This is a genomic window from Paraburkholderia gardini, assembly GCF_907164545.1.
Lineage (GTDB): Bacteria > Pseudomonadota > Gammaproteobacteria > Burkholderiales > Burkholderiaceae > Paraburkholderia > Paraburkholderia gardini.
The window spans coordinates 57,672-112,222 of sequence record NZ_CAJQZB010000019.1; the positions used below are offsets into that span (position 1 = coordinate 57,672).

Here is a 54,551-nt window from a genome sequence, read left to right on the forward strand (position 1 = left end):
TGGTCGTCCACCTGATCTCGCCAAACAACCGCTACGACATGACGTACCTGCGCAACTACGCGCTGCTGAACGTGAAGGACCGGCTCGAGCGGATCCAGGGCGTCGGGCAGGTGCAGCTGTGGGGCGCGGGTGACTACGCGATGCGCGTCTGGCTCGACCCGACGAAAGTGGCGCAACGCGGGCTGACCGCGACCGAAGTCGTCAACGCGATCCGCGAGCAGAACATCCAGGTGGCCGCGGGCACGATCGGCGGGTCGCCCTCGGTGCCGGGCACGGCGTTGCAACTCTCGATCAATGCGCGTGGACGTCTGACGACGGAAAAAGAATTCGGCGACATCATCGTCAAGACCGCACCCGATGGCGGCGTGACGTATCTGCGCGATCTGGGCCGGGTCGAACTCGCGGCTTCGGAATATGGCTTGCGTTCGCTGCTGGATAACAAACCGGCGGTTGCGCTCGCGATCAATCAGGCGCCGGGTGCGAATTCGCTCGCGATTTCCGATGAAGTCCGCAAGCAGATGAAGGAGCTGCAGGCAGACATGCCGGCAGGCGTCGCCTACAAGATCGTCTATGACCCGACGCAGTTCGTGCGTTCGAGTATCGAGGCGGTCATTCACACGCTGCTTGAAGCCATCGCTCTCGTCGTGATCGTTGTGATCGTGTTCCTGCAAACGTGGCGCGCGTCGATCATTCCGTTGATCGCCGTGCCGGTGTCCATTGTCGGGACGTTCTCGCTGCTGCTGGCGTTTGGCTTTTCGATCAATGCCCTGTCATTGTTCGGCATGGTGCTGGCAATCGGCATCGTGGTGGACGATGCGATCGTGGTCGTCGAAAACGTCGAGCGGAACATCGAAAGCGGGTTGAGTGCGCGCGAGGCGACGTACAAGGCGATGCAGGAAGTGAGCGGGCCGATTATCGCCATTGCGCTGACGCTCGTTGCCGTGTTCGTGCCGCTTGCCTTCATGACCGGTCTGACCGGACAGTTCTACAAGCAGTTCGCGATGACCATCGCGATTTCGACGGTGATCTCGGCGTTCAACTCGTTGACGCTCTCGCCTGCGCTCGCCGCCATGCTGTTGCGTGGCCACGGTGAAAAGGAAGACTGGCTGACGCGTGTCATGAACCGTGTGCTTGGACCGTTCTTCCGCGGCTTTAACAAGGTGTTTCATCGCGGTTCGGAAGGCTATGGCCGTGGCGTAAAGGGTGTGCTCGGCCGCAAGGGCGCGATGCTCGTCGTTTATGCGGTGCTGCTGGGCGCAACGGTGCTGGTCGCGCGCATCGTGCCAGGCGGCTTCGTTCCGGCGCAGGACAAGGAATACCTGATCGCTTTTGCGCAATTGCCTAACGGTGCAACGCTCGACCGCACGGAAAAAGTGATTCGCGAAATGAGCGATATCGCGCTGAAGCAGCCGGGCGTTGAAAGCGCGGTGGCGTTCCCGGGTCTTTCGGTGAACGGCTTCACGAACAGTTCGAGCGCGGGCATTGTGTTCGTCACGCTCAAGCCGTTTCATGACCGCGGCAGCAAGACGCTTTCGGCAGGTGCGATCGCGGGCGCGCTGAACGGCAAGTACAGCGCGATCAAGGACTCGTTCGTTGCCGTGTTTCCACCGCCGCCGGTGCTGGGACTCGGCACGCTGGGCGGCTTCAAGATGCAGCTGGAGGATCACGGCGCGCTCGGCTACGCGGAACTGAACAAGGCCACCGAAGCGTTTGTGAAGCGTGCAGCGACCGCACCTGAACTGGGCCCGACGTTCTCGAGCTATCAGATCAATGTGCCGCAGCTGAACGTCGATCTGGATCGCGTCAAGGCGAAGCAGCTGGGTGTGCCGGTGACGGACGTGTTCGACACGATGCAGATCTATCTCGGCTCGCTGTATGTGAACGACTTCAACCGCTTTGGCCGTGTGTATCAGGTGCGGGTCCAGGCCGATGCGCCGTTCCGTCAACGTGCCGACGACATCCTGCAACTGAAGACGCGTAACCGGAATGGCGACATGGTGCCGCTGTCGTCGCTCGTGACAGTCACGCCGACGTTCGGCCCCGAAATGGTCGTGCGCTACAACGGCTACACCGCCGCGGATATCAACGGTGGTCCGGCGCCTGGCTACTCATCGGGCGAAGCGCAGGCCGCGGCTGAGCGCATCGCGGCGGAGACGTTGCCGCACGGCATCAAGCTCGAATGGACCGATCTGACGTATCAGCAGATTCTGGCTGGCAACGCTGGCATGTGGGTGTTCCCGATCAGCGTGCTGCTCGTGTTCCTCGTGCTCGCCGCACTGTACGAAAGCCTGACGCTTCCGCTCGCGGTGATCCTGATCGTGCCGATGAGCATGCTGTCCGCGCTGACCGGTGTGTGGCTCACGAATGGCGACAACAACATCTTCACGCAGATCGGTTTGATGGTGCTCGTGGGGCTCGCGTCGAAGAACGCGATCCTGATCGTCGAGTTCGCGCGCGAACTCGAACACGACGGACGCACGCCGCTTGCCGCCGCAATCGAGGCGAGCCGGATGCGTTTGCGCCCGATCCTGATGACGTCGATTGCTTTCATCATGGGTGTGGTGCCGCTCGTGCTGTCGTCGGGTGCGGGTTCGGAAATGCGTCACGCAATGGGTATTGCCGTGTTCTTCGGCATGCTGGGTGTCACGCTGTTCGGCCTGATGTTGACGCCGGTGTTCTACGTGGTGCTGCGTACGCTGGCCGGGGGCACGATTCACGTCGCGCAGAAAGACGCGCCGCGCTTCAAGGGCGGCGTGCCGGCGACGGACGCTTGAGGGAGAAAACAATGAAACGGTTTGAATCCATGCGCGGGTGGGGCCGCGCGGCAGCGAGCAGCCTGTTGATGATGCTGCTCGTGGCCTGCTCGGTAGAGCCGACGTACAAGCGTCCTGATGTACCGATGCCTGCTGCGTTCAAGGAAGCGCCTGTGATCGATGCAAAGGACGCGGGCACGTGGATGCCCGCGCAACCCGCCGACGACACACATCGCGGCGAATGGTGGACGATTTTCGGCGATGCGACGCTCAACGATCTGGAGAAGCAGGCCGCTGACGCGAACCAGGATCTGAAGGCGGCTGCGGCACGTGTGCAGCAATCGCGTGCGTTGCAGCAGTCCGCACGCGCTGCGTGGTTCCCGCAGGTCGACGCAGGTTTCGGCCCGACGCGCGAACGCCTTTCGCCGATATCGCAAGGCTTGCCGCAGAACGCGAACGTGCCGACGCAAACGGTGTGGCGTGCGCAGGGCACGGTCGCGTATGAGGCCGATCTGTTCGGCCGGGTCAGCTCGAACGTCAACGCCGCGCGTGCGGATGCGCAGCAAAGCGAAGCGCTGTTCCTGTCGGTGCAACTTGCATTGCAGGCTGACGTTGCACAAAACTACTTCCAGTTGCGTGAGCTCGACACGGATCAGGATCTGTACCGTCAGACGGTCGTGCTGCGTGAAGACACGCTGAAACTCGTCCAGCAGCGCTTCAAGGAAGGCGATATCAGCGAACTTGACGTATCGCGGGCAAAGAACGAGTTGTCGAGCGCACGTGCCGATGCAGTGGGCGTGGCACGTCAACGCGCGGCGTCCGAACATAGTCTCGCGATTCTGCTTGGCAAGGCGCCGGCCGATTTCTCGTTCCCGGAAACGCCGCTTGCGCTTGTCACGGCGCGTGTGCCGGCTGGATTGCCTTCGGCCTTGCTCGAACGCAGGCCGGATATTGCCGCGGCGGAACGCGCGATGGCCGCGGCGAATGCACGGGTGGGTCTTGCGAAGTCGGCGTTCTTCCCGAAACTCGACATCACGGGTGCGTTCGGCTTTGAATCGGCGACGCTAGGCGACCTGTTCATGTGGTCGAGCCGCGCGTTCCTGCTCGGCCCGTTCGCCGGTACGGCGCTGACGTTGCCGATCTTCGACGGCGGCCGTCGTCAGGCCGGGCTGGACCAGGCGCGCGCGAAGTACGACGAGGACGTCGCGCAGTATCGTCAGCAGGTTCTGGTTGCGTTCAAGGAAGTGGAAGACAACCTGGCCGACCTGCGTCTGCTCGACGACCAGATGCGCGAACAGAACGATGCGGTAAGTGCATCGCAGCGCGCATCGCATCTGTCGCACACGCAGTATCAGGAAGGCGAGGTCAGTTATCTCGACGTGATCGACAGCGAGCGCCAGGTGTTGCAGTCGCAACTGCAGTCGAGCCATCTGGCAGGCACGCAGGCCGTTTCGACGGTCAACCTGATCCGTGCACTGGGTGGCGGCTGGGGTGATGTGAAGGCGGATGCGAAAACCGACATCGGCTCGAATGGCACACCGCAGCAGATCGCGAAGCGCCAGGCGCAAAGCGGTTCCAGCAGCCTTGCATCATCGCAGTAGAAACCGGTCACGCAGCAGCGTAACGGGCGGAATCTCCGGATTTCCGCCCGTTTTTTTCGGACGCGTTCGACATGAGCCTTGTCGCTTTAGCGTGCTCGCGTTAGCGCTTGCGCCGGGCGGGACATTGCCGGACGTTTCTTTGTACACTTGAGGTCGCCCCGAACGCCTGCTGGCACGCGTTCATCCACCTCGAGAGACAACCGGCTTGCCATACAGATTACCCACCACCGCTACCGCACCGTTCTGTCCATCCGAGGTCAAGGGATCGGTCGAGGTGCCGCAGGGCGCACCGTTCTGGAAAAAGATCCTGCAATTCGCGGGACCAGGCCTGCTGATTTCGATCGGCTACATGGACCCGGGCAACTGGGCGACCGATATCGAAGCCGGCTCGCGCTACGGTTACAACCTGTTGTTCGTCGTGATGCTGTCGAGTCTGGCGGCCATGGCATTGCAGTGTCTGAGCATGCGTCTTGGCATCGTGACCGGGCAGGACCTCGCGCGGCTTTCCCGCGCGCGCTATTCGCCGAACGTCGCGCGCGCGCAATGGCTGCTGGCGGAGCTGTCGATTGTCGCGTGCGATCTGGCTGAAGTGCTGGGCGGTGCGCTCGCGTTTCATCTGCTGCTCGGGTGTTCACTGACGACCGGCGTGATGCTCACCGCGTTCGATACGCTGATCGTGCTCGGCCTGCAGGGCAAGAACTTCCGTTCGCTCGAAGCGATCATCCTCGGATTGATCGCGACCATCGGTGTCGGTTACATCATCGAGCTTGTACTGGTGCAGCCGCACTGGCCTTCGGTGGCGCGCGGGCTGGTGCCGTCGTGGCACGCTGTCGGCGAGCGCGAACCGCTTTATCTCGCGATCGGCATTCTCGGCGCGACCGTGATGCCGCATAACCTGTATCTGCATTCGTCGATCGTGCAGACGCGCGTCGTCAGGCGCGACAGGCGCAGTATCGCTTCGGCGATCGGTCTGTCGCGCATCGATACGATCGTTTCGCTCGTGCTTGCGCTCCTCATCAACGCGGCGATCCTGATTCTCGCCGCAGCCGCGTTTCACGCAACCGGTCATAACCAGGTCACCGAAATCGAAGATGCGTACAAGCTGCTCGCACCGGTGGTCGGCAGCGGGCTCGCGGCGGTGCTGTTCGCGGTGACGTTGCTCGCGTCCGGGCAAAGCTCGACCTTCACCGGCACCGTGGCCGGACAGGTCATCATGGAAGGATTTCTGAATCTGAAGATTCCGTGCTGGCAGCGCCGTTTCATCACGCGTGCGCTGGCGCTGGTTCCGGCCCTGATCGGCGTGCAGATGATGGGGAGCGGCGCAGTGGGCAAACTGCTCGTCGCGAGCCAGGTGGTGCTGAGCCTGCAATTGCCGTTTGCGCTCTGGCCGCTGATCCGTATGACGAACGATCGTACGTTGATGGGCGACTTCACGAACCGGCTGCCCACACGTCTGCTTGCGTGGCTGCTGTTTGGCGTGATCAGCGCGGCGAACCTCTGGCTCGTGGTGCAGACCGTCGGCTGGATTGCCTGATTCATGCCGGTCACATTGCGCCGGTGTCGCGCCGAAGTGACGCAGGCGTTGCATGGAAAACCTGGCGTACCAAAACAAAAGCCGACGCACGGGCGCCGGCTTTTAAAGGCACTTCACTTCACACGCTGAACTCAGGCAGCTTCAGCGATCTGCGCCGTTTCCAGCTTTGCCGCAGCGGCGGCTTTCTTTGTCTTTCCCGCACGCGAAGGCGGCTGGCATGCGCCACACACAACGTTGTGCTGCAGATCGTGACGATGCGCCACGAACTTGCCTGTGCAACGGCAGCACGGCGTGAGTTGCAGGATGTCCGCATCGAAGAAACGCACGAGCGTCCATGCGCGCGTCAAATCCAGAACCGGTTCGGAATCGCTGTGCCGGCAATGTTCCAGATACAGCCGATAACCTTTGGTGAGCGCCTCCAGATGCGAGCAGCGCGCTTCGTTCTTCAGAAACAGGTAAGTGTTATAGAAGAGCGATGCATGAATATTGGCGAGCCACGTCATGTACCAGTCCGCCGAGAAAGGCAGCATGCCCTTCGGCGGCGATACACCTTTGACCTCGCGATACAGGCGGATCATGCGGTCGCGCGAAAGCGTCAGTTCGCTTTCGAGCACCTGCATGCGCGCGCCGAGTTCGATCAGCGCGATGGCGCGAAATACGTCCTGCGCATCTTCCGTCAGACTTCGCTTGAGCATCGCTGTCACCTTTATGCAAACTGCTCAGCGGGTTGGCCCGCAAGCAGGATAGCAGCGTGAGTCGGTGCGACTTCCGCGTGTTTCGTCGTTTGCGTCAACGCCGACAACATGACGTGGTCGTTGAAGCGGAAAAAACATAAAAGCTGATCGGAAGCGGCCAGCTTGACGATCTGCGCGAGCGACAGCCCCGCCAGTAAATCAGCCAGTTCCGATGACAGTCCCAACCGGAACATGCCGATCGGTTTGTCCTCACGCAGCATACGTTGCGCAAGCATGATGTAAGACAAGTTAATCTCGCGGATTGAATCCAGCGTCTCGCTGCTACGGTCCATTTTCGTTTTCCGAAGCCCCGAATTACATTTTTTCGGCATTTTTTGCCGTTATGTTTTGTACCCACGCCTGGACACTGAAGATTTCCGGCGTCATCACAACTTTGATACAAGGTGTTACATCTCGTAACACCTTGGACCGAATTGTATGAAGGCATTTCCCGGAAATCAATCCTTTTCGTAAAAAATATCTCAAAAAACTGACACCATTTTCGGTAACTTTTTCATCTGCTTGAAATACTGGCCGTGCAGTGTGTTTAATTCGTCCGATTAAAAGCCTGATTTGCCGCAAAGCCTTGTGTTCTGGGCATCCGGGAAAATACTGAGGAAAGCGGAAAGAGACAGGATGTGGGACGGGGACAAAACACGACTGAAATGGGTTCGGTAAAAAACACCTTTCAATTCGGAAAAAAATACGGGGCCGTCTGGCGGTTCCGTTTGTGACGATCTGTAACGCATAGCTTACAGTCGACTGTTACAAATCACCTCGAGTTTGTAACTGACACCAACGGGTCTGGCAGATTCGGTCTGCTTCATGCTCAAAAGAAGGCCCAACCGGGTGCCGAAAATGTTACCGGCGAACGCGGCGATCAGTCCGCGTCCCCTTATGCAGGCTGCCTGACACGGTGCCACTAAAACAGGCATTAATATTACAACCGTAGACCAGACGGGCCCCGTAGCCGGGAAACAGGCCACTAACCAGCGCGCCTGCTAGCGAGAGAGGGTGGGATCGATGTCGAGGCGATAGAGGCCAGCAGAAGCATCGTGCCTTATTGTGCGTCGTGAAAGATCACGCCCAGCGTGTGCCGGCGCCCCGAGCGCAAGCGGCTGACGCCATGCCGCAGCTTCACGCGATACGCACCGCGTGTGCCTTGCACCGGGCGCTCGTTGACCGCGAAGATCACCGCGTCGCCCTGCGCGAGCGGCACGACTTCGGCGCGCGACTGCATGCGCGGCCGCTGCTCGGTCAGCACGAATTCGCCGCCGGTGAAGTCGCGCGCCGGCGCCGACAGCAGGACTGCCACCTGGATCGGAAACACGTGTTCGCCGTACAGATCCTGATGCAGGCAGTTGTAGTCGCCGGTGGCGTACTGGAGGATCAATGGCGTGGGGCGCAACTGGCCCGCCGCGTGGCAGCGGTGCAGAAATGCGTCGTGCGCAGCCGGATAGCGCGTATCGAGATGCATGAGCGCGTTCCAGCGATTGGCGACCGGCACGAGATGCGGATAAAGCGTGGCTCGCAGACTGTCGACCACATTCGGCAACGGATACGTGAAGTACTGGTACTCGCCGCGCCCAAACCCGTGGCGCGCCATCACAACGCGGCTGCGATACAGCTCGCCTCGTGTGTAACCGGCCGTCAGTGCCTCGCATTCGGCGACGGTAAGCAGTTGCGGCACGGTGGCGCAACCATACTGGTCGAGGTTGTCTTCGATGTACGTCCAGTCGATGGCCGCGACGCGCTGTGCAATCGAGCCGGCCGGCTCCGGACGATCACGTCGTTCACGCCTGGCGTCAGGGGACGCCGGTTCACGCTCCGGCTCGAAGAGTGTTGTCTGATCCATGTCCGGTCCGGTTCCATTCAGCGATGTCATGGCGACAGTCTACGGAACCCGACCGTGCCGCACACTCCGTGTCTTGCTGTCTGATTCGTTGATTCCCGTGCGTCACGTGCCGGCGCGCTGCGCGGCGATCGCCTCGGCGTGTGCACGTAGCGCCTGCGCGGTTTGTGGATCAGCCGGGAAAAACGCTTCGATCGCGAGTTCCGACAGCGTGACGTCGACGGGCGTGCCGAATACCGTCGTCGTGCTGTAGAACGACAGGACGCCGAGGGCGGTGCGCACGCGCAGCGGCACCGCGATCAGGCCGGCGTCGGTGAGGGGATTATCTTCGGGCGCGGCGTCTGGCGGCGTCGGACAGGCCGCGAGTTCGTCGCGCAGGGCGGCGAGTGTGGCGTCGCCGCTTACGTCGATCTGGCGTTGCAGCCGCGCGAGCACATGCGCGCGCCATGCATGCCAGTTGACGATCGACGCAGCCAGTCCGTCCGGATGCAGGCTCAGCCGCAACGCGTTGACAGGCCCTGCGAGCAGCGCCGGGCTCGCATTGCCGGCCAGTACCGCGAGCGCACTGTTGGCGGCGACGATTGTCCAGTGCCGGTCGACGGCAAGTGCCGGGTAGGGTTCATGACCCTTCAGGACGAGATCGACAGCCTCGCGTGCCGCCGCAAGCTGCGGATCGGTCAGCGGGCGCTCGCGAAAAAGCGGCGCGTAGCCCGCTGCGACGAGCAGCGTGTTGCGCTCGCGCAGCGGCACCTCGAGGCGCTCGGCGAGATGCATCACCATTTCGCGGCTCGGCACCGCGCGCCCCGATTCGACGAAGCTCAGATGCCGTGTCGAGATGTCCGCCTCGGTCGCGAGCAGCAGCTGGCTCATGCGCCGCCGCTGGCGCCATTCGCGCAGCAGTTCGCCCACGCTGCGACGAGCCGCCGGTGAGACGGATGCAGCGGGCGGCGTACCGTTTTGCGCGGGGCCCGGGAAACCGGTCTGGAAAGCGGAAAGTGTGTTCATGCTGTCGATGATAGCCAATCGGGGCCGCGGTTCCATTACCTCCCGCGTAATCGACCTGCTGCTCCGCATCGCCGAATCTTCAGTCCGGGCCTGCCGTGCGTATCGTCGCGCGGCGCTGGTGCCCTTTCCCTTTCCCTTTCCCTGTAAACCCGCTGAAGGAGTCTGACATGAGCCCACATACTCAACTGATCGACCAGTACTTCGACGCCTGGAACGAAACCGACGCCGCGCGTCGCCGCGAGCTGATCGCCGCGACGTGGACCGACGACTGCGCCTACGTCGACCCGCTGCTCGCCGGTAACGGCCACGATGGCATCGATGCGATGATTCGCACGGTGCACGAGCGTTTTCCGGGGCACACGTTTCGTCGCGCGTCCGACGTCGACGGCTTCGCGAACAACGTGCGCTTCTCGTGGCGGCTCGAAACGCCCGATGGCACGCCGATCGTGAAGGGTTCGGATTTTGGCGTCGTCGAGACGGGCGGGCGGCTCTGCACCGTCACCGGTTTCCTGGACCAGGTGCCGGGCGGCGTGTAACGGCCGGCGTCGGCGTGGAGTCCGGGTCCGGACAAGCGCGTGACAGCCACATGTTCAATATGTGCGCGCCGGCACGATCTGTCGGGTATCGTTACCATGCGGGACCGGGCGCCGGCGTGCACGGCGCGAGGCCGCGCGCCTTCGCAGCCGGCCGGACCGCGTGCGAAGGCGCCCACCGTGCTAACTGAACCGAAGGAGAGGACGTGCTGAAGAACCTGGACCCACTGTTGAACGCTGACATTCTGCATGCGCTGCGCGCGATGGGGCATGGCGATGAACTGGTCGTCTGCGATGCGAATTTCCCGTCCGACTCGGTTGCGCGCTCAACGGTACGCGGCACGTTGCTGCGTCTCGACGGTGTCGATTCGGCGCGCGCGGTTCGCGCGGTACTTTCCGTGATGCCACTCGATACATTCGTCGACGATCCCGCGCTGCGCATGGAAGTGGTGGGCGAGCCGGACACGATTCCTGTCGTGCAGCGCGAAGTGCAGGCCGAAATCAATGCCGCCGAAGGCCGCGACGTACCGCTTGCCTCGCTCGACCGGTTTGCGTTCTACGAACGTGCGCGCAACGCGTATTGTGTGATCGTGACGGGCGAAGCGCGAGGCTACGGCTGCTTCGTCTTCAAGAAGGGCGTACTCCTCGCACCGGACGCCCCGAAGGAAGTCCCCTTGGGGGGCGCCCCGGAGGAAGTCCCCCTGGCGAGCGCCTCCCGATGAAATGCACCGCGCCAGGTTCGCGGCGCGGACGTAACGTCAACACACGTCTTTTCGCTTGGAAAACGGCGCCAATACACATATTCTGACGATCAACGTCCGGGAACTGTCGCGCTTTCGCCCGGTCTTCTGCCTATTCTTCCCAGGAGCCCTCTCATGATGCGTCCCGTCGATTCCGGCGTAATCTTCATCGCACGTATCGCCCTCGCTGTGCTGTTTCTGTGGTCGGGCGTCATGAAGCTGACCGGTTACGCAGGTTTCGTCGGATACCTTCAGTCGAAGGGCGTGCCGTTCGTGCAGATCGCGGCGCCGATCGCGGTTGCCGTCGAAACGCTCGGTGGCCTCTTTCTCGTCCTCGGTTTCAAGATCCGTCCGCTTGGCATCATCATGGCGCTGTACACCGTCGCGACGGCGATCACAGGCCACGATTTCTGGAATATCACCGATGCCGCGCTCCAGCACGACATGATGATTCATTTCTGGAAGAACATCGGAATTGCCGGCGGTTTCCTGCTGCTGTTCGTGACGGGCGCCGGGCGTATCAGCATCGACGGCGCGCGTGCGCCGCATCGCGGGCTGGGTCTGTAACTTGCTGGTCCGGTTGTGCCGGTCCCCTGGTGGATGCGGCACGCGGGCGCCAGCGGAAATTCACTGGCTGTGCGAGGATGGTTTCAGGCATATTCATGCAGGGAGCGGACAATGATTCAAAGTTTCAGTCAGACCGTCGGCGGCAAGGTATTTCAGCTTTGCGCGAGCCTCGGCGAAGGACCGACGCCGCATCGCGTGATCATCAGCGATGCCGGTTCGGCGAAAACGCTGGTCATATTCGACGCGTCCGGTTTTCTCGGCGCGCTCAAGGCGGAAATCGAGGACCCGGCAAAACTCCTTGAAAACGCAATCCGCAAGGTGCAGGAAGAAGGGCTTGTCGAACGCGCACTCGATACCGGCGAAATCCAGGAAGCCTCGCTTTGACGCCTGACTGACAGGAGATTTCGCGAGGCGCTACAACGGGCTACATCAAGCGGTTCGCGCGATGACAACCCCCACGCTGCTCACGCATCGTGGGGGTTGTGCTTTTGGCGGTTCCTGGAAGTCACGATTCGCCGTCGGCCGCAAGATTCAGGCGGTCTGGTTCGCGCGCGTGCGGTTCGGGATGCACGAGACACCCGAGCGCCGCACCCGCGAGCAGCAGCGCGGTGCAGATGGCCGCCGACGCCTGCAATCCATCGACGATGTTCGCGGCCCGCGCACCGCTCGCAAGTGCGCCGAACGCCGCCACGCCTATTGCACCGCTTGCCTGGCGCACGGTGTTGAGCACGGCGGATGCCGTCGCCGCGCGTCGCGGTTCGACCGAAGCGAGAATGGCTGTGGTCATCGCAGGAACCGCGAGTCCCATGCCGGAAGGAATCAGCAGAAACGGCAGGAGTATCGCGATGAGCGGCGTCGACGCGCCGACAAAATGCAAAAGGCCGTAGCCGAGCGCGCCGACACACGCGCCCGCGATCATCGGCAGGCGCACGCCGTAGCGGCCCACCACCCAGCCGCTCGCCACGTTCGAGACGAGAAAGCCGGCTGTCAGCGGCAGAAACGCGAGGCCGGCCTGCAACGGGGTATCGCCGCGAACGCGCTGCAAATACAGGCTCAGCACGAACACCATCCCGTAGTACGTCAGATTCACGCAGCTGCCGAACAGTACGGCGGCGCTGAACGTGCGGATGCGAAACAGCGACAGCGGCAGCATCGGCTCGCGAATGCGACTTTCGATAGCCACGAACGCAACCCCGGCGACGAGCGCAAGCGCCAGTCCGCCCGCTACCAGCGGATGGGCAAGACCGAGCGGCCGCCATTCGATCACGGCGCCGGTGAGCGCGGTCAGCATGACGACAGCGAGGAGTTGCCCCGGCAGATCGATACTGTGTGGCCTTGGCGCGTTCTGGCTGGATGTCTTCGATTCAGTGTCGCCGTGCGGAATCCACGCGAAGGTCGCAAGAAGTCCGCCCGCACAGATCGGCAGGTTCACGAGGAAAATGCTGCGCCATCCGAACGCGGCGATCAGCGCGCCACCGAGGACCGGGCCGGCGGCGATCGCGATGGCGCCGGCAGCCGTCCACAATCCCACGGCACGCGCCCGAAGTTTGGAGTCGTGCCCGCATGCCGTGTTGAGCAACGCAAGCGAATTGGGCAGCATCGCCGCCGCGCCGATGCCCTGCGCGGTGCGCGCGGCGACCAGCATCGCGCCGTTCACCGACAGTCCGCAGGCAAGCGAGGCGAGCGCGAACAGCATCATGCCGGACGCGTACAGACGACGTGCGCCGAAGCGGTCGCCGAGCACGCCGAACGACAGCATCGTCACCGCGAAGGCGAGCGTGTACGCATCGACGATCCATTGCAGGCCCGATACGCTTGTGTGCAGGTCGGCGCCCAGTTTCGCGAGCGCGATATTGACGATGGTCACGTCGAGCTGCGTGACGACGAAGCCCACGCTGACCGTTGCGACGATGCGCGCGAGTGTGGGAGTGAAAGTTGTGTTGGGCGAGTTCATACGAAACATCGTAGACCTTCTCGTGTCGCGATGTTTCGTGCTGCCGTGAAGTATGGATGCGCTACCGTTCATCATGCGAAAACGCAGGCGCCGCGTCGCGCGCGTGCGCCGTCTGGCATTGCTGCGTGCGTGTCGAAATTCGGACTGTTCTTATGGGCTGGGGGAGAGCACGCCAACAGAATCGCGGGCGAATCCACCTGTTAAGAGTTCTCTCATGCGTATTGCCATCCTCCAGCGCGACCCGGTTCACTCCAAGATCATCGAAAGGATCATCACTGAGGCAGGGCATACGTGCCTGACGTATCAGGACGGCATGAGTTTTTCAAAGGCGCTGGCGCGTTCGAGCGTCGACATGCTGGTGCTCGACTGGCATGGATCGCGTCTGTCGGGTGCCGACATTCTGAAATCGGTGCGCTCGGTGGGCGGCGAGCAGTTGCCGGTGATGTTCGCCTCGACCGATGGCTCGGAGGAAAGCATGGTGCGCGCCCTGTCGTTCGGCGCGGACGACTATATAACGTTGCCGGTACGTCCCTTCGAATTCCGCGCGCGCGTTCGTGCGCTGCTGCGCCGTGCGTATCCGGAGCGGCACGGCGCGGCGCGCTTCGACTGTGGACCGTACCATTTCGATACGCGTCGCCAGCTGGTGACGTTGCGCGGCGACCCGATTCATCTGTCGGGGACGCAGTACCGGCTCGCGTCGCTGTTCTTTTCCAACATCGGCCGCGTACTGTCGCGCGATCACATCTTCGCGATGGTGTGGGGGCGCGAGTTCCGCGAGTTCACCCGCACGATCGACAGCCACGTGTCCCGCCTGCGCGTGCTGCTCGCGATCGATCCGCAAAACGATTTCCGCCTGCAGCCGGTGTACAAAAGCGGTTACCGGCTGCTCTATCTGCGCCCGGGCGAAGCGGACCAGCAAAAGGCTGCTTGAGCGCAATACCCTCGAATCATGACGCACGCGAGCGTCGCCACGCGTGCTTCACCGCACGGCCTTCGCCGTGCGAAACACACTCAAAGCGAAGGCAGTGTCGGGCGCGTCTCGATCGAACGGCGGATCAAGGCTTCGACGGATTTGCGCTCGTCGCCCACAAGCGGAAGGCGTGGCGGCCGGACCGGCTCCGTTCCGAGCCCGACGATAGTCTCGGCGAGCTTGATGTTCTGCACGAGTTTCGCCGACACATCCAGCGCGAGCAGCGGCGCGAACCAGCGGTAGATGGCGCGCGCTTCCTCGGTACGGCCCGCCTTGATCAGCCTGTAAATCGCGACCGTCTCATGCGGGAACGCGCACACGAGGCCCGCGACCCAGCCATGCGCGCCCATCAGAACCGCTTCCATCGCCAGATTGTCGACGCCACACAGAATCGCGAAGCGATCGCCGACCGCGTTGATCAGGTCTGTCACACGCCGCACGTCGCCGCTCGATTCCTTGATCGCGACGATTTTCTTTTCGTCGGCGATTTCCGCGAACATGTCGGGCGTCATGTCGACGCCGTATGCGAGCGGGTTGTTGTAGACCATCAGCGGCAACGCGCTCGCGTTCGCGATCATCCGGAAGTGGTTCAACGTCTCGCGCCGGTCCGACAGATAACGCAGGCCTGGCAGCACCATATAACCCGCCGCACCGCGCTTCGTACCGGCTTCGGCCTGACGGCAGCCGTCGAGCGTGCTGTTTTCGGCGATGGTCAGCAGCACCGGCACGCGTCCGCGGGACGCATCGACGGCAATGTCGAGCACGTCGAGCTTTTCATCGAGCGAGAGCGTCGACGCTTCGCCGAGCGAGCCGCACACGATGATGCCGTCGACGCCGGCATCGATCTGCGCTTCGATATTTTTCTTCGTCCACGCGCGGTCTATGCTGAAATCCGCGTTGAATTTGGTGGTGACTGCGGGCAATACGCCTTCCCAGATATGTGCCATGGCGGCTCTCCTGATGATGATCTGAGCCAAGTCTAATCGCCGAAAATGCCGGGGTCTTGCGCGATTCCCGCGTACCGGATGACGATTTCAGCACAGGGCGAGCACGCGTCGGCCCGCCGCGCGCTGGCACAGGGCGGCGCCCGCGATGCGACAACGCGCAGATCCGTGCGCTATGCTGAAATCGTCATTGTGTGCGTCGAATCATGCCAAGACTCGCGGGGGCTTCGTTTCTACCATGGCGACATGAAAACCCTCAATGTGATTGACTCGCACACGGGCGGTGAGCCGACCCGTCTCGTCGTGTCGGGTGGCCCGGATATTGGCAGCGGTACGCTCGCGGAGCGTTTCGACGTGCTGCGCACGCGCTTCGACGACTGGCGCGCGGGCATCGTCACCGAGCCGCGCGGATCGGATGTCGTGGTCGGCGCGCTGCTGTGCGAACCGGACGACCCCGAAAACGCGGCGGGCGTCATCTTCTTCAACAATGTCGGCTATCTGGGCATGTGCGGGCACGGCACGATCGGGCTCGTCGTGTCGCTTGCGCATATGGGACGCATCGGGCCCGGTCAGCATCGCATCGAAACGCCGGTGGGCGTCGTCGACGCGACGCTCAATGACGACGGCAGCGTTTCCGTGCGCAACGTGCCCGCGCGCCGGCATCGCAGTGCCGTGACGGTCGACGTGCCCGGTTACGGTCCGCTGACGGGCGACGTCGCCTGGGGCGGTAACTGGTTTTTCCTCGTCGCGGGTCATGGGCGCACGCTGGTGCCGGCCAGCATCGTGGAACTCACGACGTTCACCTCGGCGATACGCGACGCGCTGATCGCGCAGAACATCACCGGCGCCGACGGCGCGTTGATCGACCACGTCGAACTTTTCGGACCGCCTGCGCAGCCGGGCAACGACAGCCGCAGCTTCGTGCTGTGTCCGGGCAACGCCTACGACCGCTCGCCGTGCGGCACGGGCACGAGCGCGAAAGTCGCGTGTCTGGCGGCGGACGGCAAGCTCGCCGAAGGCGCGGTGTGGCGCCAGGAAAGCATCATCGGCAGCGTGTTCGAGGCGAGCTGGCGCGCGGGCGATGCCAGCGATACGGTCATCCCGACGATTACCGGTCACGCGCACATCATGGCCGAGGGCAAGCTGTGCTTCGATGATCGCGATCCGTTCGCGTGGGGCATCCGGACGCAATGACGGCGGATGCGTTGATCGTCGGCGCGGGCATTGTCGGCGCTGCGTGCGCGGCGGAGCTGGCGGCGCGCGGCATGCGCGTCGACGTGATCGACGCGGGCGGCATCGGTGGCGGCGCGACGGCTGCCGGCATGGGTCACATTGTCGTGATGAACGACACGCCGGCGGAATTCGCGCTGAGCCGGTATTCGCGCGACCTGTGGCTCGACCTCGCGCCGCGGCTTCGCACGCGCGACACGTTCGCGCGCTGCGGCACGCTATGGGTCGCCGCCGACGATGAGGAACTGGCCGCCGCCCGCGCGATGCACGACGCGTTCGCGGCGCAGGGCGTCGCGGCGCAAATGCTGGACGCGCAGGCGCTGCATGCATGCGAACCGGCGCTCGCGCCATCGATGACAGGCGGCTTGCGCATTGAACACGACAGCGTTGTGTACGCGCCGACCGTTGCGGAATGGTTGCTCACGCAATCGCCGTCCGCGGCGAACATCAACGTGCGGCTCAGCACCGAAGTGGCAAACGTCGACGCGCGGCATGTGACGTTACGCAGCGGCGAGCGGATCGGCGCGGCGCATGTGATCGTCGCGAACGGGATCGCGGCGCACCGCCTCGTGCCGTCGGTGCCGTTGCAGCCGAAGAAGGGCCATCTCCTGATCACCGATCGATACCCCGGCGTGATCCGGCATCAGCTGCTCGAACTCGGTTACATCAAGAGCGCGCATCACGCGAGCGGCACGTCGGTGGCGTTCAACGCGCAGCCGCGTCCGACGGGGCAACTTCTGATCGGCTCATCGCGCCAGTTCGATTCGATCGATCCGGCTGTCGAAATGCCTGTCCTCGGGCAGATGTTGCGGCGCGCGGCGCAATATCTGCCCGCGTTGCCGGCGCTGAACGGCATTCGTGCGTGGACCGGATTTCGCGCGGCGTCGCCGGACGGCTTGCCGCTGATCGGCCCAGCCGGCGACATGGCGCCCGGCGTGTGGCTCGCGCTTGGACACGAAGGTCTTGGCGTGACGACTTCGCTCGCGACCGCGAAGCTCCTGGCCGCGCAAATCACGCAGAGTGCGGCGCCGATTCCGGTTGAGCCGTATTTGCCCGCCCGCTTCAGCGAGGAAAAGCATCATGCGTGAAGCCAACGCCACGCTGGTTCGGGTCACGGTGAATGGCGACACGATTGCGATTGCCGAAGGCGCGACAGTCGCGGCCGCGCTCGCGATTGCGGGCGCGCGCTGTTCGCGCACCTCGGTAAGCGGCCAGCCGCGTGCGCCGCTTTGTGGAATGGGTGTTTGCCAGGAGTGTCGCGTGACGGTCGATGGCCGCGCGCATGTGCTCGCCTGCCAGACCCTGTGCCGCGAAGGCCAGATCATCGAAACGACGGGGCCGCGATGACAGCGCACTACGACGTCGTGGTCGTGGGCGCCGGTCCGGCGGGACTGGACGCGGCGCGCACGGCCGCGCGGCAGGGTGCACGCGTCGCCGTGCTCGACGACAATCCGCGCCCCGGTGGCCAGGTCTGGCGGCAGGGCCCGGCGCATGCGCCAGGCGCATTGCTGGGAGATGTACTTGCCGCGCTGAAAGGTCATGCCAACGTCAGCCTCTGGCCTTCGACGCGTGTCGTCGCGCCGTTACCTGAACGTGGACTATTGATCGAATCGGGCGTGGAAGACGGCGTCACGTTGCATTACGACCAGTTGATCCTCGCGACCGGCGCGCGCGAGCGCTTCCTGCCGTTCGCGGGCTGGACGCTCCCCGGCGTGACCGGCGCGGGCGCGTTGCAGGCGTTGATCAAGGGCGGCACGCCCGTGCGCGGCGAACGGGTCGTGATCGCGGGCAGCGGGCCGCTCCTGATCGCGGCGCTTGCCAGCGCGCGCGAAGCGGGCGCGCATGTCGTCGCGGTGATCGAGCAGGCGTCGGCCGCCGCGGTCGCGCGGTTTGGCGTGGCGCTTGTGCGAACACCGTCGAAACTGCTGCAGGCCGCGCAACTCACGCGCGGCTTCGCGGGGTTGCGCTACTGGACGAACAGCGTGGTGAAGGAAGCGCAAGGTCACGGCCGCGTCGAGGCCGTCGTGATCCGGCGGGGATCGAAGGAAGAGACGCTGGGGTGCGAGCGCATCGCGTGCGGTTACGGTCTCGTGCCAAACGTGACGCTCGCACAGTCGCTCGGCTGCGTGCTCGATGCAACGGGCGCGATTGCCGTCGACGACGCGCAACGCACTTCGGTCGATGGGGTGCTGGCAGCGGGCGAATGCACGGGAATCGGCGGTATGGAACTGGCGCGTATCGAAGGGCGGATCGCGGGCTTCACCTCTGCAGGGGTCGCCACGCAGGAGGCTGTTTCGTTGCTCGCACAACGTGATCGCTGGCGACGCTTCGCCCGGTGCGTCGAAGACGCCTTCACGCTAACCGACCGGGCGCGCGTCCCGCCGTCCGGCGATACGCTGCTGTGCCGCTGCGAAGACGTCACGGTGGGCGAAGTCCGCGCGCACGCCAGCTGGCGCGACGCGAAGCTGCATACGCGCTGCGGCATGGGCGCGTGTCAGGGGCGCATCTGCGGCGCGGCCGCGCAGACCTTCTTCGGCTGGGATGCCGCCCAGTCCCAGCCTCGTCCGCCGTTCAGTCCCGCGCGGATCGCGACGCTGATCGCCGCCAGCGATGATAGACACGACAGCGAATCCGCCCGCTAAAGTTGAAACGCCGCTGCGCCGAAGCGTCGATCCGCTGCTTTCACCGATTTTTTCCATGCACCGTGCGGCCCTATAATCGAGCCGACTCGACCTGCCGCACCGTTATCGACCTCACGGGACCCCTACGATGAACACGCTGGCTGCAACGCTCGAGCCGGCCGCCGCGACACTGGCCGGCATGCTTTCGCATTTCACGCTGCTGGAGCCGGTATTCGACGCGATGCCGGACGTCGTCTTCTTCATCAAGGATACGGAGGCGCGCTACGTCCTCGTGAACCGCACGCTCGCTTCGCGTTGCGGTTTCAAGGAGAAGGCCGCGCTGCTGGGCAGAACCGCCGAAGACGTGTTTCCACGGCGCTTCGGCCGCATCTATACCGAGCAGGACAAGGCGATCATCCACATCGGCAACCAGATGCTCGACCAGCTCGAACTGCATCTGTACCCCGGGCGGCAACCCGGCTGGTGCCTGACGTGCAAGCAGCCGCTGCACGATCCGCAAGGCCACGTCGTGGGTCTCGCGGGCATCTCGCGCGATCTCAGGGCCGACGAGAGTAGTCATCCCGCGTACAGCAAGCTGGCGGCCACCGTGCAGTACATCCAGGACAACTACGTGCAGCCGCTCAACCTCAAGCAACTGGCGGAGATGGCGGACATGTCGGTGGCCCAGCTCGAACGGTATTTTCACAAGGTCTTTCATCTGACGCCGCGTCAGGTGCTGCTGAAAACGCGCCTCGACGCCGCGACCGCGCTGCTCGTCACCACCGACAAGGTCACCGATGTCGCCGCGCTCTGCGGTTACACCGATCACAGCGCGTTCACGCGGCAGTTCAAGGCGACGGTCGGCATCACGCCGACTGAATACCGGATGCTGCTAAACGACAGCGCGCGCGGCTGAAGCAGGGCACATGGCGCGCCTGAAGAAGACACATCATTACTATGTGTACGTCGTCGAACTCGAAGAAACCGTGTGGAATGAAGCGCGCTTTCGCCGCGCGAATCCGGATTACCGTTTCGATAAACCGTGCGTCTATGTCGGGATGACCGGGCTCGACCCGGACTTGCGCTTCGACCGGCACAAGGCCGGCATCCAGTCGAACCGCTACGTGCGCGACTATGGTCTGCGGCTGCTGCCGCATCTGTATGAGGTGTACAACCCGATGCCGTACGACGGCGCGGTTGACATGGAAGTGGAGCTTGGAATCGGACTGCGTGAGGCAGGGTACGCGGTATGGCAGGCCTGATGGTCCTGTCTGCACCTGAAGGCGCCAACGTAGACCCTCAGCGTTTGAAACCGTGCCTGTGGTTTTCTCGCGCGTACAGGCGCTTACGGGCGCTTATTTGACACCCAGGCCTCGCAGAATCGCGTTGCCTTCCGGCGTCAAACGGAAACGCGGCGTACTCGTGTCCGCGGATGCAACCTGCTCGACGAGGCCAGCTTCCTGCAATCCGGGAATTTCGGGCTTGGCCATTGCATCGACCGGCGAGTGCAGCAGGAGCAGCAATGTGGCGAGCTCGTGATGGCTCAGCAGCCGGCGCAATATCGTCGGCCGCTTTGGGCTAGCGGGAGCTACGCCAGGATTCGTGTTTTGTTCGTTCATTGGGCGCACCTTGTCTACGTTGGTGTCCGGCGAATCCTACGGAGCGATTCTTAAACGATTATTAAGGGCCCGCGCTGCATCCGTCGATGTGACCCGGCCCGCATTACCCGCGCTTACACGTAGCCGCCGACCTTGCTACCGGTATCCGTCGCCGCGCATGAGGCGCGGGTATGCGATACGTGGTAGATCAGGGCGCGCAGGTTCTGGTGGCGCTTTCGAGCCACAGGTTGTCCACGTGGCGCTCGCCCGCGTAGAAGCGGTATTGCGTTGCGCCATTGTCGGCGCGCACCTTCACGATGTTCGAATCGCCGAAGTCGAGCATCGAGCCTTGCGGAATCGACGTCGTCTTGAACTGGGCGTTATGTTTCCGGGCCTGTTCGGTCAGGCAATTGACCACGTCGCTCACGGAGCGTTGTGTCGGTTGATCGGCGACCGGATCGCCGGCATCGGGGTTCTGGAACTGCGCGCAGGCAGCGAGAAAAAGAGGGATCGACAGGGTTGCGACAATTTTCTTCATAACTCTCCTGGCCTTTTCAGTCCGCGCGGGCTGTGTTCGTGACGCCAGGATGGCGCCGTCAGGCCGTATTTCAGCGTGAACACCGGCAGGCGCGAGGGTGCGGATTAACCGTCATTATATCGGGCCCGGCCTGGGCAGCCTCCGGGCGGCCAGGCCGCGGCCGTCCGGACGCCGTGCTCAAAGGGCTTAAACGGTTTCTCAGGCAGGGCCAGAAGGGCGGGCCGGCTTCTTCTTCTGCTGCGCCTGCGCGGCGAGCCTGACGGCCGCATTTGCCGCGCCGTAGCCGTCGTAGCCGCCGCGCCGCTCGACGATTTCGAGGAAGAACCGGTGGTCGAACTGTTCCGTATACGCGTGAAAGAATTCGCCGCCGCGCTCGTCGCGGTCATACAGGATGTTGTGCGTCCGTAACGCTTCGAGCAGATCGTCGGCGAGGCCGTAACGCGCGGCAAGGTCGTCGTAATAGTTGCGCGGGATGCGCAGCAGCGGCAGGCCGTTCGCGATGAACCCGGGGAGGGTGCTGAAGATGTCGGCGGTGCCGAACGCGACGTGGTTCAGGCCCGACCCGCGATACATCGACAGCGATTCTGAGACCGCCGTATGCCGGTCCATCGAAGCATTGAGCGCGATGCGCACCGAGCCGTCCCGACTGCGCACCGCGCGGCTGCGCACGAGACCATACGGATCGGGAACGAGCCAGTCGGCTTCCGCCTGAAAGCCGAACGCGGTCTTGAAGAACAGCACCCACGCGTTCAGCGAATCGGCCGGCAGCGACAGGCACACGTGATCGATTCCAGTCAGCGCCCCTGCGTCGCCGGGGCCGTTCACGTCGGTGAGCACGAAATCGGCTTCGAAAAGCGTCGGCTCGTCGGGGGCTTCGTCGACGAAATAGTTGAGACTGCCATCCGGTCCCTGCACCGCCGGCAACACGCGTTCGTTCGGCCCGACGCGGCCGGAGAACGGCGCGTACCGGAAGCCGGCGGCGCGCTGGAACGCGAGCTTTGCATCGTCGACGCGAAACGCCGACGCGCACAGCGAAAGCCCGTGCTGGTTGAAAAACGCACTCGCGAACGAATCGGCCTCGGCGTTCAGCACGATCGACGCGGCGCCGTGCTGGTACAGCGCGACGTCCTTCGAGCGATGCTGGCCGGTGCGCCGGAAACGCAGCCGCGTCAGCCAGTCGATGAGCTGATTGCGTGCGGTGTCGTCGACGGCGAATTCGAGGAACTGGAAGCCGACGTGAACGGGCGCCGGCGGTGATTCGTACAGATGTCCGGTCTCTTCGACCGGCTTGCCTTCGCGCTCCAGCACCGCGCGCGTTTCTTCTTCGAGGAAGAGCAGCGAGCGGTAGCCGTCGACGGCGGTAATGGCCGTCGGGGCCGCGCGAAAGCCGTCGTTGAAGATTTCGAGCGACAGTGGGCCGTCGTAGCCGGTCTCGATCACGCGCGCCGTGAAGGCGGCCAGATCGAAATCGCCCTGACCCGGAAAGCAGCGGTAGTGACGGCTCCATTCGAGCACGTCCATGGCGAGCTTCGGCGCGTCCGCGATCTGCACGAACGCGATGCGCTCGCCCGGAATGGCCGCGATTTCGCCGACCGGATCGTCGATCGACAGCGTGTGGAAGCTGTCGAGCACGAGCCCGAGATTCGGATGATCGACTGCGTCGACGAGCCGCCATGCGTGGCGGTACGAATTCACGTGTCGTCCCCATGCGAGCGCCTCGTAACCCGCGATCACGCCGGCTTCCTGCGCCGCGCGCGCAAGCGCGCCGAGCTGGTCGACGATCAGGGCGTCGTCGCCGATCGTCTCCGGCGACACATTGCTGCAGACGAGAATCCGGTCCGTACCCAGTTCGTGCATCAGATCGAACTTGCGTTTCACCCGGTCGAGATTGCGCGCGAGACGCTCGGCGCTCACCCCTTCGAAATCGCGAAACGGCTGGAACAGGACGATTTCCAGACCCAGATCGCTTGCGATGCGCCGCACGTCGGCAGGCGAGCCGTCGAAATACAGCAGATCGTTTTCGAAGATCTCGATGCCGTCGAAACCGGCCGCCTGGATGGCCGTCAGTTTCTCGACAAGCGTCCCGCTGATGGACACGGTGGCGATCGAACGCTTCATGTGCGACTCCTGCCTGACTGAGGTGAAAAATGGAACGGGCGAATGACACGGCGGCACGGCCGGCAAATCGCAGTGTCATGACACCGGGGTGTACCCGTCAACTACATACCTGGGGAATACAACGACGCACACCGGCCGGATAACTTGCGCTACACTATAAACAAACTAACTAGATCGTACAAATTCGTAAAAACCCGCGCGCACGCCAGCGACCGCTACAGGCGGGCTGCAGGCACGCAACACAGGGCCACCGGGCCCGGACGAGGGCAGAGGAGTGGAAATGAACGTGCAGACATCGCATCTCGTGGGCCTGATCGGTTCAGGCATTGACGGTTCGCTGAGCCCGGCCATGCATGAGCGGGAGGCGAGTCAGCTTGGCCTGAACTACGTCTATCGCCGGATCGATCTGGCGGCGTTGAAGCTCGACGTGTCCGCGTTGCCGGACCTCCTCACTGCCGCTGAGCGGATGGGTTACAACGGGCTGAATATTACGTATCCGTGCAAGCAGCACGTCATTGCGCTGCTCGACGAACTGTCCGACGACGCGCGCGCGCTCGGCGCAGTGAACACCGTGCTGCTGAAGGACGGCCGGCGCATCGGGCATAACACCGACTGGTCCGGCTTTGCGCGCGCGTTCAAACGTGGTCTGCCGGACGTTTCGCTGGATGACGTGGTGCAACTGGGCGCGGGTGGCGCGGGCGCGGCTGTTGCGCATGCCGCGCTGACAATGGGTGCGCGCGCGTTCACGGTGTTCGATGTCGAACCGGCGCGGGCCACCGCGCTCGCCGCCGATCTGCAAACGCGCTTTCCCAAGGCCCGTGTGAACGCGGGCGGCTCGCTGCCGGACGTCATGGCGGGCGCGACTGGCCTGATTCACGCAACGCCGGTCGGCATGGCGAAGCTACCTGGCATGCCGTTGCCCGCGGAGTTGTTGCGCGCGGGCATGTGGGTCGCCGACGTCGTCTATTTTCCGATCCGCACGGCGCTTCTGCAGGCCGCCGAGGCCGCCGGATGCCGCACGCTGAGCGGCGGCGGCATGGCGGTTTATCAGGCCGTCGATGCGTTCCGGCTCTTTACCGGGCTCGAACCCGACGCCGGGCGCATGTTCACGCACTTTGAGTCGTTGCTGAAATGACCGGCGTCATGCCGGCAACGCGTGGTTGTAGCGTGCGATTTCCTCGTAAAACGCGTTCAGTTCGTCGATCGTGACTTCGTGCAGTGGCATGACGATATTGAAGTGGTCCTTGCCCATCAGGGTAGGGTGTACGTACCAGACGCCCTTTTTCGGTTCGAACGGCATGCCCGGTTCGACGAACGCATGCGCGTGACCGAGCGGAAACTGCGCTGAAGGCACGCTCACGAGGCCGTCGTTGGGGCGCCAGGCCGCGTAGCCGCCACCGAGATCTTTCCTGTTCATGCCCACGGCCGTGCCCGTGGGTTTCAGCAGTGGATTCATGTTGGGTGTCGGCACGCGAATGCCTTGCGGGCCAGGAAACGTGCCGTCGATCGCGTACGACGCGTAGTACACGTTCTCCGACGTCAGCGCCCACGTGTTCTGGAAATGCGCGGCGACGGTGGACAGGTCGTAGATGCACCCGTCATTGGTTTTCCAGATATGGCTTTCGAACACGCGCCGGATGTATTCCTCGTGGCCCTCTCCTTCCTCGCGCTGAAGCCCCCAATGCTGCAGGTTGAAGTCGTAGAGCGGTTCCTTGCCGGCCACGCCCGCGAGCGCCGCCACGCTGTAGAAAATATCCCTGAGAAACGTCGGAAAGTTGAGGTAATCATCCGCCGTGAGCGCGCCGTTCTGCACGCCTGCCACTGACGTGAAGCTATGCACCCACTGCTTGCCGCCCTTGAACAGATCCGAGGTAGGCGCTTCACGTGGGCCCGGATCGAATGCCATCTCGTCGGGGTCGCCGTGTTCCAGCAGCTGGATCAGTGTGCGTCCGGTCGGGCCGCCCATGCTGTGGCCGATCATATGCACCTTGTGCGCTTCACTCCACTGGGGAAGCACGCCAGGGTAGCTGCGCCCGTAGCGCTGATGGCCGTAACGCGCCGAGTGAACCGCGCCGTAATCGACGACCCCGCCCTTGATGAAGCAATACAGCTCGCAGGCGCGGTCCCAGTTGCTCGACAGCGGTCCCATCGATGCCGTGAACGTTGTGTAGCCCTTGCTGTTCAGATACTCCTGGATATCGCCTTTGGCGCCGCCCCAGTAACGGAAAAGCTGTCCGAAGATTTCGTCGCGACCCCAGCCGGCCATGCCGTGAACGAGCACGGTTGGATAAGGATTGTGCGCAGGCGGTTTTTTGTGCGCGTGAGATGCTGCGTGGGAAGCGGGTTGTGCGGGCGAAGTGGCGGCATGACGGGTACTCGGCATCTTCTGGTTCTCGTCGTAGTGGGTTTGGAAGGACTGCGGTGACGGGTACAGCGCTCAACACTGTCCCGCGCGCACCGAAGTGCAGTCAAAGCCGATACGACGAGTCTTTGATAATGATCAGGATAACAAAATATTTGACAAATATTTTCGTAATAGTGTGAACTGTTGAGTAACGAATTGCTTCGGGGGAGGCCAGACGCAAGAAAGGCAGAACGTCCATCGCCCGCGCCGCGCGCTGCCCGACCAGTCAGTCCTCGCGCTTGACGAAGCGCAGTACCGCGTCGACCACCATCGCGCGATGGCGTGCCCGCAGACGCGGGTGCGAGGGATCGCGCCCAAACGCGGCGCCGAACGTATGACGGTTCGCGACGCGATGAAAGCACAGCGAACTGATCATCAGATACAGATCGAACGCGTCGATGTCGTCACGGAACTGGCCGGCGGCCACGCCGCGCGCAAGGAGGTCTTCGATCGTTCGCAGCACGCTCGCATTGCGCTGTTTGAACGTTTTCAACTGCTCGATGTATTTCGCGTCGTGAATGTTCTCGATGTTGATAAGGCGAACGAAGTCACGATTCCTGTCGTGATAGTCGAACGTGAATTCAACGAGCGTATGCAGGCCGCCGCGCGGGTCCAGTTCGCCGATGTTCAGATCCTGCTCGTGCGTGCGGATATCGCCATACACCTTGTCGAGCACAGCCTCGTACAGCCCTTCCTTGCTGCCGAAGTAGTAGTACAGCATGCGCTTCGTGGTGTTCGTGCGTTCGGCGATCGCGTCGACCCGTGCGCCGCTGAGACCCATCGCGGAGAATTCCTCTGTCGCGACTTCGAGGATGTTCCGTCTGGTTTCTTCGGGATCGTACTTGCGCCGGGCTTCAGACGGGATGCCGGTATTGTCGGGCCCGGCTGCCTTGATTCCCTTTTTCATTGTGCATTTCAGCGGCGATGACGGCGCATTCTAGCACGCCGAAAAGCCCCATCCGACGTGGGTTTGCGGCATGTCGAAGCCGGTCTTTCGTGCTTTGCGAGGACGTGCTGCTAGCGTGCCGGCCGGTGGCGTGCAGCGAGTGCGTCGCGCGTTTGCATCGTCGTGTACGTGAGTTGTGCAGCGGCCAGACCGAGTGCGCCGAATGTGCGTGTCAGGCCGAAATGGCTGAACGCTTCGGGAACCGGACGCTCGCCCGAAATCGCCGCCGCGAGCAGTTCGCCTGAAACGGTGGTGGGCGCCATGCCATGTCCGCCGAAGCCGACTGCGTACCAGACGCCGTCGGTGCTCTGGCCGATCTGCGGCATCTTGTGCCGCGCGTAGCTCATCAAACCGCCCCACGCGTAATCGATGCGCACGTCGTGCAGTTGCGGATACACCTTCAGCAGATCGCGACGCAGCAGACGGGCGATAGCCTCCGGCTGGCGATCGCGTATCGAGATGCGCCCGCCCCACAGAATCCGCGTGTCGGGCAGTGGACGGTAATAGTCGAAAGCGAAGCGCGTGTCGTATACCGCTGACTCACAGTCGAGCGCGTTTTTCAGACGCGCGCCGAGCGCCTCGGTTGCCATCACGTAGGTCGCCACCGGCAACACCGCGCGCTCGACCCGGCGGTACACGTTGCGTGCGTAGCCGCCGCCCGCCATCACGACATGCTGCGTGTCGATCGCGCCTTCGGCGGTGGTGACGAGAAAGCCGTTGCCCTGACGCTCGAGGCTCACGACCGGCGAGTGTTCGTAAAGATCCGCCCCGGCTGAAACCGCGGCGCGCGCAACACCGAGCACGTATTTCAGCGGATGAAAGTGGAACGCGTTGTGTTCGAGCAGGCCGCCGTGATAGCGCCGCGATTTCAGTTTTTCAGCGAGTTGCGCTCTGGTGAGGGGTGTCCAGTCGACGCCGAACGAATCTTTCATCAGACGTCGCTGTGTTTCGAGTCGCGCGGGTTCGTCGAACCAGTTCGCGAGAATCACTCCGGCGTGCGTCGTGTCGCAGTCGATGTGATAGCGCTGGATGCGCGCGCGCATCAGGTCGACGGCGTCGGTGGTGAGCGTATAGAGTTCGCGCGCGCGTTGCGGACCGAGTGCCTTCAGCAGGTCCGCGCAATCGAGGCTGTAGCCGCCGAACACGAAACCGCCGTTGCGGCCCGACGCACCGAAGCCCAACTGCTCCGCTTCGAGCACGACGACATCACGAACGCCACGCTCGACAAGCCCAAGCGCCGTCGAAAGTCCCGCCAGCCCGCCGCCGACAATACACACCTGCGCGCTGCGCCGGCCGGTGAGCCGCGCGTGCCCGGGACGCGTGACGCTCGCTTCGTAGAAACTCTGCATAAGGATTCAGGTGTGCGGTGCCGCAGAAGGGCGCTAGACGCTCAACATGGTTTCAGGACACCGGCAACAGCTTGCCGCTGGACACAACGGGCCCGGCTGTCATGGAGAATGGAGTGATGGTATGCGCGGCTATGTTACTCAAGTTTCACGAACCGGCCTACATCGGGTTGACGAGCGGATCGCGCGGTTGCGCTGGCTTCGGGTGCTGAGGTTTGTTCCCGAAGTAAAGGTCAGGCCAATTGTGGGAACTGGTAAATTGGCTTGACCGGATCGTGAGATCGTCGCTACATTGGGCCTGTCAGCGTTTTCGAAACCAGCGGCTTTGCTGGTCATCAAGGCTCCCATGCTTACTGTCGTCTGTGAAAATCCCGGCTCGCTTGTCGCCCAAAATCGTGAGCGGCCGTGTCGCGCAACTGGCGAGGTGTTGCTGCGCGTGAAGCGGGTTGGCGTGTGCGGAACCGATCTGCATATCTTCACGGGCAACCAGCCGTATCTTGCGTATCCGCGCGTGATGGGCCATGAATTCTCGGGGATCGTCGAGGAGGCCGATGAAGCGGACGGGCTGCGCACAGGCGATCCTGTCTACGTGATGCCGTATCTGTCGTGCGGGCGGTGCGTGGCATGCCGGCAGGGCAAGACGAATTGCTGCGTCGATATCGAGGTGCTGGGCGTGCATCGCGACGGCGCGTTCACGGAATACCTGAGCGTGCCCTCGCAGTTCGTACACAAGGCCGAAGGCGTTTCGCTCGACGAAGCCGCCATGCTGGAGTTTCTCGCCATCGGCGCACACGCCGTGCGTCGCGGCGGCGTGAAGACGGGCGAGCGCGTGCTGATCGTGGGCACGGGGCCGATCGGCATGGCGGCGCTGCTGTTCGCACGTCTGCGCGGTGCCACGGTGACCGCGCTCGATACGCGCGCCGAGCGGCTCGATTTCTGCATTCGCGAACTTGGCGCGCATGCGGCGGTGTGCATCGGCGAAAACGACAAAGCCGAACTGTCGAGGCTGACGGACGACGAATTTTTCGATGTCGTGTTCGACGCCACCGGTAACGCGAAAGCGATGGAGCGCGGCTTCGAGTTCATCGCGCACGGCGGGCGCTATGTACTGGTCTCGATTGTGCGCGACACGATTTCGTTTGCGGACCCGGAGTTTCACAAGCGCGAGGCGACCTTGCTCAGCAGCCGCAACGCCACTGACGAAGACTTCGAAACCGTGCTTCGCGCGATGCGCGAAGGCAAGGTGCCGGTCGCCGCGCTCAACACACATCGTTTGCAGCTGTCCGACGTGCCCGCGCGATTTGCCGGTTTGCTCGACGCATCGGCTGGCGTTGTGAAGGCGATTGTCGAGTGTTGATCGCGGTATAGTGATCGTTTCCAGATAGCGATCACTTCTGCGACTCACATGAAAAACACGCTACAGGTGCTGATGTCGAGGCTGCGCATGAAGCAGCTTCAGCTATTGATCGCGCTCGACGAGCATAAATCGCTGCACAAGGCTGCGAGCGCGATGTCGATGACACAGTCGGCCGCGAGCAAGGCGCTGCACGAACTCGAGTCGATGCTCGAAGCACCGCTCTTCGAGCGCGCGAAAAGCGGCCTGATCGTGAACCAGTTCGGTCACTGCGTGATCCGCTACGCACGGCTGGTCGCAACGGACCTCAGCGCGCTGTGCGACGACATGGCCGAGATTCGCTCGGGAAAAGGCGGCCGGCTTGCGGTGGGCACGATCATGGGCGCGATTCCCGATGTCGTCGCGCCCATTCTGGACGAACTGCACGTGAGCCTGCCGAATCTTTCAGTCGAGATTGTCGAGGATACGAGCGCGCGCATGCTGATGCTGCTCGACGACGGCCGGCTCGATCTCGTGATCGGCCGTTCGACCGTGAGCGATGAGCCTTCGCGCTATCACTATCAATCGCTCGGCGATGAACCGCTTTCGGTCGTGGTCGGCTACGCTCATCCACGCGTGGCGAAGGAAATGGATCTGCATGCGCTAGGCGGCTACCGATGGATCACGTATCCGGGCCATATGCCGCTGCATGCGTTGCTTGAGCGCGAACTGGACCTCGCCGGAATCAGCATGCCGACCAATCCGATATCGACGGCATCGACGTTCGTGACGATCACGCTGCTTCAGCAAAGCACCGATCTGGTCGCGCTGCTGCCGACCGACATCGCCGAGCGCTTCGCGCGTCAGAAGATGTTGCGCATCCTGCCCGTCGTGCTGAAATCGCCTTCGCCGACGTTTGGCATCGTCACGCGCAAAGGCGGTGTGCTTTCGTCGCCTGCGCAGCAGTTCATTCAACGCTTGCGCAAGCTGGAACGCGTGCGCTGATCCGGCGTGCGGGGCGGCGCGGTGGAGGCGCGCGGTACCATCACGGGCGCCGACGTGACCCGCATCGGCGGCGTGCCGGTAGTGTCCGGGTTGCCGCGTGACGCGCGCGGCGCGCGGTCGATCAACTCGCGTAGCAGATCGACGGCCATGCGCGCGGCTTCTTCCGTCGGCACGGCGACGGTCGACAATGCAGGGCGCGATTCGCGCGCCAGTTGAATATCTGTGATGCCGACCACGGAAAGATCGTCGGGCACCGAGAGGCCCATGTCGGCCGCTGCATGCATGGCGCCCAGTGCGGGCAGGTCGTTCGTGGCGTAAAGCGCGGTGACTTCAGGATGTGCCTTCAGCAGTTGCCGCGCCGCGTCATAACCGCCGCGTATCGTATCCGCTTCGCAGATGAATTCCGCGACGATCCGCGCGTTGCCGGCCGCGTTGAAGCGTTCGACGAAACCGTCGCGCCGTGCGCCATGAATGCCGAACGGCGACTGGTCATCATGGCTGCTCTTGCTGCCGACGAGCGCGCCCACGCGCGTGTGTCCGAGGTCGAGCAGGTGTTGCGCCGCGAGCGCGCCCGCAAGCCGGAAATCGACCGCCACGCACGGCAGCCCGGGTGGATCGTCCGGACGCTCCCACATGCACAGCACGACCGGTGTGCCGCGTTCGGCCGTGGCGCGCAGGTCGTCGAAAACAAGCTCCGCGTTCGTCACCAGCACGCCTTCCGAAAGCGTGCCGGCGATCTGTTCAAGGTAGGCGCGGCCTGTCTCCTGATCGTCGTTCGTGTTGCAGACGATCAGAAAATGGCCGCTGGTGCGCGCGGCGCGTTCGGCTGCAAGGGTAAATTCCGGGTAGAACGGATTGGCGATGCTCGATACCATCAGCGCAAACGTCGGAGCACGGCCTTCGGCCAGCGCGCGCGCCGCGAGGTGAGGCCGATAGCCGAGTTCCTTGACCGCATGCAGCACACGTTCGCATGTGGCCGCGCCGACCCGTCCGCGATTGCGCAATACGTTGGATACCGTCGCGGGCGTGACGCCCGCGTGCGCGGCGACTTCGTTCAGTGTGGTCATTAACGTTGACGCCCTGGCATGTGGGATGGCATCCTGACATTTGCAACAACGGCAGCGGTCGCGATAAAGTCGTTGAAACAGAACATACCGGAGACGGCGCAAGATCAGGCGATTGAGTTCCAATCGTCTTTTTCTCTGCCACTTGATTAAGCGCTTAATCTCCTGTTGTGACGCATTAGAACATGGAGGCAAGGCAATGGCCAGCATCTCGTTGAAAGCAGTGCACAAAGCGTACGGCGAACATCCGCCGGTGATTCGCGGCGTGGACCTGGAGATTGGCGAAAACGAATTCTGCGTGTTCCTCGGGCCGTCGGGCTGTGGCAAGTCGACGTTGCTGCGGATGATCGCGGGTCTGGAGGACGTCACCGATGGAGATCTGTACATCGGCGGCCGGATCATGAATGACGTGCCTGCCGCCGAGCGCGGCGTCGCGATGGTGTTCCAGAGCTATGCGCTTTTTCCGCACATGACCGTGTTCGAGAACATGGCGTTCGGCCTGAAGCTCGCGAAAAAACCGAAAGACGAAATCGACCGCAGGGTGAAGGAAGCCGCGCGCGTGCTGCAACTCGAAGCGCTGCTCGACCGCAAGCCGCGTGCGCTCTCCGGTGGCCAGCGTCAGCGCGTTGCGATTGGCCGCGCCATCGTGCGCGAACCCGGCGTGTTTCTCTTCGACGAGCCGCTGTCGAATCTCGACGCCACGCTGCGCGGCCAGACGCGCATCGAAATCGCACGCCTGCACAAGCAGTTCGCGAAGGCGAGCGTGGTGTACGTGACGCACGACCAGATCGAGGCAATGACGCTCGCGGACCGCATCGTTCTGCTGCATGCCGGCAAGGACACGGAGCGCTACGGCAGCATTGCTCAGGTAGGCACGCCGCTCGAGTTGTATCACCGGCCAAAGAGCCGCTTTGTAGCGGGCTTTATCGGTTCGCCGCGCATGAACTTTCTGCCGGCGACCGTCGCGTCGATCAATGCGCAATCGGTGCGGATCACGCTTGCGCACACGAGCGAATCGATCGATGTGCCGGTCGTGGCGGATACGCTGACAGTCGGGCAGGCAGTCACGCTCGGCATTCGTCCCGAGCATCTCGAAGTGAACACGGTTGCGGGTGCGACGAGTGACACGCGGGCGAGCGTCCCTTTGCAAACCATTCAACGCAGTGTCACGCTGATCGAACAACTTGGCGAGCACAGCTATCTGCATCTCGATCAACCCGGCGGCGACGTGCTGATCGCCAAGGCGCCGGGCGATATCGAGGCGCGCACGGGCGAGCGTCTGATGTTCAACGTGCCCGCCGCGTCGTGTCATCTCTTCACCGGGGACGGTTTCGCACTGCCGCATCGTGCGCCCGCCTCGAATCATCCCGTCACTCAGGTCGCGTAGGAGCGCTGCATGCGTTTAGGAGTCTGCTATTACCCGGAACACTGGTCGTCCGATATGTGGAGCGACGACGCCGCGCGCATGAAAGCGCTTGGCATCGAGCGCGTGCGCATCGGCGAATTCGCGTGGAGCCGTATCGAGCCGGAACCCGGCGTGTATCAGTGGGCCTGGCTCGATCAGGCGATCGACGTGCTCGGCTCGGCCGGTCTGAAGGTCGTCATGTGCACGCCGACCGCCACGCCGCCGAAGTGGCTCGTCGACCAGCATCCCGACATCCTCGCCGTGGGCGCGGACGGCCGTGCGCGTGCGTTCGGTTCGCGACGTCACTACGATTTCTCGTCGCCGTCGTACTTCGAGGCGTCGCGACGCATCTGCGAAGCGGTGGCGCGCCGTTACGGTTCGCATCCGGCGGTCGCGTTCTGGCAGACCGATAACGAATACGGTTGCCATCACACTGTGGTCAGCTATTCGCTGGCGGCGGCGAAGCGTTTTCGCGGCTGGCTCGCAAAGCGTTACGGCACGATCGATGCGCTGAACAAAGCATGGGGCACGGTGTTCTGGAGCATGGAATATCGCAGCTTCGATGAAATCGATCCGCCGGTTGCAACGGTGACCGAGGCGCATCCGTCGCACCGTCTCGACTATCGCCGTTTCGCCTCGGACGAAGTGGTGCGGTTCAACCGCATGCAGACGGACATCCTGCGCGAGCATTCGCCGGGGCGCCCGATCGCGCACAACTTCATGCAGCTCTTCACGGAGTTCGACCACTACAAGGTCGCAGCCGATCTCGACATCGCGGCGTGGGACAGCTATCCGCTCGGCGCGCTCGAAGAGCAATGGTTCGCGCCGGATATCAAGGCGCGTTACCTGCGGACCGGTCACCCGGATTTTGCGTCGTTCAATCACGACGTGTATCGCGGCATGTCGAAGCAGCCGTTCTGGGTGATGGAGCAGCAGCCGGGCCCGGTGAACTGGGCGGAGTGGAATCCCGCGCCGTTACCGGGCATGGTGCGCCTGTGGAGCTGGGAAGCGTTCGCGCACGGTGCAGGCTGCGTGTCGTATTTCCGCTGGCGTCAGGCGCCGTTCGCGCAGGAGCAGATGCACGCCGGGCTCAACACGCCCGACAACCGGCTCGATCTCGGTGGCGCGGAGGCAGCACGCGTTGCGGAGGAAATTCGCGCAGTCGTGTCCGCCGATGGCGAACCGAAGGTGCGCGCGAAGGTCGCGCTCGTCTACGACTACGAAGCCAAGTGGCTCTTCGAGATTCATCCGCAGGCCGCCGGTTTCCACTATCCGCGTTTCGCGTTCGAGTATTACTCGGCGCTTCGCTCGCTGGGTCTCGATGTCGACGTGATTCCGGCGGATGCATCGTTTGACGGCTACAGCATGATCGTCGTGCCGCCGTTGCCGGTGGTGGCGAATGACTTCGGCGCCAGGCTCGCGGCAAGTGGCGCGCAGGTTGTGCTCGGACCGCGCACGGGTTCCAAGACGCGCGATCTGCAGATTCCGACTAACCTGCCGCCGGGCGCGCTCGCCGATGTGTTGCCGTTGCGCGTCTGGCGTGTCGATTCGATACGCCCGAACGTCAACGTGCCGGTCACGAGCGATAGTTCGACGCTGCAGGGCGAGTCGCGTCACTGGCGCGATCTGCTCGACGTGCCGGCGAACATGGACGTGCTCGCGCGTTTCGATGACGGTCATCCGGCTCTTGTGCGACATGGCGCGCTGCATTACTGCGCAAGCCTCTTTGACGACACGCTCACGCAACGCATTTTCGCGCAGGTTGCAGCGGCAGCAAGACTTGATGCGGTACCGCTCGCCGACACGATTCGCGTCAGCCAGCGTGGCGCGCTCAAGTACGTTTTCAACTACGGCGATACCGCTTACACGATCGACAACGTCCGTGCGGATGCTTTCGTGATCGGGTCGTCGTCGGTCGAACCGCAGGGCGTGGCGGTTTATCGCGCCGCATAACATTCCATCATCCATCAGGAGACAGGTATGACAAGCACGAGAAGTGCGGTACGTAAGGGGCTGATCGGCATCGCGCTGGCGGCAGCCGGTTTGACAAGCGTCGTCGGCAATATCGCGCAGGCCGGCACGCTCGCGGTCAACATCGCATTCAAGGGCGCAAGCCAGCGCGCGGTCTGGCAATCGGCCATCGACGACTTCAAGAAGGCACATCCGGACGTCGACGTGAAGGTGTCGTTCATCGACGAAGAAGCGTACAAGGTGCAGTTGCCAGGCTGGCTCTCGACGGTCGCCCCCGATGTGGTGAACTGGCATGACGGCGAACGGATGGCGTATTACGCCCGTCGCGGTCTCCTGGAAGATCTCACTAACGACTGGAACAAAAACAACTGGAACAGCATGTACGCATCGACGAAGGAAGCTTCGTCGTATAACGGCAAGCAGTACGCCGCGCCGACCGTGTATTACTCATGGGGTATGTTCTACCGCAAGGACCTGTTCGAGAAGGCCGGCATCGCTGGCGAGCCGAAGACGTGGGATGAATTTCTCGACGCCTGCAAGAAGCTGAAGGCTGCCGGCATCACACCGATTGCCGTGGCCGGGCGCGATGCGTGGACGCTGGCAGGCTGGTTCGACTATCTCGATCTGCGCATCAACGGCAACGCGTTCCACCAGAAGCTGATGGCGGGCGAAGTGCCGTACACCGACCCGCGCGTGAAGAAAGTGTACACGGCGTGGAAGCAACTGCTCGACGACAAGGACTTTATCGACAACTCGCTCTCATACGATCTGGACGCCGTGCAGCCGTTCCTGTTCCAGGGCAAGGCCGCGATGATGCTGATGGGCACGTTCATTACCGGCGGCTTTCCGCCGGACGTGAAGTCGAAGATGGGCTACTTCCAGTTCCCGATCATCGACGCGAAGGTGCCGACCGCCGAGGACGGTCCCGTCGAATCGCTGCATATTCCGTCGAAAGCGAAGAACAAGACGGATGCGCACACGTTCCTCGCCTTCATGGAAACGCCGGATATCAGCTCGAAGCTGGCGCAGGGGTTGGGATCGTTGCCGGCTAACAGCAAGTCGCCGGAACCGGAAGATCCGATTTCCAGGATCGGTTTCCAGATCCTGTCGAATACGAAGGGCGGCATTGCGCAGTTCTACGATCGCGACATGACGAAGGAAATGGCCGACGAAGGCATGAAGGGCATGCAGCAGTTCGTGTCGGATCCGACGAAGCTCGACGAAATCCTCGCGCAGCTCGAACAGACCCGCAAGCGGATCTACAAGAAGTAAGCTGGGCATCGAACGGCGCCGGCAGGCGGGCCGCGGTCCCCCGCAGGCCGGCACCGCGGAATCGAAGACGCCGTAGAGGTAATCCGTCATGAAAACTGTCCCGACCCATCGCGTGGCCGTCGATGTGCCGCAGGCTGCGCCGCCGCGTCGCGCGAAATCGCGCCGGGCATCGCCAAGCGCAAGGCAGCAGCGGCGCGCAGCGTTTCTGTTTCTCGCGCCTGCCTGCATCATGGTGGCGATTTATGTCGTGTGGCCGATCATTTCGTCGCTGTCGCTGAGTTTCTACAACTGGGACGGCATGACGGAGAAGACGTTTGTCGGTCTCGCGAACTACGTCGAACTGTTCCATACGCCGACGTTCTATACGGCGCTCAGGAACAACGTGCTGTGGCTCGTTCTCTTCATGCTGTCGCCGCCGATGGGGCTTGCGATCGCGCTGTATCTGAATCAGGCGGTGCGCGGCATCCGCTTCGTGAAATCGCTGTTTTTCGCGCCGTTCGTGCTTTCGGGCGTCGTCGTGGGCCTGATTTTCAGCTGGTTTTACGACCCGACGTTCGGCTTGCTGAAAGTGATCGTCGGGCACGGCGTGCCCGTGCTGGGCGATCCGCGCTACGTGACGTTCGGCATTATCTTCGCCGCGCTGTGGCCTCAAACAGCGTACTGCATGATTCTTTATCTCACGGGCCTCACGTCGCTTAACGCCGAGCAGCTCGAAGCCGCGCGGATGGAAGGGGCGAAAGGCTGGGCGATGCTGTGGCACGTCGTGCTGCCGCAGCTGCGGCCCACGACATTCATGGCGATCGTGGTGACCGTGATCGGCGCGCTGCGCAGTTTCGACCTGATCGCGGTGATGAGCGGCGGCGGCCCGTTCGAAAGCTCGACGGTGCTCGCCTATTACATGTATGACCAGGCGATCAAGTATTACCGCCTCGGTTATTCAGCGGCAATCGCGGTGGTGCTGTTCGCGATCGTGCTCGTCTATATCGTCTTCCAGTTGCGCCGCATGGTGCGCGAAGAGCAGTAAAGGAGATCGCCATGTATCCGCTTCCCGTCGAAAAATGGAAACCGGCCAACCGGGTGCTGTACAAGATGTCGCTGCCGCTCGCGCTCATCATCTGGCTGCTGCCGATGATCGCGGTACTCGTCACGTCGGTGCGCTCGACCGACGAACTTTCGCGCGGCAACTACTGGGGCTGGCCCGAACACATCACGCTGATCGCGAACTATCGCGAGGCGTTGACGGCCTCGCCGATGCTGCATTACTTCTGGAACAGCGTGCTGATTACCGTGCCCTCGGTGGTGGGCTCGATCACGCTGGCCGCGATGGCCGGATTCGCGCTTGCCGTGTACCGTTTTCGCGGCAACATGCTGCTGTTCGGCACGTTCGTGGCAGGCAATTTCGTGCCGATCCAGATCCTGATGATTCCGGTGCGCGATCTGTCGTTGCAACTGGGTCTCTTCAATACGGTCAGCGCACTGATCCTCTTTCACATCGCGTTTCAGACCGGATTTTGCGCACTGTTTCTGCGTAACTTCATCAAGCAGTTGCCGTTCGAACTCGTGGAAGCAGCGCGGATCGAAGGGGCCGGCGAGTGGACGGTATTCTTTCGCATCGTGCTGCCGCTGATCCGTCCGGCGCTTGCGGCGCTTGGCATCCTCGTTTTCACGTTCGTCTGGAACGACTATTTCTGGGCACTGTGCCTGACGCAAGGCGACGAGGCTGCACCGATCACCGTCGGCGTCGCCGCGCTCAAGGGGCAGTGGACGACCGCGTGGAATCTCGTGTCGGCCGGCTCGATCCTGGCGGCGCTGCCTTCGGTGGCGATGTTCTTTGCAATGCAACGGCAGTTCGTCGCCGGACTGACGTTTGGCGCGACCAAGGGTTGATACCGGCCTGCTAAAGCCGCGCAAGGAAGCCGGCTAAAGGGCGGCTTCCACCGCCGGCTTGAGAAACAGTTCATGCACCGGCGCGAAATGCGCGTACAGCGGCAGAATGGCGCCGCCCATCGCGCGCGCGTCGGCACCGATCGCGCCTTCCAGCAGTTGTGGGCGCACCATGCCTTCCCACTCGAAACGATCGAGCACGCGCTCGGTGCGGCGGATGATCTCGCGCAGCAGTTGCCGGTCGAGTTCACCATCGATCACTACTGCTTCGAGATCGAGCAACGCCGAAGCATTCGTGAGCGCAGTGGCGATGGCGGGGCACGCGGTATCGAGCCACTGTTCGGTCAAACGCCACAGTTCGGGGCCCAACGCGCGATGATCGTGCGCGGCCGCGGGCGGCGCGCCAGCGTCCGCGAAAATCCGTTCAAGCACGAAGCCCGATGCCGCGTGCAAAAGCTGTCGCGCGGGTTTTGTGCCGCTGCGCGCAAGCGGAATCGAGCCGACCGCACCTGCGTTGCCGTGTGGGCCGCCATGCAGTCGTCCGTCGATCACGAGGCCGCCGCCAATAAACGTGCCGACGAACAGATACAGGAAATTGTGAATGCCGCGCCCCTGGCCCATCACGAGTTCCGCCGCGCACGCAGCGGTCGTGTCCTTGGCGAACTCGACCGGCAATCCGGTCATCGTCTCGATACGCGCACGGATGTCGATCTCGTTCCATGCTTCGAGCGCCTCGGGCGGCGCACCCAGAAAATCGCGCCAGCCGCCGAGCCACAACGGCGCTGCAACCCCTACACCCACGACCTTTTTCGCGCGTGCGCCGAGCACCGCGTTGGTACGCGCGAGTCTCGCTTCGAGCGCGGGAAACAGCATCGCGGGATCGGGGTAGGTGTACTCGAACACATCGCGGCTACAGACGTTGCCCACGAAATCCATCGCCAGCACATCGAGGCTGCGCCGGCCGACCTTGATGCCGATCGTGAACGCGCCGTCCGCGCGCAACGCGATCGGCACCGACGGTTGCCCGATGCGGCCGCGTACGCGCGGCTGCCTCGCGAGCAGGCCGTCGTCGATCAGACGGTCGACGATCATCGATACCGTCTGCATCGACAGACGCGTGAGCCGTCCCACGTCGGCTTTCGGCAACGGACCGTGCAGCCGTATCGCCTGCAGCACGATCCGTTCGTTGAACTGCCGCATGCCGACCTGGTTCGAACCGACCGGGTGCCTGAGTGGCGAATGCGGGGCGTTATCCATCATCACGCGCCGGCGGTAAGAGTCACTATCATGCGATAGCCTTGACGTCAGCTTCCTTTGCTCCTGTCATGATCGCAACGGCTTCCGACATATGAATGTCCGCGCGATTCACGAGTGCGGCGCGTCGTCCAAGCCGCTGGATATGGATGCGGTCCGCGACTTCGAACACGTGCGGCATGTTGTGGCTGATCAGAATGACAGGCAGGCCGCGATCGCGCACGCGCCGGATCAGTTCGAGCACCATGTTGCCCTCCTTGACGCCGAGTGCCGCGGTCGGTTCATCGAGAATCACGACGTGTCGCGCAAACGCCGCGCTGCGCGCCACGGCTACGCCCTGACGCTGCCCACCGGACAATGTTTCAACGGCCTGACGCATCGAACGAATGCCGATCTGCAATCCTTTCATATGAGCGGTCGCTTCTTCCAGCATGCGGCGCTTGTCGATCATCTTGAGGATCGACCCACGCCAGCCGGGTTTGACGAGTTCGCGTGCGAGGAAAAGATTTTCGGCAATGCTCATCGCCGGGGCGACGGCCAGGTCCTGGTAGACCGTTTCGATGCCGTGCGCACGTGCGTCGAGCGGGCTGCGAAATTTGACAGGCGCACCATCGAGGAACAATTCGCCTTCGTCGGGCACGGTAGCGCCGGAAAGCGCCTTGATCAGCGATGACTTTCCGGCGCCGTTATCGCCGATGACAGCGAGAATCTCGCCGGGCAGCACTTCGAAATCGCAACCGTCGAGCGCGGTCACCGAGCCGTAGCGCTTGATCAGTCCGCGCGCCTCCAGAACCGGTGTGACGGAAGCAGCAGTTTGGGGTGTCGACATGGCAGGCTCCTGATCGCGTTAGCGGCGATGTGACAGTTTGTCGGCAGCAACGGCGAGAATGACGAGAATCCCCGTTATCAGCACCTGATACACCGACGAGACGCCGATCAGCGTGAGGCCGTTGCGAAACACGCCGACAATCAGCGCGCCCAGCAGCGTTCCGACCACGGACCCGCGCCCCCCGAACAGACTCGTTCCGCCGAGCACGACCGCCGTGATGCTGTCGAGGTTTTCTGTCTGCCCGGCTTGCGGATCGCCCACACCGGTACGCGATACCGAAAGCAGCGCGGCGATGCCGTAAAACACACCTGCGATCGTATACACCGTGATCAGGATGCGTTGCGACTTCAGGCCCATCAGGCGCGCGGCTTCCGCGTTATTGCCGAGCGCATAGAGATGCCGTCCCGGCACCGTATCGCGAAGCACGAACCACGTCGCCAGATACATCAGCAAGGTCAGCACGGTGCCGTAGGTGACTTCTGCTGGTCCGATACGGAACGTGTTACCGAAGAACATGATCGCGTTGGGCAGATTCGTGACGCTCTCCGCGTTCGAATAAAGTTGCGTCAGGGCGAATGCGATGTTCAGCGTGCCGAGTGTCACGATGAAGGCGGGCAGTTTGATACGCGTGATCAACAGGCCGTTGAGCAGGCCGAACAGCGCGCTTGCGCCAATGCCGCAGATAATCGCAAGGACCGGTGGTACGCCGAGCACGACGGCGAATTTGGTCATCACGATCGAGCCGAACGCCATCACCATCCCGCACGACAGGTCGATGCCGCTGGTGAGCACGATCAACGTCTGGCCGATCGCGATGACGGCGACGACCATCGTCTGCTGAAGAATCAGCGAGAGGTTCTGGAACGACAGGAAACGGTTGCTCTGCGAGATGAAGAAAGCGCATGCGAGCAGCAGTGCCAGCAATGGGCCGATTTCAGCGAGAGACGGCAGATGATCGCCGAAACGGCGGGCGCCGGAGGCCGACGGAGTAGACATGATGTGTTCCTCGATGCGATCGCGTGATGGGTGGCACGCGCGACTTCGCCGGGACCCGCGGGCGCGGGTCCCACCAATGCATGAACGTTGCGTTCGCCTGCTACGTGGCGTCAGGGCGTGTTACTTGCCCCAGCAATTCTCAAGACCGAACTTCGAGTCCTTGCTTTCGACGCCAGGCATCGCCTTGTCGGTGATGAGCGTGACGCCGGTGTCGTGATAACCGGTGGCCTTCTTGCCCGTCTTCACATAGTCGACGCCCGCGCTCACGCCAAGCGCGGCCATCTTGAGCGGATACTGCTGGGAGGTCGCGGCGATCGCGCCGTCTTTCACGTTACGCACGCCTTCACAGCCGCCGTCGATCGAGACGATCATCACGCCCTTTTCCTTGCCTGCTGCCTTGAGCGCGCGATATGCGCCAGCCGCGGCCGGTTCGTTGATCGTGTAGACCACGTTGATGTCAGGCGCTTTCTGCAGGCAGTTTTCCATCGCCGTCTGGCCCTTGGCCTGATCCCCGCGCGTGTCCTGGCTGCAGACGATGGAAGGGTCGCCTTCCTTGATGCCCATGCCCTGAATAAAGCCGTTATGGCGAAGAACACCGACCGACACGCCAGGCGCCAGGTCGAGCGTCGCGATCTTCGCGGGCTTGCCGGCAAGCGCAGCTTTGGCGTACTCGCCGATAAGCACACCCGCCTTGAAGTTGTCGGTGGCGAAGAGGGCGTCCGTTGCACTCTGCGGCTCGGTCGGTGTGTCGAGCGCAATCACGAGTGCGCCGGCCGCCCGTGCCTTCCTGATGCTCGGCACAATCGCCTTCGTGTCGCTTGGCGTGATCAGAATCGCCTTGGCACCCGCCGTCAGCATGTTTTCGATCGCGGTCACCTGGCTTGCGTTATCGCCGTCGAACTTGCCCGCGGCCGTAAGCAGTTTCGCCCCGTCTTTCTGCGCCTGGGCTTCGGCGCCCTCGCGCATCTTCACGAAGAAGGGGTTGGTGTCGGTTTTGGTGATCAGCCCGATAACAGGCTGGTCGGCAGCGTGGGCCACGCCTGCGCACCATATGGCGCTGGCAGCGACGCACATCGATACGACACGCTTCACGACGGGATGCTTGCTGGAATTCATGGATCGCTCCTCCGGGTTATTGGCAACGACGTTTCGACTTCAAGGTCGATTCAATGACATGCGGGACGCTGTGCGCGTCTCCTTGCTGGTGATTCGCTGTCTCGCCTTTGCGTAGCCGCACGGAGAGACTAAATCAATTGCCTTTATTTAGTACAGCAGGTGGGTGGTGAAGTGTCAATGAAGATTGTCGTGAGCGTGCGCACAAGACTGGCGTACGTACAGGTGGTGCTGTGCATAAGCAGCAAGGCCTGAAGTGACTTGTGCGATGCAATATTAAAAGAGGCTGACGCGGGTAAATCCCTGGGTGGAATGCAGCCGGGGAGACGGCCAGGTTGCAGGCGGTGCGCGTCGCGTCATCGGCTGTGTACTGCCCGAACCGTTCGCACTGCAAGGGGTTCCGGTCGCAAGCTGGGCAACGACTTACCAGGGTGGAAAACCTATGATTTGCGACCGGCTCTCTTTTTTTGATCGTAGATCAAAGCTCCAGTTTCGACCGGGATGAACGGCGCGTGAAAATGGCCGGTCAGAAAGTCGATGAATGCCCGGGCGCGTGCTGTCTGGTTTCGCTGGCTGGGATAGTAGACAAACAGGTCGGCCGACGGCAGTACTGTATCCGGCAAAACCAGTTTGAGCCGCCCACTCTGGACGTATTTCGCCAGATCCCATTCGGAGCGGATCAATATCCCATGCCCGTCGAGCGCCCACCGCAGCACGATATCGCCATCATTGCTTGAGAGCGCGCCCTTAACTTTCAACGCTTCGGTGTGATCCCCCTGCATGTACTTCCACACGCCATAGGCGTCATCGTTTTGTCGATGAATGATGCACCGGTGTCGAACGAGATCTTCTATCCGCTCCGGTGTCCCAGATCGCTCGAGGTATTTCGGGGAGGCGCAAAGAAAACGGCGATTGCTCATGATGCGCCTGGCACTAAGCCGGCTGTCGGGAAGCGTCCCAAAACGGATCGCCATATCGAACCCTTCCTCAACCAGATCGATGGGCCGGTCCGTTACTTCAAACTGGATCTCGACATTAGGAAAGCGCTTCGCGAATTCAGACACTAGCGGTGCGATGGTGGTGCGCCCAAAGCCGAGGGTCGCATTGACGCGTAACAGGCCGTGGGGATCGGACGTGGCCCCGGAGATCTCATCTTCCATCTGCCGGACTTGCCCGACGATCTGCATCGCGTAGCGCAAGTAGGTCTCGCCTTCTGGAGTCAGGCTGACACTCCGCGTCGTCCTGTTAACGAGCCGGGCCCCCAGCTTTTGTTCCATCAGACCGAGGCGTTTTGTCGCCGCCGGTGGCGTGAGATCGAGTGCCCGTGCCGCTCCCGACAAGCTTTTAAGCCTCGCAAGGAGGATGAAAAATTCGAAATCGGAAGCTGAGCCGGTTGTCACCTCAGTTGTTCACCTAAAGTAAAAAATGAAATGAATTCAGGTGAATTTTAATCCTTTGCTTCGCGGATAAGCTAGTTTCCATTGCAACTCGACGCATGCAATACGTGCAAAAAATTCAGGAGACACCGCTGTGAGAATCGTTGAAATCCGCGAAAAAACCGTTCCAATCAGTTCCCCGATCCGGAATGCTTACATTGACTTCAGCAAGATGACGCTGAGCCTCGTCGCCGTGGTGACGGATGTCATCCGGGATGGAAAGCCGGTTGTGGGTTATGGCTTCAACTCTAACGGCCGCTACGGCCAGGGCAAGCTGATGCGTGAGCGTTTTATTCCGCGCATCCTCGAAGCCGACCCCACCACGCTCGTCAACGATGCCGGCGACAACCTCGATCCGCACAAAATCTGGGCGACCATGTTCACGAACGAGAAGCCAGGCGGCCACGGCGAGCGTTCGGTAGCGATCGGTACGATCGACATGGCGATCTGGGATGCGGTGGCAAAGATCGAAGGCAAGCCGCTGTTCCAGCTGCTCGCGGATCGCTATGGCAATGGTCAGCCCGACCGCAGGATTTTCGTGTACGCGGCGGGCGGCTACTACTACCCCGGCCAGGATCACGGCAAGCTCAAGGACGAGATGCGCAGCTATATCGACCGCGGCTACACGGTCGTGAAGAAGAAGATCGGCGGTGCTTCGCTCGACGAAGATCTGCGCCGTATCGACTCGATCCTGAGCGTGCTCGGCGACGGGCAAAAACTTGCTGTCGATGCCAACGGTCGCTTCGATCTCGACACGGCGATCCAGTACGCGAAGGCACTCTCGCAATACGACCTGTTCTGGTACGAAGAGCCGGGCGATCCACTCGACTTCGAACTGCAGGCGACGCTGCGCAACTACTACGACAAGCCGATGGCGACCGGCGAGGACCTGTTCTCGATGCAGGATGCCCGCAACCTGATTCGCTATGGCGGCATGCGTCCGGATCGCGACTGGCTGCAATTCGACTGTGCACTGAGCTATGGCCTCGTTGAGTATCTGCGCACGCTCGACATGCTGCATCAGCACGGCTGGTCGCCGAGCCGCTGCATTCCGCACGGCGGACACCAGATGTCGTTGAACATCGCGGCCGGCCTTGGCCTGGGCGGCAACGAATCCTATCCGGATCTGTTCCAGCCTTATGGCGGCTTCCCCGACGGTGTGAAGGTGGAAAACGGCTTCATCACCATGCCCGATCTTCCCGGCATCGGCTTCGAAGGAAAGGCCGATCTTTTCGCCGAGATGCAAAAGCTGTCCGCATAAGCCGTCGACCGGCAAAACCGCCGACAAAAAGCGTCGGCGTAGCGTTCATAAAACAGACAAAAGGAACGCAGGCGAAATCGGTCCGTGCTCACCGCAGCGGTAGATCACGTTGCGGTTGCCCGACCTGATTTTCATAAAAAGATGCCACGCATAGGAGACAGTCATGCGGGTTTCAAAGATCAGAAAATCTCTTTCCAGACTCTATGTACAGGTTCTGATTGGTATTGTTGCCGGCATTCTCGTCGGCCATTTCTACCCTGACATCGGTTCTCAACTTAAGCCACTCGGCGACCTGTTCATCAAACTGATCCGGATGCTGCTTGCCCCGATCATTTTCGCATCCGTTGTCGTCGGTATTGCCCGCATGAACGATCTTCATGAGGCCGGTCGCGTTGGCGTCAAGGCGATCGTTTACTTCGAAATTGCATCAACGATTGCGCTCGCCGCCGGCCTTGTCATCGTGAATGTCATCAAGCCAGGCAGTGGCATGAACGTCGATCCCGCACAAATCGACAGTTCGTCCATTTCCAGCTACACCCACGCGGCACAGCAGCACGGCATGCTTGAGTTCTTCATGAGTATCGTTCCGAACAGCATTGTCGGAGCGTTTGCGAATGGAAATATCCTGCCCATCATCTTCTTTTCGGTTCTGCTCGCAATCTCGCTTGCGAAGCTGGGGCCCCGCACTGCGCCTTTCGTCGACATGCTCGACATGTTCCTTCAGGGCATGTTTGGCGTGGTGCGGATCGTGATGTATGTCGCGCCGATCGGTGCCTTTGGCGGCATGGCGTTCACCATCGCGAAGTACGGAATTGGCACGTTGGCGTCGTTCGGCGAATTGATGGTGTGTCTTTACCTGACCTCGATTTTCTTCGTGGTCGTCGTGCTTGGCCTGGTGCTGCGGATGAGCGGACTGTCGCTGTGGAAGTATCTCCGTTACATCAAGGATGAAATCTTCATTACCCTCGGTACGGCTTCGACTGAAGCGGTGCTCCCACAGATGCTGATCAAGATGGAGAAGCTGGGGTGTTCACGGCCCGTAGTCGGGATGGTGTTGCCGACGGGCTATACCTTCAATGCCGATGGTACGGCGATCTACCTGACCATGGCCTCCATGTTCATTGCGCAAGCGATGAATATTCACCTGACGATCTGGGACCAGTTGCTGCTTCTCAGCGTGCTCCTGCTGACATCCAAAGGGTCCGCGGGTGTGGCCGGGGCCGGCTTCGTGGCGCTGGCTGCCACGCTGGCCTCGATGCACAAAATCCCTGTTTCGGGACTGGTGCTGCTGCTCGGCGTTGACCGGTTCCTTAACGAGGCCCGTGCAGTCACGAACCTGATCGGCAACGGCGTGGCAACCATTGTGGTAGCGCGATGGGAGGGCGCGATCGACATGAGCAAGGCCCGCGCAATGCTCGACCGTATCGACACGAGCATTGACGCGCTGGAGTTTGCCGACGAGGCACGTGCAGAGCGGGTGCCTCCGAAAGACGCCATTATCCGGCCTCGTACGCATTGAATCGTCCAGTCAGCCCTGGCGCCGGTTGCAGCCTTCGCAGGGAAGTCAATTCAACGATCGCGCCGGATGGCGACGCCTGCAAACACAACCAGGCCGGGCGAACGTTGCGTTGCCCTGGTTGTGCATTGCCGCAAAACGTAGCCGCCGGCACGGCTTTCGCACAACCCCGAACTCAATGCGGTCTATCATGGTAGAAGCAGCATTCATCAGCGCAGGAGCAAACCATGTCCTCCGATCCGTCCGCTGAGTCGACTGACAAGCCTCTCGACCCCACGCAACCCTCATCCGGGACGACCCGCAAGACCGGCTCACCGGGATCGTCAAATCCCGCGAAAGACGATCTTCCCGACGCCGACGCGGCAGAGCCGGTCCCTCACGAGCATCTTCCAGTCCGGAGCGACGATAACTGATTTAACGTCACGGACGTCGTCCGCATTGATTCACGCGACATGCCCGGAAGATGATTACACGCGCTTTTCCGCCGACGCCGCGATGTCGAGGAACGGTCGCAGGTCAATCGAAGCATGTTCCGGTTCGAACCGGACGGGAGCAGATCATGCAGAACGTGCTGGCAGGTTATGACGGGTCGCCATCCGCGCGACATGCTGTTACTTTTGCGGTCGATCTCGCGAAGCGCTTTGACGCACATCTGCATGTCCTCGTCGTGGCGCGCGCGCCGGATTGGGGCGCGATAGAGCTGGAAAAAAAGGCAATGATCGATTTTGAGTTGCGCCATGCCGGCGAGGTTCTCGACGACATCAAGGCGAAGCTCGCCTCTGATGGCGAACATCCCGAGTTTGATCTCATAGTCGGGCAGCCCGCGAAAGAGATCGTGCTGTACGCGGAGCGTCACGATATCGATCATCTTGTCGTCGGGCATCGCGGTCATACGCCGTTCGATCGCTGGCTGATCGGTTCAGTCGCCCGCCAGGTTCTCGCCTATGCACCGTGTCCCGTCACGATCGTGCGCGACCCGGCGATGGTTAAAAAGAGCCACGCGAAGACCGGGCAACAGTCGACGGACGAAGCACCGTTTGCCTGAACGCAGGCGCCGGGCCGGATCACCTGTCGCCCGGCGCAATTGCTCGACGACAGCGGATAACTGGGCACGCAACTGCAGGCGCCCGGCCCGGTGATTACCGAAAAGGCAGCCGCGCAACGCGGATCGCGCCCGGCTGGGTTCAGAATGGCACCCGCTGACGACATATTTTGAGAACCAGCTGCCGAAACCAGCGATGAACAGGGTCATTCTCTAAACGAGGATGCCACATTTGTGAAACCGTAAAACCATCAGTCGCCACAGGAAGCTCAAAAGAGTAAACGGATGCGGCGTGCTGGGTGTTCATAAAAGATGCAGGCAGGAGCGCCACCAGATCGGACGCTCGAGCCACCGCCAACGCGGCCGGAAAACCTGGCACGATCGCTACGGTCGTTCGTTCCAACCCTTCCAGAGCAATCGCAGCGTCAAGAGAATCGATTATCTGGCGACCGTGCGGAGTGGCGACATGACCAGACGCTGCGTATTGCCCGATCGTCACTTCCTGTGTCATTTCGAGGGGATGCCCCTTTCTGACAACGCCCAGGTAGCGGTCTCGAAACAATGCCTGGACGCGTATTTCAGGTCCCATTTCCTCCAGCACACCAATCTCAAGATCGGCGGAACCGTTTCGCAGATACTCCGGATTCTTCTCCGGTTTGGACGAGAAGTGCAAACGCACAAGCGGCGCAAGTGCAGTCACTTCAGCAATCAGTGGTGCACCGAAGGCTTCCACGAAAGCTTCATTGGCACGAATCTTAAGCGTTCTCCGCAGCGTTGAAAAATCTGGCACCGCCATCGACGGACGGAGCAGGGAACGCGCGTCGTGAACAATATTTTGTGTTCGCTCACGAATCTCATCGGCATACGGCGTCAGCACCATATGGCGCCCGGCCCGGACCAATAATGGATCGCCGGTTACAGCACGAAGGCGGGCAAGCGTGCGACTCATTGCCGAGGCACTTAAATGCAACGACCGGGCAGCGCGCGTCACGTTTTTCTCGGTGAGCAATGCATCGAGCGCGAAAAGAAGATTGAGGTCCGGTTCAGGCATTTCCTGATCGCAGTAAGTGGAGGCGGGATATGGCGTCTGATGCATATATTAGTTGCATTCAGCGCCGCTTCCGCCATCCCTTGCATACCGCTATATTGGCTTGCACGATTTACTTAAGAGGATCGCTCCCGTTACTTTCAGGTTCGGAAGCGGCTTCATCTACCGGGGATGCCCATGCAAAGCACACTTTCGCGGAAAACCGTTCTCCTTGTCGGCGCCTCTCGTGGCCTTGGATTTGCGATGGTTGAGGAGTATCTGAAGCGCGGCTACCAGGTCATCGCCACCGGGCGCGCTGCCTCTACGGAAAAGCTTCAGCATGTTGCAGAAGCCTCCGCTGGCGCGCTCGAAGTCGAAACTGTCGATATCACGATTCCAGAGCAGATCGCAGCTCTGCGCACCCGTCTTGCAGATCGACGTATCGATGTGCTTTTTGTGAACGCAGGGGTCGTGAACGACGATCGCGAAACGATAGCGGACGTCTCGACCGGGGAATTTGTACGGGTGATGGTAACGAACTCGCTGAGTCCGATGAGAGTCATTGAGGCGTTTCAAGACCTTGTCCCGCCGACTGGAACGATCGGTGTGATGTCTTCGGGGCAGGGCAGTATCACCAATGCCACTAACGCGAATTATGAAGTCTACAGAGGGAGCAAGGCCGCACTCAATATGTTTATGCGCACCTTCGCGGCACGCAGCGCCGGGTATCCGCGGAGCCTTCTGATCATGGCGCCTGGATGGGTCCAGACAGACATGGGTGGTCCCGCGGCGCGCCTGACGATCGAGGAAAGCATTCCGAGCCTGGTCAATACGATCGAGGCTTATGAAGGGCGCTCCGGCTTGCATTACCTTGACTATCTCGGGAGGACCGTTCCCTGGTGACGGGCCATATAACGGAAATATTTGTCTGATGGCTTATGGTCCGACGCGCTGCCCGGCGCCGGATCGATGCACCTGCTTCCTACAGCAGCATGCCAATAGCGAGACGATTGAAAGCATTCATCAGCGCGATGGCCAATGTCAGATCCGAGATTTCCGCATCGGAGAAGAGTGCCTTAAGCGGGGCATAGCATTCGTCGGGAGCCCCTTGTCCGGAGACGTGCGTCAACGTTTCTGCCCATGCGAGCGCGGCGCGTTCCCGAGCGTCGAACAGTTCGCTGACACGCCAGCCCGCGAGCTGGTCGAGCTTGCGTTGCGTGACACCGGAATCACGGAGCGTCGACGAATGTTTGCCCAGACAGAATGCGCAACCATTGATCTGCGAGATGCGCAGATAGATCAATTCGACCATTGGCAGACCGAGGCTACTGTCGGAAAGCGCTTTGCTTGTCGCCAGAAGACCTTGATAAGCGGCCGGAGATAGCGTGGTAAACGGAAGGCGAAGTTGGCTCATGATCAGACTCTGAAATCGTGGAAAAAGTGGAACAGAGGTAAAGGAAGAAACTTACACCGACGAAACCAGCGCGCTCGACATTGGCTCGATACCGGCAAAGAGTGGCGTTTGTGATAACTGCTCGTGCGCGCTGGCAAATGCTGCTGCCACCGCTCCTTCGCCTCCGACCAACCCCTGCAGATAAATGAAGTGGCAGTCACTGATGCCGATTGTCCGCAATGCAAGTCTCAGGTAATCGGACAGGCAATCAGGTTGTCGCGCCTGCGGTCCACGGTGAAATCCGCCTGAACTGACGATGATGTAAGTGGGACGATCGGCTAGCAGGCCGACTTTTCCGTCGGGCCCTGGGGAAAAAGAGCGTCCAATCCGGAGCACGTGATCGATCCACAACTTGAGCGTTGCCGGCAGCGTGAAGTTATGCATCGGCGTTGCGATCAGCAGGTGGCTGCTGCGCTCCAGCTCGGCAATCAAGTGTTCCGATTGCCGGAAAGCGGGATCATCGAGCGGAGTGTGTTTTGTGAGCGCCGCCCCGTATGCAGCACTTAGCGGCGGCAGCGGGTTTGCCGCGAGGTCACGTCGATTCACGCTAGCCGCCGGATGCTTTTTGCTAAAGCTTTCGAGCAGCGCGTCGGCAAAACGGTACGCGATAGAAGTGCGTTGATTCGGACTCGCACTTAAAAATAAAAAATCATTCATGCTGTCCCTCCTGCAGTTGCGTCCAACGCCTGGACAAAATGCATGCCGCGCGCCAGCAAGCCTTGACGGAAGTAGAAGCGCTGTGCCAATGCCATATGGAGGCCGGTATCGAGGACGAGATGCTGACATCCCAGGCGAATCGCTTCGTTGCGCACCGCTGCGATCAGGGTTGCACCGAGACCGTGTTGACGTTCACCTGCGTCGATTACCAGATCGTCGACATAGACAAAGCGGCCATATAGCAGGTTTTCCATCGCGCGATAACCGGCCAGCCCCACAATTCGCGCGCCCATATATGCACCGAGCAGCCGATATCCGTGCATGTGCTGACGCGCGAGCTGTTCGCTAAACGCTATCGGGTCGGTCAAATGAGGGCGTAGCTCGCGCATCAGCGCGAAGCCTTCCCGCTGCAGCACAGGGTTGTCCAGTTCCCGAAGTTCCGTGGCCGGTGCCATCGCTATACCTCTTCATTCGTTATCGTCGACGTACTTTAAGCGATCGATGTCATACACTACAGAGCCAAGAAATGTAAATTCGAGTGGGACATGACTCTGCCATTTAGCCCCATCAATGCCGCTACCGACAGTCCGCTGTATCGCCAGATCTATCTGCGCATTCGCCAATCCATTGCGGATGGGGTGTTGCGGCCGGGAGACCGCGTGCCGTCGGTGCGGGGACTGGCATCAGAATTGAATCTGGCACGCGGTACTGTCGAATCGGCTTATCAGCTCTTGATCGACGAGGGCTATCTGATTGCACGCGGGCCAGCGGGTACGGTGGTGTCACCGCAGATCAGGTTGCCTGAGCCGGCCGGGCAGGCCATCGTGGTGCCAGAAACCGTGCCGTCGCTAACGCATACCGGCTTGATGCCGTTGCCGCTGGAGATGGGCCTTCCCGCGCTGGATGTTTTTCCAGGCAAGGTCTGGAACCGCCTGGCAGCGAGTGAGATGCGCCAAAGCGGTCTGTACGATCTGATTTATCCCGATCCCCAGGGTTATCCGCCGCTACGCGCGGCCATTGCCGGGTATTTAGGCGTTTCGCGTGGCGTTGCCTGCTCACCGGATCAGGTTTTTATTTGTGCCGGATATCGCGCCAGTCTGGGTCTGATCTGCCATAGCGTGCTGCGCCATGGAGACACATGCTGGTTTGAAGATCCCGGCTATCTCATCGCGCGGCGCTTCCTGAACCAGGCGGGGATGAAATTGCAGCCGGTTCCAGTCGATCAGGACGGTCTGGATGTCGAGGCCGGTATAAAAATGGCCGCGAATGCACGTTTTGCAGTGGTCACCCCCAGTCACCAAAGTCCGTTGGGCGTGTCGTTATCCCTTCCACGCAGACACGCGTTGCTGGACTGGGCGAGAGCCGGCGACCGCTGGATTATTGAAGACGATTACGACGGTGAATTCCGGTATCGCGGGCGACCCCTGCCCGCTTTAAAAAGTCTTGATACCGCCGGGTCAGGAAGCGTGCTGTACACGGGCACCTTTAGCAAGGTGCTCGCGCCGGGGCTGCGTCTATCGTATCTGGTCGTGCCACAAGAGCAGGTCGTCCGATTCGCCGAAACCGCCGGTCGAATGCAGAATCAGTGTCCGCGTTTGCTACAGGCAACCCTGGCCAGGTTCATCGAAGAGGGCTATTTTGCGAGGCATATCCGCAAAATGCGGAGCATCTACGCGGAGCGTCGCGCGGCGCTCGCGGATGCGCTGTCCGCCGCCTTGGAACCGCGCGTGCAACTTCATCTGCAAGCCGGTGGCATGCATCTTCTTGCGATGCTCGAAAACGGCTCGGATGATGGTGCGATTGCGATGCGTGCGCGAAGCCTTGGACTGTCGATACAGGCGTTGTCGACCTGGTACGCCGAAGCAACATCAAGACGAGGACTGTTGATTGGATTCACCAATATCACGTCTACCCAGGAGGCGAGCGCATTGTCTCGAACCCTCGCTAGTGCTTTCCGGCCAGGAGCGTAGATGAGGCGGCGCGCTGTGATCCCGACACCGAAGATGTGCTATCTCATTCTGAACAGTTCGCGGGAGAGGAACGCATGGACCGCATGACGGCGATGGAAACGTTCGTTACGGTGGTGGACGCGGGTTCCTTTTCCGCCGCCGCTCGCCAGTTGAAGTTGGGCCAGCCGGCGATCTCCAAGTCGATTGCGCAACTGGAAGCGCATCTCGGCGCGCGGCTCCTGCTCCGCTCAACGCGAGGCCTGACGCCGACAGATGCGGGTCAGCGATTCTACGAGCACGCCCGCCGTGCGATCGATGAGGCGGATCAGGCCGAACAGGTGGTACGCGAATCGTCGGACGGGCTCTCGGGACGATTGCGGATCAGTGCGGCAGTCACATTCGCGCGGCTGCATGTTTTGCCCGCGCTCAAGACCTTCCTCGACCAGCATCCGAATCTGAGTATCGACATTATCCTCGACGACCGCTCCATTGATCTGCTGGAACAGGGCGTCGACGTGGCGCTCCGCATGGGCACGCTCGACGACTCGACGATGACCGCGCGACGCATCCTGCGAGGACGGCGTCTGGTTGTCGGAACGCCGCGCTATTTCGAGGAAGCTGGCATTCCGGCGACACCGGCCGAGCTGAGCCGGCACCAGGCGATCGTTTACTCGCGGCGAGGCGGCGGTGAGTCGTGGTCATTCAGCCGCAACGATGGCGTCGAGGTCGCCGTGGCCGTGTCGGGCCGGGTAAGCGTCAGCGCCGCCGAGGGCATGCGCACGGCGGTGCTCGGGCATATGGGTCTCGCCGTGGCGTCGGAATGGATGTTCTCCCCCGAACTCGCCGACGGCACCGTGCAAGCCGTTCTCACCGAGTGGACGCTGCCGCCCATCGACGTCTGGGCAGTCTTCCCGTCCGGCCGCATGGCGACGACGAAGGCGCGCGCCTTCGTCGCTTTCGTCGAGCACCTGTTTGATGGGCAGGGCGGCCGCACTTCGTTAAGCGCCTGAAGTTCAATATCGCGGTACGGACACCCCGGTTCGGAAAAGCGCACTGCGAAGGAATAGAACCTATTCCTCGCCGGTTACTACCGCGCATGCAAACACCAGCGGACGATACGCATCAACCAGTGCATGAACGCATTGGCGCACATGCAGCAGTTCGCTAATCCCTGCACTCGGGCTGTGAGCGGACCCTTCAAAACTCATCATCGAGGTAATCGTGACTCAAGCCCTGAAAGGCAAACTCGCGCTCGTAACCGGCGCTTCTCGTGGTATCGGCGCTTCCATTGCAACCCGTCTCGCGCGGGACGGCGCATCGGTCATCGTCCACTATGCGTCGAATCGGGCACGCGCGGAGGCCGTGATCAAGGCAATCCGCGATGCGGGCGGCGAGGCTGAAGCAGTCGGTGCCGATCTGTCGAAGGCCGAGGGTGTGACGGCGCTGATCGATTCATTGAACGGTGTCTTCGGCGGCAAGTTCGAAGGCCGGCTCGACATCCTCGTCAACAACGCGGGTACCGTCGAATACGGACCGTTCCTCGAGTCGTCGGAGACGTCGTACGACACGCATTTCAACCTGAATGTACGGGCGCCGGTCGAACTGGCGAAGGACGCGGCACAGCGCATGATCAAGGCGAGCTGGGGACGCATCATCAATGTCGGCTCCGCTTTCGGCGAAGCAGCGCCGCTGCCTGGCGTAACCCTGTACATCGCTTCGAAATTCGCCATTCGGGGTTTCACACGTGGTCTTTCGCGCGAGCTCGGGAAGTACGGCGTGACCGTCAATGCTGTTCAGCCCGGCCCGATCGACACCGAACTGGCGCCCCAGCCCGGGACGGAAGACCACGCCACGATGACCAGGCTTGCCAGCGTGGGCCGCTTTGGCAAACCTGAAGAAATCGCCGCGGCGGTAGCGTATCTGGCGAGCCCCGAAGCAGGCTACACAACCGGTGAGAGTCTGACGGTCGATGGTGGGTGGATTGCCTGAAGAAGCCGAAGAGCGGTTTCGCTGGCACGCTGCCAGGCGCTGATTGACTGGCAGAAGCGGCTTCGGGTGGCAAAACAGACCCCAGCCCCCCCGGCGCGAGCCAGGGG

General features: G+C 62.0%; 51 protein-coding genes (1 of these 51 only partly in view). 29 read left to right on the plus strand and 22 right to left on the minus strand.

All coding sequences use genetic code 11. The features are described 5' to 3' along the window. The 3 genes from LPA37_RS14855 to LPA37_RS14865 form a co-directional block, all read left to right on the plus strand. Window positions 1–2,774: the 3' portion of an efflux RND transporter permease subunit gene (locus LPA37_RS14855; RefSeq protein ID WP_228980907.1), read on the plus strand. Its footprint begins 418 nt before the window's first position; only the last 2,774 of its 3,192 coding nucleotides appear in the window; its start codon lies beyond the left edge, outside the window; the stop codon is at window positions 2,772–2,774. A gap of 11 nt (window positions 2,775–2,785) precedes the next feature. Further along, entirely contained in the window at window positions 2,786–4,354 is a 1,569-nt protein-coding gene (locus LPA37_RS14860) for an efflux transporter outer membrane subunit (RefSeq protein ID WP_228980905.1), read from the plus strand. Between the two features lie 205 nt (window positions 4,355–4,559). After that, entirely contained in the window at window positions 4,560–5,888 is a 1,329-nt protein-coding gene (locus LPA37_RS14865) for an Nramp family divalent metal transporter (RefSeq protein ID WP_228980902.1), read from the plus strand. A 131-nt stretch (window positions 5,889–6,019) separates the two neighbouring features. Here LPA37_RS14865 and flhC read toward each other — a convergent pair whose 3' ends face one another. The 4 genes from flhC to LPA37_RS14890 form a co-directional block, all read right to left on the minus strand. Beyond that, on the minus strand, window positions 6,020–6,583 hold the full coding sequence (gene flhC, locus LPA37_RS14870) for a flagellar transcriptional regulator FlhC (protein WP_228980899.1): 564 nt from the start codon (window positions 6,581–6,583) through the stop codon (window positions 6,020–6,022). An 11-nt stretch (window positions 6,584–6,594) separates the two neighbouring features. Then, entirely contained in the window at window positions 6,595–6,915 is a 321-nt protein-coding gene (gene flhD / locus LPA37_RS14875; RefSeq protein ID WP_228980887.1) for a flagellar transcriptional regulator FlhD, read from the minus strand. A gap of 767 nt (window positions 6,916–7,682) precedes the next feature. Next, window positions 7,683–8,477, minus strand: a complete 795-nt coding sequence (locus LPA37_RS14885; RefSeq protein ID WP_229012985.1) for a 2OG-Fe(II) oxygenase — start codon at window positions 8,475–8,477, stop codon at window positions 7,683–7,685. A gap of 102 nt (window positions 8,478–8,579) precedes the next feature. After that, the gene (locus tag LPA37_RS14890) at window positions 8,580–9,479 is read right to left on the minus strand and encodes a helix-turn-helix domain-containing protein (RefSeq protein WP_456093796.1); all 900 of its coding nucleotides are present in this window, start codon (window positions 9,477–9,479) and stop codon (window positions 8,580–8,582) included. A 167-nt stretch (window positions 9,480–9,646) separates the two neighbouring features. Between LPA37_RS14890 and LPA37_RS14895 the strand changes: the two genes are divergently transcribed. The 4 genes from LPA37_RS14895 (at window position 9,647) to LPA37_RS14910 (ending at window position 11,703) form a co-directional block, all read left to right on the plus strand. After that, the gene (locus LPA37_RS14895) at window positions 9,647–10,015 is read left to right on the plus strand and encodes a nuclear transport factor 2 family protein (protein WP_228980878.1); all 369 of its coding nucleotides are present in this window, start codon (window positions 9,647–9,649) and stop codon (window positions 10,013–10,015) included. A gap of 203 nt (window positions 10,016–10,218) precedes the next feature. After that, window positions 10,219–10,734 (plus strand): RbsD/FucU family protein, encoded by a 516-nt coding sequence (locus tag LPA37_RS14900; protein ID WP_228980874.1) that lies wholly within the window; start codon window positions 10,219–10,221, stop codon window positions 10,732–10,734. 153 nt (window positions 10,735–10,887) lie between these two features. Continuing rightward, entirely contained in the window at window positions 10,888–11,319 is a 432-nt protein-coding gene (locus LPA37_RS14905; protein ID WP_228980871.1) for a DoxX family protein, read from the plus strand. Window positions 11,320–11,430: 111 nt separating this feature from the next. Continuing rightward, window positions 11,431–11,703, plus strand: coding sequence for a hypothetical protein (locus LPA37_RS14910; protein WP_228980868.1), 273 nt, complete (start codon window positions 11,431–11,433; stop codon window positions 11,701–11,703). Window positions 11,704–11,824: 121 nt separating this feature from the next. Here LPA37_RS14910 and LPA37_RS14915 read toward each other — a convergent pair whose 3' ends face one another. Next, the gene (locus tag LPA37_RS14915) at window positions 11,825–13,282 is read right to left on the minus strand and encodes an MFS transporter (RefSeq protein WP_407672530.1); all 1,458 of its coding nucleotides are present in this window, start codon (window positions 13,280–13,282) and stop codon (window positions 11,825–11,827) included. Window positions 13,283–13,487: 205 nt separating this feature from the next. Between LPA37_RS14915 and LPA37_RS14920 the strand changes: the two genes are divergently transcribed. Further along, complete coding sequence (locus LPA37_RS14920) at window positions 13,488–14,204, plus strand: response regulator transcription factor (protein ID WP_228980861.1); 717 nt, start codon at window positions 13,488–13,490, stop codon at window positions 14,202–14,204. Window positions 14,205–14,284: 80 nt separating this feature from the next. On the opposite strand, the gene LPA37_RS14925 is transcribed toward LPA37_RS14920, so the two are convergent. Then, window positions 14,285–15,190: a dihydrodipicolinate synthase family protein gene (locus LPA37_RS14925; RefSeq protein ID WP_228980859.1), complete on the minus strand. Its 906-nt coding sequence runs from the start codon at window positions 15,188–15,190 to the stop codon at window positions 14,285–14,287. Between the two features lie 243 nt (window positions 15,191–15,433). On the opposite strand from LPA37_RS14925, the gene LPA37_RS14930 reads away from it, so the two are divergent. The 6 genes from LPA37_RS14930 (at window position 15,434) to LPA37_RS14955 (ending at window position 20,300) form a co-directional block, all read left to right on the plus strand. Further along, window positions 15,434–16,381, plus strand: coding sequence for a 4-hydroxyproline epimerase (locus tag LPA37_RS14930; protein ID WP_228980856.1), 948 nt, complete (start codon window positions 15,434–15,436; stop codon window positions 16,379–16,381). After that, window positions 16,378–17,505, plus strand: a complete 1,128-nt coding sequence (locus LPA37_RS14935) for an NAD(P)/FAD-dependent oxidoreductase (protein ID WP_228980996.1) — start codon at window positions 16,378–16,380, stop codon at window positions 17,503–17,505. The genes LPA37_RS14930 and LPA37_RS14935 overlap by 4 nt, the downstream gene beginning before the upstream one ends. Continuing rightward, a complete protein-coding gene (locus LPA37_RS14940; RefSeq protein ID WP_228980853.1) occupies window positions 17,498–17,764 on the plus strand; it encodes a 2Fe-2S iron-sulfur cluster-binding protein in 267 nt (88 codons plus the stop codon). The genes LPA37_RS14935 and LPA37_RS14940 overlap by 8 nt, the downstream gene beginning before the upstream one ends. Further along, window positions 17,761–19,059 (plus strand): FAD-dependent oxidoreductase, encoded by a 1,299-nt coding sequence (locus LPA37_RS14945; protein WP_228980850.1) that lies wholly within the window; start codon window positions 17,761–17,763, stop codon window positions 19,057–19,059. The genes LPA37_RS14940 and LPA37_RS14945 overlap by 4 nt, the downstream gene beginning before the upstream one ends. Before the next feature lie 127 nt (window positions 19,060–19,186). After that, the gene (locus LPA37_RS14950) at window positions 19,187–19,954 is read left to right on the plus strand and encodes an AraC family transcriptional regulator (protein WP_228980847.1); all 768 of its coding nucleotides are present in this window, start codon (window positions 19,187–19,189) and stop codon (window positions 19,952–19,954) included. Window positions 19,955–19,964: 10 nt separating this feature from the next. Then, on the plus strand, window positions 19,965–20,300 hold the full coding sequence (locus tag LPA37_RS14955; RefSeq protein ID WP_228980844.1) for a hypothetical protein: 336 nt from the start codon (window positions 19,965–19,967) through the stop codon (window positions 20,298–20,300). Window positions 20,301–20,393: 93 nt separating this feature from the next. Here LPA37_RS14955 and LPA37_RS14960 read toward each other — a convergent pair whose 3' ends face one another. The 3 genes from LPA37_RS14960 to LPA37_RS14970 all read right to left on the minus strand — a co-directional run bounded on the left by LPA37_RS14960 (window position 20,394) and on the right by LPA37_RS14970 (window position 23,292). Then, complete coding sequence (locus LPA37_RS14960; RefSeq protein WP_228980842.1) at window positions 20,394–20,657, minus strand: hypothetical protein; 264 nt, start codon at window positions 20,655–20,657, stop codon at window positions 20,394–20,396. Between the two features lie 187 nt (window positions 20,658–20,844). Continuing rightward, window positions 20,845–21,174, minus strand: coding sequence for a hypothetical protein (locus tag LPA37_RS14965; RefSeq protein WP_228980839.1), 330 nt, complete (start codon window positions 21,172–21,174; stop codon window positions 20,845–20,847). Window positions 21,175–21,372: 198 nt separating this feature from the next. Next, complete coding sequence (locus LPA37_RS14970) at window positions 21,373–23,292, minus strand: bifunctional sugar phosphate isomerase/epimerase/4-hydroxyphenylpyruvate dioxygenase family protein (RefSeq protein WP_228980837.1); 1,920 nt, start codon at window positions 23,290–23,292, stop codon at window positions 21,373–21,375. 280 nt (window positions 23,293–23,572) lie between these two features. On the opposite strand from LPA37_RS14970, the gene LPA37_RS14975 reads away from it, so the two are divergent. Continuing rightward, on the plus strand, window positions 23,573–24,427 hold the full coding sequence (locus tag LPA37_RS14975; protein ID WP_228980834.1) for a shikimate dehydrogenase: 855 nt from the start codon (window positions 23,573–23,575) through the stop codon (window positions 24,425–24,427). 6 nt (window positions 24,428–24,433) lie between these two features. Here LPA37_RS14975 and LPA37_RS14980 read toward each other — a convergent pair whose 3' ends face one another. From LPA37_RS14980 to LPA37_RS14990, 3 genes are all read right to left on the minus strand, one after another. Beyond that, window positions 24,434–25,675, minus strand: coding sequence for an esterase/lipase family protein (locus LPA37_RS14980; RefSeq protein ID WP_229012986.1), 1,242 nt, complete (start codon window positions 25,673–25,675; stop codon window positions 24,434–24,436). Between the two features lie 247 nt (window positions 25,676–25,922). Then, a complete protein-coding gene (locus LPA37_RS14985; RefSeq protein WP_228980830.1) occupies window positions 25,923–26,603 on the minus strand; it encodes a TetR/AcrR family transcriptional regulator in 681 nt (226 codons plus the stop codon). Window positions 26,604–26,713: 110 nt separating this feature from the next. Continuing rightward, window positions 26,714–27,991 (minus strand): NAD(P)/FAD-dependent oxidoreductase, encoded by a 1,278-nt coding sequence (locus tag LPA37_RS14990; protein WP_228980828.1) that lies wholly within the window; start codon window positions 27,989–27,991, stop codon window positions 26,714–26,716. Between the two features lie 343 nt (window positions 27,992–28,334). Between LPA37_RS14990 and LPA37_RS14995 the strand changes: the two genes are divergently transcribed. Both LPA37_RS14995 and LPA37_RS15000 read left to right on the plus strand, forming a co-directional pair. Continuing rightward, window positions 28,335–29,345, plus strand: a complete 1,011-nt coding sequence (locus LPA37_RS14995) for a zinc-binding alcohol dehydrogenase family protein (protein WP_228980827.1) — start codon at window positions 28,335–28,337, stop codon at window positions 29,343–29,345. A 48-nt stretch (window positions 29,346–29,393) separates the two neighbouring features. After that, window positions 29,394–30,326 carry a LysR family transcriptional regulator gene (locus LPA37_RS15000; protein ID WP_228980825.1) on the plus strand — a complete coding sequence of 311 codons (933 nt, stop codon included), beginning with the start codon at window positions 29,394–29,396 and terminating at the stop codon, window positions 30,324–30,326. Here LPA37_RS15000 and LPA37_RS15005 read toward each other — a convergent pair. Continuing rightward, on the minus strand, window positions 30,293–31,393 hold the full coding sequence (locus LPA37_RS15005; RefSeq protein ID WP_229012987.1) for a LacI family DNA-binding transcriptional regulator: 1,101 nt from the start codon (window positions 31,391–31,393) through the stop codon (window positions 30,293–30,295). The two genes, LPA37_RS15000 and LPA37_RS15005, sit on opposite strands and share 34 nt — an antisense overlap. Window positions 31,394–31,589: 196 nt before the next feature. Here LPA37_RS15005 and LPA37_RS15010 point away from each other — a divergent pair, with 196 nt between their 5' ends. The 5 genes from LPA37_RS15010 (at window position 31,590) to LPA37_RS15030 (ending at window position 37,925) form a co-directional block, all read left to right on the plus strand. Continuing rightward, window positions 31,590–32,777, plus strand: coding sequence for an ABC transporter ATP-binding protein (locus LPA37_RS15010; protein WP_228980820.1), 1,188 nt, complete (start codon window positions 31,590–31,592; stop codon window positions 32,775–32,777). A 9-nt stretch (window positions 32,778–32,786) separates the two neighbouring features. Continuing rightward, a complete protein-coding gene (locus tag LPA37_RS15015; RefSeq protein ID WP_228980818.1) occupies window positions 32,787–34,748 on the plus strand; it encodes a beta-galactosidase in 1,962 nt (653 codons plus the stop codon). Window positions 34,749–34,775: 27 nt separating this feature from the next. Then, a complete protein-coding gene (locus tag LPA37_RS15020; RefSeq protein ID WP_228980817.1) occupies window positions 34,776–36,038 on the plus strand; it encodes an ABC transporter substrate-binding protein in 1,263 nt (420 codons plus the stop codon). Between the two features lie 88 nt (window positions 36,039–36,126). After that, on the plus strand, window positions 36,127–37,062 hold the full coding sequence (locus LPA37_RS15025) for a carbohydrate ABC transporter permease (RefSeq protein ID WP_228980812.1): 936 nt from the start codon (window positions 36,127–36,129) through the stop codon (window positions 37,060–37,062). Between the two features lie 11 nt (window positions 37,063–37,073). Further along, complete coding sequence (locus LPA37_RS15030; RefSeq protein WP_228980810.1) at window positions 37,074–37,925, plus strand: carbohydrate ABC transporter permease; 852 nt, start codon at window positions 37,074–37,076, stop codon at window positions 37,923–37,925. Window positions 37,926–37,958: 33 nt separating this feature from the next. Here LPA37_RS15030 and LPA37_RS15035 read toward each other — a convergent pair whose 3' ends face one another. From LPA37_RS15035 to LPA37_RS15055, 5 genes are all read right to left on the minus strand, one after another. Further along, window positions 37,959–39,179, minus strand: a complete 1,221-nt coding sequence (locus tag LPA37_RS15035) for an ROK family transcriptional regulator (RefSeq protein WP_407672531.1) — start codon at window positions 39,177–39,179, stop codon at window positions 37,959–37,961. Window positions 39,180–39,207: 28 nt separating this feature from the next. Continuing rightward, window positions 39,208–40,005: an ATP-binding cassette domain-containing protein gene (locus tag LPA37_RS15040; protein WP_228980805.1), complete on the minus strand. Its 798-nt coding sequence runs from the start codon at window positions 40,003–40,005 to the stop codon at window positions 39,208–39,210. A gap of 18 nt (window positions 40,006–40,023) precedes the next feature. Continuing rightward, a complete protein-coding gene (locus LPA37_RS15045) occupies window positions 40,024–41,001 on the minus strand; it encodes an ABC transporter permease (protein ID WP_228980804.1) in 978 nt (325 codons plus the stop codon). Between the two features lie 120 nt (window positions 41,002–41,121). Beyond that, on the minus strand, window positions 41,122–42,117 hold the full coding sequence (locus LPA37_RS15050) for a sugar ABC transporter substrate-binding protein (protein ID WP_228980803.1): 996 nt from the start codon (window positions 42,115–42,117) through the stop codon (window positions 41,122–41,124). A gap of 437 nt (window positions 42,118–42,554) precedes the next feature. Next, window positions 42,555–43,514: a LysR family transcriptional regulator gene (locus tag LPA37_RS15055; protein ID WP_228980801.1), complete on the minus strand. Its 960-nt coding sequence runs from the start codon at window positions 43,512–43,514 to the stop codon at window positions 42,555–42,557. Window positions 43,515–43,644: 130 nt separating this feature from the next. On the opposite strand from LPA37_RS15055, the gene LPA37_RS15060 reads away from it, so the two are divergent. From LPA37_RS15060 to LPA37_RS15070, 3 genes are all read left to right on the plus strand, one after another. Next, window positions 43,645–44,811, plus strand: a complete 1,167-nt coding sequence (locus LPA37_RS15060; RefSeq protein WP_228980799.1) for a mandelate racemase/muconate lactonizing enzyme family protein — start codon at window positions 43,645–43,647, stop codon at window positions 44,809–44,811. Between the two features lie 163 nt (window positions 44,812–44,974). Continuing rightward, window positions 44,975–46,330, plus strand: coding sequence for a C4-dicarboxylate transporter DctA (gene dctA, locus LPA37_RS15065; RefSeq protein ID WP_228980797.1), 1,356 nt, complete (start codon window positions 44,975–44,977; stop codon window positions 46,328–46,330). A gap of 556 nt (window positions 46,331–46,886) precedes the next feature. Then, complete coding sequence (locus tag LPA37_RS15070; RefSeq protein WP_228980795.1) at window positions 46,887–47,372, plus strand: universal stress protein; 486 nt, start codon at window positions 46,887–46,889, stop codon at window positions 47,370–47,372. A gap of 139 nt (window positions 47,373–47,511) precedes the next feature. Here LPA37_RS15070 and LPA37_RS15075 read toward each other — a convergent pair whose 3' ends face one another. Continuing rightward, on the minus strand, window positions 47,512–48,420 hold the full coding sequence (locus LPA37_RS15075; protein ID WP_228980994.1) for a LysR family transcriptional regulator: 909 nt from the start codon (window positions 48,418–48,420) through the stop codon (window positions 47,512–47,514). A 174-nt stretch (window positions 48,421–48,594) separates the two neighbouring features. Between LPA37_RS15075 and LPA37_RS15080 the strand changes: the two genes are divergently transcribed. After that, window positions 48,595–49,299 carry an SDR family NAD(P)-dependent oxidoreductase gene (locus LPA37_RS15080; protein WP_228980792.1) on the plus strand — a complete coding sequence of 235 codons (705 nt, stop codon included), beginning with the start codon at window positions 48,595–48,597 and terminating at the stop codon, window positions 49,297–49,299. A gap of 79 nt (window positions 49,300–49,378) precedes the next feature. On the opposite strand, the gene LPA37_RS15085 is transcribed toward LPA37_RS15080, so the two are convergent. The 3 genes from LPA37_RS15085 to LPA37_RS15095 are packed head-to-tail and all read right to left on the minus strand — an operon-like array spanning window position 49,379 to window position 50,961. Then, a complete protein-coding gene (locus LPA37_RS15085) occupies window positions 49,379–49,810 on the minus strand; it encodes a carboxymuconolactone decarboxylase family protein (RefSeq protein ID WP_228980790.1) in 432 nt (143 codons plus the stop codon). 51 nt (window positions 49,811–49,861) lie between these two features. After that, window positions 49,862–50,506: an FMN-dependent NADH-azoreductase gene (locus tag LPA37_RS15090; RefSeq protein ID WP_228980788.1), complete on the minus strand. Its 645-nt coding sequence runs from the start codon at window positions 50,504–50,506 to the stop codon at window positions 49,862–49,864. Continuing rightward, a complete protein-coding gene (locus LPA37_RS15095; RefSeq protein WP_228980786.1) occupies window positions 50,503–50,961 on the minus strand; it encodes a GNAT family N-acetyltransferase in 459 nt (152 codons plus the stop codon). The genes LPA37_RS15090 and LPA37_RS15095 overlap by 4 nt, the downstream gene beginning before the upstream one ends. A 90-nt stretch (window positions 50,962–51,051) precedes the next feature. Between LPA37_RS15095 and pdxR the strand changes: the two genes are divergently transcribed. The 3 genes from pdxR (at window position 51,052) to LPA37_RS15110 (ending at window position 54,444) form a co-directional block, all read left to right on the plus strand. Next, complete coding sequence (gene pdxR / locus LPA37_RS15100; RefSeq protein WP_228980783.1) at window positions 51,052–52,476, plus strand: MocR-like pyridoxine biosynthesis transcription factor PdxR; 1,425 nt, start codon at window positions 51,052–51,054, stop codon at window positions 52,474–52,476. A gap of 74 nt (window positions 52,477–52,550) precedes the next feature. Further along, window positions 52,551–53,465: a LysR family transcriptional regulator gene (locus LPA37_RS15105; RefSeq protein ID WP_228980781.1), complete on the plus strand. Its 915-nt coding sequence runs from the start codon at window positions 52,551–52,553 to the stop codon at window positions 53,463–53,465. A gap of 211 nt (window positions 53,466–53,676) precedes the next feature. Continuing rightward, window positions 53,677–54,444, plus strand: a complete 768-nt coding sequence (locus LPA37_RS15110; protein WP_228980779.1) for an SDR family NAD(P)-dependent oxidoreductase — start codon at window positions 53,677–53,679, stop codon at window positions 54,442–54,444. Window positions 54,445–54,551 lie beyond the last annotated feature (107 nt).

What these genes read in the sequence shown, in the direction of transcription:
- LPA37_RS14860 (WP_228980905.1), top strand. Translation starts at nt 2,786, where the DNA reads ATGAAACGGTTTGAATCCATGCGCGGGTGGGGCCGCGCGGCAGCGAGC.
- flhC (WP_228980899.1), bottom strand. Translation starts at nt 6,583, where the DNA reads ATGCTCAAGCGAAGTCTGACGGAAGATGCGCAGGACGTATTTCGCGCC.
- flhD (WP_228980887.1), bottom strand. Translation starts at nt 6,915, where the DNA reads ATGGACCGTAGCAGCGAGACGCTGGATTCAATCCGCGAGATTAACTTG.
- LPA37_RS14885 (WP_229012985.1), bottom strand. Translation starts at nt 8,477, where the DNA reads ATGGATCAGACAACACTCTTCGAGCCGGAGCGTGAACCGGCGTCCCCT.
- LPA37_RS14890 (WP_456093796.1), bottom strand. Translation starts at nt 9,479, where the DNA reads ATGAACACACTTTCCGCTTTCCAGACCGGTTTCCCGGGCCCCGCGCAA.
- LPA37_RS14895 (WP_228980878.1), top strand. Translation starts at nt 9,647, where the DNA reads ATGAGCCCACATACTCAACTGATCGACCAGTACTTCGACGCCTGGAAC.
- LPA37_RS14905 (WP_228980871.1), top strand. Translation starts at nt 10,888, where the DNA reads ATGATGCGTCCCGTCGATTCCGGCGTAATCTTCATCGCACGTATCGCC.
- LPA37_RS14910 (WP_228980868.1), top strand. Translation starts at nt 11,431, where the DNA reads ATGATTCAAAGTTTCAGTCAGACCGTCGGCGGCAAGGTATTTCAGCTT.
- LPA37_RS14915 (WP_407672530.1), bottom strand. Translation starts at nt 13,282, where the DNA reads ATGTTTCGTATGAACTCGCCCAACACAACTTTCACTCCCACACTCGCG.
- LPA37_RS14920 (WP_228980861.1), top strand. Translation starts at nt 13,488, where the DNA reads ATGCGTATTGCCATCCTCCAGCGCGACCCGGTTCACTCCAAGATCATC.
- LPA37_RS14925 (WP_228980859.1), bottom strand. Translation starts at nt 15,190, where the DNA reads ATGGCACATATCTGGGAAGGCGTATTGCCCGCAGTCACCACCAAATTC.
- LPA37_RS14930 (WP_228980856.1), top strand. Translation starts at nt 15,434, where the DNA reads ATGAAAACCCTCAATGTGATTGACTCGCACACGGGCGGTGAGCCGACC.
- LPA37_RS14935 (WP_228980996.1), top strand. Translation starts at nt 16,378, where the DNA reads ATGACGGCGGATGCGTTGATCGTCGGCGCGGGCATTGTCGGCGCTGCG.
- LPA37_RS14940 (WP_228980853.1), top strand. Translation starts at nt 17,498, where the DNA reads ATGCGTGAAGCCAACGCCACGCTGGTTCGGGTCACGGTGAATGGCGAC.
- LPA37_RS14945 (WP_228980850.1), top strand. Translation starts at nt 17,761, where the DNA reads ATGACAGCGCACTACGACGTCGTGGTCGTGGGCGCCGGTCCGGCGGGA.
- LPA37_RS14950 (WP_228980847.1), top strand. Translation starts at nt 19,187, where the DNA reads ATGAACACGCTGGCTGCAACGCTCGAGCCGGCCGCCGCGACACTGGCC.
- LPA37_RS14955 (WP_228980844.1), top strand. Translation starts at nt 19,965, where the DNA reads ATGGCGCGCCTGAAGAAGACACATCATTACTATGTGTACGTCGTCGAA.
- LPA37_RS14960 (WP_228980842.1), bottom strand. Translation starts at nt 20,657, where the DNA reads ATGAACGAACAAAACACGAATCCTGGCGTAGCTCCCGCTAGCCCAAAG.
- LPA37_RS14965 (WP_228980839.1), bottom strand. Translation starts at nt 21,174, where the DNA reads ATGAAGAAAATTGTCGCAACCCTGTCGATCCCTCTTTTTCTCGCTGCC.
- LPA37_RS14970 (WP_228980837.1), bottom strand. Translation starts at nt 23,292, where the DNA reads ATGAAGCGTTCGATCGCCACCGTGTCCATCAGCGGGACGCTTGTCGAG.
- LPA37_RS14975 (WP_228980834.1), top strand. Translation starts at nt 23,573, where the DNA reads ATGAACGTGCAGACATCGCATCTCGTGGGCCTGATCGGTTCAGGCATT.
- LPA37_RS14980 (WP_229012986.1), bottom strand. Translation starts at nt 25,675, where the DNA reads ATGCCGAGTACCCGTCATGCCGCCACTTCGCCCGCACAACCCGCTTCC.
- LPA37_RS14985 (WP_228980830.1), bottom strand. Translation starts at nt 26,603, where the DNA reads ATGAAAAAGGGAATCAAGGCAGCCGGGCCCGACAATACCGGCATCCCG.
- LPA37_RS14990 (WP_228980828.1), bottom strand. Translation starts at nt 27,991, where the DNA reads ATGCAGAGTTTCTACGAAGCGAGCGTCACGCGTCCCGGGCACGCGCGG.
- LPA37_RS14995 (WP_228980827.1), top strand. Translation starts at nt 28,335, where the DNA reads ATGCTTACTGTCGTCTGTGAAAATCCCGGCTCGCTTGTCGCCCAAAAT.
- LPA37_RS15000 (WP_228980825.1), top strand. Translation starts at nt 29,394, where the DNA reads ATGAAAAACACGCTACAGGTGCTGATGTCGAGGCTGCGCATGAAGCAG.
- LPA37_RS15005 (WP_229012987.1), bottom strand. Translation starts at nt 31,393, where the DNA reads ATGACCACACTGAACGAAGTCGCCGCGCACGCGGGCGTCACGCCCGCG.
- LPA37_RS15010 (WP_228980820.1), top strand. Translation starts at nt 31,590, where the DNA reads ATGGCCAGCATCTCGTTGAAAGCAGTGCACAAAGCGTACGGCGAACAT.
- LPA37_RS15015 (WP_228980818.1), top strand. Translation starts at nt 32,787, where the DNA reads ATGCGTTTAGGAGTCTGCTATTACCCGGAACACTGGTCGTCCGATATG.
- LPA37_RS15020 (WP_228980817.1), top strand. Translation starts at nt 34,776, where the DNA reads ATGACAAGCACGAGAAGTGCGGTACGTAAGGGGCTGATCGGCATCGCG.
- LPA37_RS15025 (WP_228980812.1), top strand. Translation starts at nt 36,127, where the DNA reads ATGAAAACTGTCCCGACCCATCGCGTGGCCGTCGATGTGCCGCAGGCT.
- LPA37_RS15030 (WP_228980810.1), top strand. Translation starts at nt 37,074, where the DNA reads ATGTATCCGCTTCCCGTCGAAAAATGGAAACCGGCCAACCGGGTGCTG.
- LPA37_RS15035 (WP_407672531.1), bottom strand. Translation starts at nt 39,179, where the DNA reads ATGGATAACGCCCCGCATTCGCCACTCAGGCACCCGGTCGGTTCGAAC.
- LPA37_RS15040 (WP_228980805.1), bottom strand. Translation starts at nt 40,005, where the DNA reads ATGTCGACACCCCAAACTGCTGCTTCCGTCACACCGGTTCTGGAGGCG.
- LPA37_RS15045 (WP_228980804.1), bottom strand. Translation starts at nt 41,001, where the DNA reads ATGTCTACTCCGTCGGCCTCCGGCGCCCGCCGTTTCGGCGATCATCTG.
- LPA37_RS15050 (WP_228980803.1), bottom strand. Translation starts at nt 42,117, where the DNA reads ATGAATTCCAGCAAGCATCCCGTCGTGAAGCGTGTCGTATCGATGTGC.
- dctA (WP_228980797.1), top strand. Translation starts at nt 44,975, where the DNA reads ATGCGGGTTTCAAAGATCAGAAAATCTCTTTCCAGACTCTATGTACAG.
- LPA37_RS15070 (WP_228980795.1), top strand. Translation starts at nt 46,887, where the DNA reads ATGCAGAACGTGCTGGCAGGTTATGACGGGTCGCCATCCGCGCGACAT.
- LPA37_RS15075 (WP_228980994.1), bottom strand. Translation starts at nt 48,420, where the DNA reads ATGCCTGAACCGGACCTCAATCTTCTTTTCGCGCTCGATGCATTGCTC.
- LPA37_RS15080 (WP_228980792.1), top strand. Translation starts at nt 48,595, where the DNA reads ATGCAAAGCACACTTTCGCGGAAAACCGTTCTCCTTGTCGGCGCCTCT.
- LPA37_RS15085 (WP_228980790.1), bottom strand. Translation starts at nt 49,810, where the DNA reads ATGAGCCAACTTCGCCTTCCGTTTACCACGCTATCTCCGGCCGCTTAT.
- LPA37_RS15090 (WP_228980788.1), bottom strand. Translation starts at nt 50,506, where the DNA reads ATGAATGATTTTTTATTTTTAAGTGCGAGTCCGAATCAACGCACTTCT.
- LPA37_RS15095 (WP_228980786.1), bottom strand. Translation starts at nt 50,961, where the DNA reads ATGGCACCGGCCACGGAACTTCGGGAACTGGACAACCCTGTGCTGCAG.
- pdxR (WP_228980783.1), top strand. Translation starts at nt 51,052, where the DNA reads ATGACTCTGCCATTTAGCCCCATCAATGCCGCTACCGACAGTCCGCTG.
- LPA37_RS15105 (WP_228980781.1), top strand. Translation starts at nt 52,551, where the DNA reads ATGGACCGCATGACGGCGATGGAAACGTTCGTTACGGTGGTGGACGCG.